The sequence below is a fragment of the Vibrio agarivorans genome (genome assembly GCF_030409635.1).
GTDB lineage: Bacteria > Pseudomonadota > Gammaproteobacteria > Enterobacterales > Vibrionaceae > Vibrio > Vibrio agarivorans.
In genome coordinates this window covers 2,704,963-2,762,633 of sequence record NZ_JAUFQF010000004.1, presented here as the reverse complement: position 1 = coordinate 2,762,633, position 57,671 = coordinate 2,704,963, and the positions used below count along the sequence as shown (strand labels likewise).

Genomic DNA, 57,671 nt, shown 5'->3' with positions numbered 1-57,671 from the left:
TGAAAATGGCTTTGATGAACTAAGAGCGAGAATAAATCAGACAGATCTTGAGCCGCTCTCTGGAAGCGAAGCATTTTCTACCCGCTTGAGCTTATTGCAGAGCAGCAACACCCTACGCTTAGAATATGTGAAAGACGCTTCAACCTCATCAGGAGATGACAGAGCGGTGTTAACCAACATGCGATTTAGCCAAAATGCCACGGGTGGTATCACACCGGTGATCAGTGAGGGTAGCGGTGGTGCACTTTCACCTTATTGGTTGTTGTTGCTGAGCATTCCTTTGCTTAGACGAAGAAGAAATCTGTGACACATACAGTATAAAAATAACTCGGTGTAAAAATAAAAAGAGAGGCACGATCGTAATCATGCCTCTCTTTTTTTCATTTAATTAGTCGTTGAGTTGTCGGTTTAAGCTGCTTGCTCAACTTGTCTAAGAAACGACGCTTTACGCTCATTAAACTGAGCAACAAGATCGGTGACGGCTTCTTGAGAGTAAGGCTTTAATCCGCTCGCGATCATGCGCTTTTTGCCATTACCAATCACTTGGCCATCTTCTTTGAATTCGAAGTTCATCGTTACTACGCCACGCTTACCTTCTACTTCAAAGGTAGCGCCAGTAAATTCAACTTCAGGGTGTGTGATATCTAGTCGAGCAAACTCCACTTCCATAGATTCGTAGATAACCAATGGACGTTGACAGTTGATCATCATCTGCTGCTCTTCCATAAGAGGAACCATGATGTGAGGGAAGTTCATACCCGAAAACTTTACATAAGCTTTTACGACGTGTTCGATCAGTTCTTGATTACGGCTAATCTCCCCGCTACGAGTCATGTTTAGGTAGGCTTTACCTTGGTCGTCAACCACACTTGCTTGCGTGTCGTTTTGGTCGCTAATTGAAAGAGCAACGCCATCGTTGACCATTCCGGCAAATTCGATGCGCATGTTTTGGCTGATCCCTTCTTTTTGCAACAGCACTGAGAAAAGCAAATCGCCTGGCACACAGAAGCGTTTACTGTCTTCATCGTGAATAGGGTTGAAGTCGCCTGCGACGAGTTTAGCAAAGTGACTCGCTTGCTGGCGTGAAAAAACGATGTGCTGATCTTGTTGTGTAAAGTAAGAGTCTAAAAACATAATTCGCGTTAATAATCTTCTGATGATTGAGGGATTATAACCAGATAATCTTGGTAAATGGTCTATCCAGTGTCATTTTGATGACAAGGATGAAAAAAGAGGCACGAGGCCTCTTTCGAAAAGTATGAAATTAGACGAGTTAATCGCGTTTCCACAACATATGGCAGAACTTATTATCAGGGTCACGGCTCACTAGCATACGAGCGAAGACATCATCTAGCGCGTCATCTGCTTCATTCACCAAGCCGATACGTACTTCGGCAAAAGTGTCATCCACTTCAAAGCCAACATGCTCAACCCAATCATCACCTGTTTCAACAACTTCGGCTGCGCCACGGTCGTCAAACTGAGCGGTGAATAGAATCACATCAGCAGGTTCTAGATTGTCTGGTGCCATTTCTAAAAAGATATCGTAGGCTACTTCGATAACATCGTCTAAAGAGATCAAATCGCTCATAATATTAAGCTCGGCTCATGTATTTGCGTTCTGCAGTGTTCACAACAATGCGATCACCGGTCGCAATGTATTCAGGAACTTGCACAGTTAGACCTGTTGGTAAGCGTGCTGGCTTAGTGCGTGCTGACGCAGATGCGCCCTTAATTGAAGGGTCAGTTTCTTCGATAACCATCTCAACAGAAGATGGCAGTTCAATGGCCACTGCCGCACCGTCAACCAATACGATATGTAGACCTTGGATCTCTTCAGTGATGAACAGTAGGTCGTCTTCGATGTCTGCTTGTTTGAATGTGTATTGAGTGTAGTCTTCATTGTCCATGAAGATATACTCATCGCCGTCAACGTAAGAGAAAGACGAAGCACGCTTGTTCATTTCTACTGTGTCAACCACGTCATCAGATTTGAAACGTTCGTCAACACGCGCACCTGTGTTCAGGTCAGTACAGCGCAGTTTGTAAATTTTAGCACCGCCACGACCGCCAGGAGTCGTTACTTCGATGTCTTTAATCAATAGGGTTTTACCGTTAGATTCGATTGCGAATCCTTTTTTAAGTTCACTTGCCCTTGGCATGGAAATTACCTCTTGTTATAGATGTTGCTAAGTATAACCCCGACAATTGAGATTAGGAAATACTTGAAGAATACACGGTTCTGATTCACCATTAATTATCTGATATAACAATAACTTTATGTTGATTAATGCTTGCTCAATCTCAGTTCGAATTTCAACCCGACTTTCAACCCGCTGTCGAAGATGTATTGCGCTTCTTTAAGGCAGGGCTCGGCACCAACCTTCATAGTGTCTATGTCTATGGCAGCGTGGCGCGTAATGAGGCTGTTTCTGGTCAATCGAATTTAGATATTGTTGTGGTCACGCATCGACCCTTTGAAGATAACCGTACAACCTTGCTAAACACGATTCAATGGCGCTTTCAGCGTGGATTTCCTCATGTTAAAGGATTGAATGTTAAAGTGGCTTTGGCAAAAGAAGTCGCAAGCTTAGAGAGCATTTTTTCATGGGGTTTTCTGCTTAGGCAGTGTAGTGAATGTATCTATGGCGAAGATCTTGGTGAGTGCTTTGGCGATTACGAGCCGAGTTGGGAAATTGCCAAGTTTTGGAACCATGATGTGGCTGAGTGGGTCAAAACCTATCGCTTGAAAGTCGCAAAGGCGACAACAGCAGCCGAACAATCTCAAGCCCAAGTCATTATCGCTAAAAAACTGCTGCGAGCCAGTTACAGCCTAGTTATGCATAAACACAAACGCTGGATTGATTCTCCCGTTGCGTGTGGCGACGCGTTTTTACTCTCACACCCAGAAAAACAGCTTGAGATAGAACGCTTAGGGATTTTATTGAGTGGTCGCGTTATTCCCAAGCGTTCCGTTGTTGGATTGATTGATGGTTTCGGTCAGTGGTTGGTCAAAGAGTATCAGCGTACCGAGTTTAAAATCGGCTGATCAAAACAGCCCCAATTGTGGTTCACTGAGCTGCTTAAAATCATACCCTGCAAAAGGTAATATGGCTTCTGCAACTGGCTTTAACTGCTTGTCGATGTAGTGCTGATAGTCGAGTGCACTCTCCACGTACTCTTTTGGCTCTGGCCCATTTACCGTGATCAGATATTCAATTCGTCCTCGATTTTGATATTGAAGAGGTCGACCTAACTGGGCGTTCTTTTCATCAGCGATTCTCGCGGCTCTCACTTGCGGTGGAATATTTTTTTCATACTCATTTAATTTTCGTCGCAGTCGCTTTTGATAAATGAGCTGGTGGTCAAACTCACCGGCTTGAGTGCGTTCAACTATCTCACGCACGTAGTCAGAGGGGTCTTGATCATGAAAGACCATCATATAAAGCTTGTGCTGAAACTCTTGTGCAAGTGGTGTCCAGTCCGAACGAGCGCTTTCTAATCCTTTAAATACGATTTTTTCGTCGCTGCCTCTATCTATTAATCCTGCGTAACGTTTCTTAGAGCCTGTTTCTGACCCACGGATAGTAGGCATGAGAAACTTCTTGTAATGCGTTTCATACTCAAGCTCAAGGTACGATTCGATACCGAAGCGATCGGCGAGATCTTGTTTCCACCAGGCGTTAATCTCGTTCACGAGTTGCTGGCCAATCGCGTCAGCGTCATGTTGTGAGTATGCGGCATTGAGTGCAACAAAAGTGGAGTCGGTGTCACCATAGATCACTTGATAGCCACGTTCTTCTATGAGTTTCTTGGTGGTTTTCATAATTTCATGTCCGCGCATGGTGATGCTTGATGCCAGACGAGTATCAAAAAAACGACAACCGGAAGAGCCGAGTACACCATAAAATGAGTTCATGATGATTTTCAGTGCTTGAGAGAATGCCGCATCTTGGTTTTGCTTCGCCACATCCCGCGCTCGCCAAATATCTTCCACCATCTTGGGTAGGAAGTGCTTGCTACGATGGAATTGACCGCCGCGAAACCCTTCAATAGCGGTATCTGCATGATTCCCTATGGGAAGCTTTAGTCCTTCAATTAGTCCGAGAGGGTCAATAAGGAACGAGCGAATAATCGACGGGTAGAGGCTTTTATAATCGAGCACCAAGACGGAATCATACAAATTAGGTAGAGAGTCCATTACATAACCGCCAGGTGAGGCTATCCAATCCTCTGGGTGCATGTTTGGGGCAACATAGCCAGCACGATGAAGTTGCGGCAAATAGAGGTTGCTGAAAGCCGCAACAGAGCCTCCGATACGATCAAGCTCGAGCCCTGTGAGTTTCGAGCGCTCTATCGCGAAATCGAGTAGGTGAGTGTGCTCAAATATCTGATTGACTAAGACGCAATCCTGCAGGTTGTATTTCGCCAATGACAGCTTATCGTGAACGAACATTTGGTTGATCTCGTCCATGCGGTCGTGCACGTTGTGGATGGCTTTACCTTCCCCTAATAATTCTTGAGAGACCGACTCGAGAGACCAAGAACGGAAATGATAGGTAGCAGATTTAAGCAGATCAATACCATCAATTACCACACGTCCAGGGATGGAGATAAACCCTTGTTGGTTATTGCCTGAACGAAAGAATGCGTTGCGTCCCCCACGACCAATAGACAGTGGCACTTTGTTCCATTGTGCACGTCGGTCTAACAACCTGAAGTCAAAATCAATGACATTCCAGCCAATGATAATGTCGGGGTCAAATTGCTCAAACCATTGATTGAGTGCAACAAGCAACGCTTTCTCATCTGCGACCCATTCAATAGCGGTCTCAATACTCTCTTGAGGTGCGCCCACCATGATCACGCGGCTGTCGCGTTCGCAATCTAAGCCGATGGAATACAAGAGACCTTTTTCAGAGCACTCTATATCTAACGACACGACGCATAGGTTAGGCTTGTATTCTCCTGCGCGGCATTGTGCTTGTCGCACCTGCGAATAACGATTTCTGATTTGCTGTCGACCCGTAAATTCAATACTACCCTTAATAAAGCGCTCCATAAGAAAGCGGTCTGCTAAACGTATATCCGCTTCAAAGGTTACGATGTCATTCTGTTCTAAGAGTTGAGCAGCAGCTTGTGATTGGGCGATAGTGGAAAAGTAGCAGGCACATAAAGGGGCTTGTTCGAAGCTTTTTAGGGCAAGCGCTTTGAGTTCACAGCGTAGGTTGTGTTCAGCAATCAGCGACTGAGCCTTATTCATTGACGCTTGGTGAATGAAGAACGTTGGTCGTTCGCCTTCTATTTCTATTTGCATTGGACCATCGTCGGTTGAAACCCAAAGCTCAATAGTGGTTTTCTGACCCTTGTCGCGTGCTTGTCGAGTTAATACGAACCCTTGCTGAATGCTCAATAGAAGTCCTAATTATGTATTGATTGGCGTGGCGGTTTGGATACTAACAAACTTTTGATCGAACGTGATACTTTTCAGTATAACCCTTTGCTACGAAAGGTTAAAAAGGGCACGCACGACATAATTAAATAGTATTACTTGCCAAACCTTGCATTTAGGAGCATAGTCGATGCAAGCAAATTCTTTCCAATTAGGTTAAAATGGCGAACCAAACTGCTATCCACTCCCGAGTGGTTGCAGAGCCAAGCCAACAATTTAGAGTGTGGAGATACAAGAGTGATTAGTGTTTTCCTTGTAGATGATCACGAGCTGGTTCGCACAGGGATACGACGTATTATTGAAGACGTCCGTGGAATGAACGTAGCAGGGGAAGCTGAAAGCGGTGAAGATGCAGTGAAATGGTGTCGCAACAATCATGCTGACGTCGTTTTGATGGATATGAACATGCCAGGTATCGGTGGTTTAGAAGCGACGAAAAAGATTTTGCGCTTCAATCCAGATGTAAAGATCATAGTACTAACAGTACATACTGAAAACCCGTTTCCGACCAAAGTGATGCAGGCAGGAGCCGCAGGTTATCTCACGAAAGGTGCCGGACCGGATGAAATGGTGAATGCCATTCGCGTGGTGAAGAGTGGTCAACGCTACATTTCACCTGAGATTGCGCAGCAAATGGCCTTGAGTCAGTTCTCACCTGCGTCTGAAAACCCGTTCGACGACTTGTCAGAACGTGAGTTGCAGATCATGATGATGATTACCAAAGGACAAAAGGTGACAGATATTTCAGAGCAATTGAATCTGAGCCCAAAGACTGTCAACAGTTACCGCTACCGCCTATTTAGTAAACTCGATATTAGCGGTGATGTTGAATTGACACATCTGGCGATTCGACACGGTATTTTGGACGCCGAGACCTTATAGGATGACAACAGACCGCTGAACCTCAGCGGTCTTTTTTATTATGCCAAACAGCGACATTCAACTACCTTCTGGCGACGTTACGCCATTTGATTCCTCTGCTTTCCTGAAAACGGTGACTAGCCAACCGGGTGTTTACCGAATGTATAACCAGCATTCAGAGGTCATCTATGTTGGAAAAGCGAAAGACCTTAAAAAACGTCTTTCGAGTTACTTCCGCAAGAAAATAGACAGCGAAAAAACCAAAGCACTTGTCAGTCATATTGTGAAAATTGATGTGACGATCACGCACACCGAAACCGAAGCCCTGATCCTAGAGCACAATTACATTAAACAGTACTTGCCCAAGTACAATGTGCTGCTTCGAGACGACAAATCATATCCGTATATTTTTCTCAGTGGTCACACGCATCCGAGGGTCTCAATCCATAGAGGGGCTAAAAAGAAAAAAGGTGAATACTTCGGGCCGTATCCTGATTCGGGAGCTGTGCGTGAAACCTTGCATTTGGTGCAGAAAATTTTCCCTGTACGCCAGTGCGAAGACACGGTTTACAGTAACCGAACTCGCCCTTGCTTGATGTATCAGATTGGACGGTGTGCCGGACCTTGTGTATCGAGTGTCATTTCTACTGAAGACTATGATGAACTAGTTGGGGATTTAAGGCTTTTTCTGCAAGGTAAAGATCAGCAAGTGCTGAATTTGCTGGTGGAAAAAATGGAAAAGGCCAGTATGGCGTTAAAATTTGAAGATGCCGCTCGTTATCGCGATCAGATTCAGGCGATACGTCGTGTCCAAGAGCAGCAGTTTGTTTCAGAAGATAGCATGGACGATATGGATGTATTGGGTTTTGCTATTGAAAGTGGTGTGGCGTGCGTGTACATATTGATGATTCGCCAAGGGAAAATCTTGGGCAGTCGTAGCCATTACCCGAAAATCCCTGCAAATACGGACAAAAGTGAGGTCTTTGACAGCTTTTTGACTCAGTATTACCTAGCACACAATGAAGCGCGCACACTGCCGTCACGCGTACTGCTTAATGCAGGGCTCAGTGATGAGTTAGAGTCGATTCAGCAAGCGGTGAGTCAAGTTGCGGGCAGAAAAGTGCATTTCCAATCTAACCCAACAGGAACACGCGGGCGCTATCTAAAACTTGCCAATACTAATGCGTTAACGGCGATCACCACCAAGATCAATCACAAGATGACCATTAACCAGCGTTTTACCGAGTTACAAGAAGTGTTGGCGACAGAATCTTTGACCCGCATGGAGTGTTTCGATATTTCCCATACCATGGGTGAGAGTACGATAGCTTCATGCGTTGTGTTTAATCGTGAAGGACCATTGAAGCAAGAGTATCGTCGCTACAATATTACTGGGATCACCGGAGGCGATGATTATGCCGCGATGGCGCAGGCGTTAGAACGTCGTTATTCAAAACAACTCGATGTGGACAAGATACCCGATGTGATTTTTATTGATGGTGGCAAAGGGCAATTGAACGCTGCACTCTCAACCATTAATAAGTTTTGGGAGGACTGGCCAAAGCGTCCTACCTTGGTGGGTATCGCAAAAGGTGTTACGCGTAAGCCCGGCTTGGAGACACTCATTACCGATCATGGTGAAGAGTTTAACTTACCTTCCGACGCCCCGGCGTTGCACTTGATGCAGCATATACGTGATGAGAGCCATAACCATGCAATTGCAGGTCACAGAGCGAAACGTGGAAAAACACGTCGAACCAGCGCGTTAGAGCATATTGAAGGCATAGGACCAAAGCGTCGACAAGCCTTGTTAAAATATATGGGTGGTTTACAAGAACTTAAGCGCGCGACTGTTGAAGAAATCGCCAAAGTGCCAGGGATTAGCTATTCTTTGGCAGAAAACATTCATCAAGCATTGAAAGAATAGCAAAAATCTCGCAACATAAACGCGAAACCGATCAGAGCCGTATAATTATGCCGTTAAACATTCCGAATATTCTTTCATTGCTACGACTATTTTTGATACCTATTTTTATCGTAGCGTTTTATCTGCCGTACAGTTGGGCGCCGTTTGCTGCTGCCATGATTTTCTTTGTAGCAGGCGTAACAGATTGGCTAGATGGAATGTTGGCGCGCAAGTTAGGGCAAACCTCACGGTTCGGGGCTTTTATTGACCCAGTCGCAGACAAAGTCCTCGTGGCAGCCGCTCTGATTTTGATTACCGAGCATTACCACAATATTTGGATTACCATACCTGCAGTCACTATGATTGCTCGTGAGATCATCATCTCAGCGCTAAGAGAATGGATGGCAGAAATCGGTAAACGTGCCAGCGTTGCGGTCTCTTGGGTCGGCAAGGTAAAAACAGTGTCGCAGATGTTCGCCTTATGGGTATTAGTGTGGCGATATGATGACTGGATGATTTGGTTAGGTTATGGTGCCTTATATGTCGCGACTATTCTAACTTATTGGTCAATGGTTCAGTATCTCGCCGCGGCCAAAGACGATCTGCTTGACGAAAAAAACATGTAAAAGAGAGCGAACCGAAAGGTTCGCTTTTTTTATTCCTCAAGTAAGGGGAAAGTCTAAGTTTACACGCTTGGTGTTACGGCGATAGGCGAGTGTAGTAACGACTTTCTGGTAACTCTTTTCAGTGGTATGCCGTTGTTCTGCGGGCTTTCTATACAAAATGTGTGATTTTTATCACTTTTGTGCGGATATTGTTCAAACGAATAAAAAAAACAAAAAAACGTTTGACTCGAAACTCGGTTTCCGTAAAAATGCATCCCGTACCCAAGAGGAGCAGTTAAGTTTCTCAAAGTGGTTTGAAGGCGTGTTGGCAGAGTGGCTATGCAGCGGATTGCAAATCCGTGGACCTCGGTTCGACTCCGGGACGCGCCTCCATTTGCGACACTAGCTCAGTTGGTAGAGCGCAACCTTGCCAAGGTTGAGGTCACGAGTTCGAACCTCGTGTGTCGCTCCAAATTTTTGTGATAGCGATTCCTTAAAGGGTCGATATCAAGGATGGTGTCAACCATCGCAAAACCAAGTTTTGCGTGCCCTGGTGGTGGAATTGGTAGACACAAGGGATTTAAAATCCCTCGACGTTCGCGTTGTGCCGGTTCAAGTCCGGCCCGGGGCACCATCTTATAATATGTTGTGAAGTTGATTCACTGCATTATGCGACACTAGCTCAGTTGGTAGAGCGCAACCTTGCCAAGGTTGAGGTCACGAGTTCGAACCTCGTGTGTCGCTCCAAATAGTCAAAAGGCCCGCTCATTTGAGCGGGCCTTTTGCGTTTTTAACTTGTCTTTTTTTCGCTTGTTTAGTCAAAACAGGCAAATCAGACTTAAACCCTCTTTGCACTCGTTACACATTACCCTTCTCTCATGCTTTTTTAATCACTTGTGACTTACTCATGCTGAAATCAGGCTTAATATTGGCTTTTTAGTGGAATTTAATGATGTTTCATTAAGAATCTCCAAAGAATAAGCATAAGTAGGCTTTGTTCGACTCAATTTAAGTCGAGGTCAAAAGGAGTGTTGAAATGAGAGCTGTATATATGGGATTAACCGCTGCATTGTCACTGGCAGCACATGGCACCCAGGCGCAAGAACCCTATTATATGGGATATGTAGACAGTAGTATGCCCCCGGCTTGGGGCCAAATTGATAAAACAGGCATTACGTTTTTGCCTAACGATGACCTGTACCCGGTGTTCTTACCCAACGACATTATGACCCGCTATCAAGAGGGGCAGGCGTTAGTCAGTGATGTGCGTTGGACATTTGAAGCGATCTATCAAATGTACCAAACCGAATGGGAGGCTCAACCGAACATTGATACTGAACAAGGTAGACAAGAGGCGCTCGCATATCTCCTTGATGATGTGGCATGTGAAGCGCTGCCGGAAGAAGAACCTCTAAGTAATTTCTCCTCCACAAACACAGAAGGTAGCGTGCTCAACCTCGAGCTCGACACTTGTATACAAGATGAAAAAACAGCGACCTATCGCTTGAGGACATTTGTTCCAACGGTACCTGGGGCAACTTATTCGTATGAAGTTAAGTATCGTCAGGTGAAGCCAAGCAGCAACAATAATGATGGGTATCATGGAGGGTGGTATCACCTGCTGAAGAAGATGAAATCTCACTGGTATAAGTTTAGCTGGGGTCATTGGAGTAAGTCACAATACAGTTACTCTAGCTGGATGTTTAAAGGCTGGGATGACGATGATGATCACTACTCGAAAAAGAAAAAGGGTAAAGGTTACGGACATTGTAAGCATGAACACAAACACCATGGTCACAAATACAGTTTCTTTAGACACCACCATTGGCACCATTCCGAGCACTGCAATCAAGATAATGAAGTGGCAGCACCAAACTTGTTCTTGCGCATATCCGGTAATTTGAACTATTTGCCAACCGAAGAGCAATCGGGAGATGTCATTGAAGATGGTTTTATTACCAAGAGCTTTATCTATACCGCTGATGACTTTTATACACCCATTTATATCAGCAAGGATGGGGTTATTGGGAGTAATAAAGTACTACTTAGATCCTTTGTTGCGACAGAGGTTGCGAGTAATTCGCGAGAGGAGAGTTGTTTAAGCTACTACCCGGAAAATAGCGCTGGTGCGAAGAATTGCCTAATTGGTGAAACGCCCCCGGAGCAGCTTGGATGTGACCTGAGTGAAGCTGCATTAACATGGCGTGAAGGCACGCTAGACCCGGCTGATATTGGTGTATTCAATACCACAAAAGAGAATGCCTTCAGTACAACAGATGACCAATATCTGGCTCTTGGTGTCGGCGGTGATTTTGTGATTGGTATTCGTGATAATGGTTACCGAGCAGCATGTCCGGTAGAGGGAAAAACCTTGGTGATTGAGGAGAGAGGTACGAGCTCCGACGTTGAAGTTGGCTTGGTAAAAATTCGATTCGCACTTTGTGATAATGAAGCGTTAAATGGTGTGTATACATTGCTATCGAATCAATCAAACATGGATGCACAAACGTTTACCAGCGGACAAACTTTCAGTCATACCTTTGGTACAGGGTTTGAAGGTTGTGCCGTTGAAGACATTCGTATCCAAGATGGAAGGGGAATATACGGTGTTGGCGCCGTGGATCCTTACGATGATACGGGTATTGACATCTACAAGGTTTCCCTGAATTAAATTCAGCTGGAACTTGTTCTTGATCTAGACGAATCATCGTTAATAAAAACAATTCCATTGAGCCCGAGACAATTCTCGGGCTTTTTTTATGGATAAGTGCTTTTGTGGTGCGCTTTTAACCGAATTGACATTGGATTTCTAGACGTCTTTCGCTACTATGTACAGCTACTTGAAAAACCGGAAATCCGCTTTGAAACCGAAAGGGGTCATTGTTGGAAACGTTAGTTATTCAGTGTCGAGCGATTGATAATTGGAACTAATGAACACTACCACTTATGTCCATTGCATGTGGATATAGGTAGATGAGGAAACGATGCAACATCTAGAAGAGATCATTGCTAACGCGAACGGAGCAATCGAAGCTGCAGATTCGTTAGTCGCACTTGATGAAGTGCGTGTTCAGTATCTAGGTAAAAAAGGTGAGCTAACGGCTCAGCTTCAAAGCCTAGGTAAACTACCACCAGAAGAGCGCCGCAGTGCTGGTCAAGAGATCAACAAAGCGAAAGGCGTTGTTCAACAAGCTATTGCAGCGCGCAAAGACGCACTACAACGTGCAGAACTAGAAGCGAAGCTAGCAGCAGAAACAATCGACGTGACTCTACCAGGCCGTCGTATCGAGAACGGTGGCCTACACCCTGTTACTCGTACTGTTGAGCGTATTGAACAGTTCTTTGGTGAGCTAGGCTTTAACACTGAGTCTGGTCCTGAGATTGAAGATGCATTCCACAACTTTGATGCACTAAACATCGCAGAAGATCACCCAGCGCGTACTGACCACGACACGTTCTTCTTTAACCCTGACCTAATGCTGCGTACTCATACGTCTGGCGTTCAGATCCGTACGATGGAAAATGGCAAACCACCATTCCGTTTCATCGCACCAGGCCGTGTTTACCGTAACGACTACGATCAAACGCACACGCCAATGTTCCACCAAGTGGAAGGCATGCTAGTAGACGAAAACGTAAACTTCGCACAGCTAAAAGGCATCTTGCACGATTTCCTATGTAACTTCTTTGAAGAAGAAGTTGAAGTTCGTTTCCGTCCTTCTTACTTCCCATTCACTGAGCCTTCAGCAGAAGTAGACGTGAAAGGTAAGAACGGTAAATGGCTTGAAGTTCTAGGTTGTGGCATGGTTCACCCTAACGTACTTCGCAGCGTAGGCATCGATCCTGAGAAATACTCTGGTTTCGCATTTGGTATGGGCGTTGAGCGTCTAACCATGCTTCGTTACGGCGTGAACGATCTTCGTGCGTTCTTCGAGAACGACCTTCGTTTCCTAAAACAGTTCAAGTAATCCAGGGGATACATCACTATGAAATTTAGCGAATCTTGGCTTCGTGAGTGGGTAAGCCCTGCGGTATCGACTGACGAACTTACACACCAAATCACAATGGCGGGTCTAGAAGTAGACGACGTACTACCTGTTGCTGGTTCTTTCACTGGCGTTAAAGTAGGTAAAGTGGTTGAGTGTGGTCAACACCCAGACGCTGACAAACTACGTGTCACTAAAGTAGATGTTGGCGCTGAAGAACTACTAGACATCGTTTGTGGCGCATCAAACTGCCGCCTAGGTATCAAGGTTGCGGTTGCGACTGTTGGTGCTGTTCTGCCAGGCGATTTCAAAATTAAAAAAGCAAAACTACGTGGTCAACCATCACACGGCATGCTGTGTTCATTCTCTGAACTAGGTATCGATGTTGAATCTGATGGCATCATGGAACTAGCAGAAGACGCAGCAATCGGCACTGATTTCCGCGAATTCCTAGGTCTTGACGATGTAACTGTAGACGTAGACCTAACAGCAAACCGCGCTGATTGTTTCAGCATCCGTGGTTTAGCTCGTGAAGTTGGCGTTCTAAACCGTGCTGACGTCACAGAGCCATCAGTTGAAGCGGTTGCAAACACTATCGAAGACGCAGTATCTATCGAAGTGAAAGCACCAGCAGCATGTCCACGTTACCTAGGTCGTGTGGTTAAGAACGTAAACGTTCAAGCTGAAACACCGCTATGGATGCAAGAGAAACTGCGCCGTTGTGGTATTCGCTCAATCGACCCAGTAGTTGACATCACTAACTACGTTCTTCTAGAGCAAGGTCAACCAATGCACGCATTCGATCTCGCGAAGATCGAAGGTGGTATCGTGGTTCGTCTGGCAGAGCAGGGTGAAAAACTGACGCTGCTAGATGGCAACGAAGCAGAACTAAACGCCGATACTCTCGTTGTAGCAGATCACAACAAAGCACTTGCTATAGCAGGTATCTTTGGTGGTGAAGAGTCTGGTGTAACAACTGAGACGAAAGACGTACTACTTGAGTGTGCATTCTTCGCTCCAGACCACATCCGTGGCCGCGCTCGTAGCTATGGTCTACACACTGATTCTTCAATGCGTTTTGAGCGTGGTGTGGATTTCGCACTACAAACGAGCGCAATGGAGCGTGCAACAGAACTTCTTGTTGAGATCTGTGGCGGTGAAGTAGCCCCTGTTGTTGCAGTAGAGTCAGAAGCTGACCTACCAAAAGCAAACACAGTATCACTACGTCGCACTAAGCTAGACAGCCTACTAGGCCACCACATTGCTGATAGCGATGTTGTTGAAATTCTAGAGCGTCTTGGCCTAACTGTAGAGACTACAGACGCAGGTTGGACTGCGACAGCACCAACATGGCGTTTTGATATCGCAATCGAGCAAGACCTAATTGAAGAAGTTGGCCGTATCTACGGTTACGACAACATCCCTAACCAGCACCCAGCTGCAGCACTTAAGATGCACAACCACGTTGAAGCGGATCTTCCACTTAAGCGTGTTCGCAACCTACTTGTTGACCGTGGTTACCAAGAAGCCATTACATACAGCTTCGTTGAACCAGAGCAGCAGAAGCTGGTTGTTCCAGGTGTTGAGCCGCTAATCCTGCCATTCCCAATCTCAGCGGATATGTCAGCAATGCGTCTAGGTCTTATCCAAGGTCTACTAAACACAGTGGTTCACAACCAGAAACGTCAACAGCCTCGTGTTCGTCTATTCGAATACGGCCTACGTTTCATCCCTTGTGAGTCAGCTGAAAATGGTATGCGTCAAGAGCCTATGCTTGCAGGTGTTATCGCTGGTACTCGCAGTGAAGAGCACTGGGATATCGAGACAAACACAGTAGATTTCTTCGATCTGAAAGGCGATCTAGAAGCAGTTCTTGAGCTGTCTGCGAACGAAAAAGCATACTCTTTTGCTGCACTATCTGCAGAAGATAAAGCGGCAAACCCAGCCCTTCACCCGGGTCAATCTGCGGCAATCATTGTTGATGGCAAGCAAGTTGGTGTGATTGGTACTGTTCACCCAGAACTCGAGCGTAAGTTCGGTCTTAACGGTCGTACTATCGTATTCGAAGTAGAGTGGTCTGCAATCAACACGAAAGTGATCCCAGAAGCGGTTCAGCTTTCTAAGTTCCCATCTAACCGTCGTGACATCGCGGTAGTTGTTGATGAAGCTGTGGCTTCTGGCGACATCGTTGCAGCGTGTCTAGAGCAAGGTGGTGAGTTCCTGAAAGATGCGAAACTGTTCGACGTTTACGTAGGTAAAGGCGTTGAAGAAGGTAAGAAGAGCCTAGCAATCGCCCTGACACTACAGTCAGTTGAGCGCACGCTAGAAGATGCAGACATCGCTGGCGCGGTTGACGCTATCGTTGCTCACGTCTCTGAGAAGTTTGGTGCTTCGCTACGTGACTAATTAACTTACAGTAGTTAATCTTTGAGAGGCCCTTATGCGTTTGCAGAGGGCCTCTTTGTTTATTGGGGGAGAAAATAATATGATTCGATTAAATGATTACTGCTCAGATAATGCAAACGATCTTTGGGGTATCTATTTTCACACCATCCGTCATATCAATATTCGTGATTATTCGTTAGTTCAAGTGGCAGCGTGGGCACCTGCTAACATTGACCCAAAGAGATGGCTTAATAAGATGGAAGCTATTAAGCCTTTTATCGCTAAAATTGATGGTAAACCGGTGGGTTATGCTGATCTCCAACAAGATGGTTTAATTGACCATTTCTTTTGCCATCATCTATTTCAGTCAAAGGGAGTGGGTAGAGCACTAATGGTTCATGTTGAACAACAAGCCAAGAAGCGTGGAATTTCACGACTCTACTCACACGTTAGCATCACTGCGCGTCCTTTTTATGAGCGTATGGGCTTTGTCGTTGTAAAGGAACAGCTGGTGGAAGTAAGATCGCAACACTTGAGAAATTTTGTGATGGAAAAACGCCTTAAATAAACACTTAGTTTACATAAGAGAGCGCTTTTGTTAAAAGTAATGATGGGATTGGCATTGCTGATTTGTTTTATTATAATACAAATGAGTGATCGAGGTAGCAGAAACGCTGCTTAAAACCTCGTATCATTACTTGGTCATAATGCGTTTCTGAATATCCGTTCTTGTTCAAAGACCTACGTGACAAATGACAAACGAAAGATATAAAAGGTAAGTTGGTGGAAAAGTTTTTTACTGCACTCGAACAGCTAGGTGTGTCTTACACGCCTACGCAAGAAAAGCGTGACTCCCTTTTATGGGACGGCACAGTTGCACACAATGAGTCTGAGACAAATGTTTGGATTCGTTGGTGTGAGGAGTTTGAAGAACCGGTGTATTGCAGCTTTGGTTTTCAGAGCTACTGCCATGCGCTGTTCATTCGTAAAAACTTCGATCAAGCGTTCCCAATTTAACGTTTGATCCTGCTTTGCTGACCACTCCCCCCGTCAGCAAAGCCAATAAACAAAAAGAGCTCACCTTTGTGAGCTCTTTTCTTTTGTCAGACATTTGTTATGCAGCGGCAAGGTGAGTTGTAACATACGGCTGCCACGCTGCTTGATAGAGATCCTTAGATTGATACCTTAATCGCTTCATTTGACGGCTCTCTAGTTCAGTGAGCTCTCGGTCTTCACTGGCAACTAAACGCTCGATTTTCTGTACCTGCTCATAAATATCATGCTCAGGTCCGTTTTTGACATCAGCAATGGCACTAAGGTGCAGTTGAACTTCGGCGATGATGTCTGTTTTTGGTAACTGTACTAGAACATTCAAATCGCGATAGCCAGAAGCGGTTGGCTTCTTAAAGCGGTTTTTCACTTTGACAACGGTCGCCTCGCGCTCAAGCGCTTCGTAAACATCCATTAGGCTTTCGATATCATGAGCGACAATCGTTGCTCGAGCCAGGTCGGTAATTCGCTCTACTTTTCCATCGAGCTCATAAGCAATCTTATCTTGAGCGCGGTGTTGAGACTTCACACCTGCGAAATAGGCTTCTGATGAAGTCAGTAGTGCCGTACTCTTACAGAGCGTTTCTAGCTCTGATTGAGCTTGGTGCGCTTTGCTGTAAAGCACATCAAAGTCAGAGTATGGCTGCAGTGGGGTGACATCGTGGTTCGGAATGCCATAGAGGCCGCTCAGACTGTGTTTGAATTTTTTAGAACATACCTCACCTTGGCTATTGCTTTGTTTGGTATTGTCATTGTTTGGAGTAGTGGGCAGCGCGGCAAATGCCGGAGCGCGAGTCAGCATTAAAAGTGTTAGTGCTGCTGCGCGAAAGAATAAGCTCATCGGCTCTCCTGTTTTGTAACGACTCAAAAACGGTGTAGTTAAAAGACTGAGTTCGACAAAATTGGGCGCTTACTTGATTAATGGGGGTGGTTTATTGAATCCCAACCCTCTTTGAATTCTTTCGTTATAGATTGTGCTCTGTCTCACACTGTTATCACATCAACACTAACTAAGTGATTGTTTACCTTTGATTAGAGCTGTGAAATGGCCGGAAGTTCAAATCCAGATGTAACAGAGTGTGTGATTAGTCTACCTATTTAGGGGAGGGTGTCTAGGGGCTTTACGTTGACTTACAAAGCCTCGCACAAATTATGTTATAAGCAGCCCATAAAAGGCTGCTAACTGGAAGGTCAATTATGTTTGTGATTAAACAGGTTTATACAAATATGGAAAAATTGCTGCTTTTTGCTCATGCGTGAGAGATTCTATTCGAGCAATGTTGTTGTCTGGAATTTGCTCTGGGTCTGGGTAGTGTTTGAGTACCTTCTCCATACTCTCCTCACGAATCAGATGAAAGATAGGTAGAGGTGAACGATTGGTGAGGTTTTCGTCGTCTTCTGGCTTGGCACCTGCAAAACAGTAGTCGGGGTGAAAAGTAGCGACTTGATAGATACCGTCCCAATTTTGCTGACTGATAAGGCCTTCAACCCAATCGATGAAAAAGTTGTAGTCGAAAAAATCAGACAGCATATTAGGAACAACAACCAGAGTTGTTTCGAGTTCCTGGGCATCCGTTTGATCAAGGTTCATTAACTCCTGATAGATATCCTCAAGTAGCTGCTCCTCTCGTTTAGCTTGTGAAATGAAGATTTTTATTTGATCGAGTTTACGCGGTTTCGCGGCGAACGGGCACAAATTAAGGCCGATGACGGCTTTGTCTAACCAGTGCCACACCTGTTGCTCTGTTTTGGTCATAGTGTCTCTTTTGGGGCTGATTCTTTGTTTTAATATCGAGGGTGCGTATTTGAGCCTCTTAGTGTTCACAATACTAATGCAAATTACTACTAATCAGTAGCGTTGATTTAACAAAAAACAACGTAAAATTAGCGTTTGTGAACCAACATTGTTAAGTCCTTGTGCAACACATTTTAATGAGAAGGATGGTTTTAAATTCATGATTTTATTATATAAAATATTGGTTATGGAAAGAGTAAAGATTAATTATTATCAACAATCAATATTTGATCTGTTTCCATTGAGATAGGCAATAATTGCTGCTATAACGTGGCGTTCAATTGGCCCCGAATGGGTGGAGTATCGACGCACTTTATGGACGCAATTCGCAAGGTTTATCAGTATGCACAGCCTAACTTAACGCTGATTAGCTGGATGGGCATTCTCGGGTTTCCTCTCTATTACATCGTTTGGGAATACCTTTTCCCACAACCGTATGAAAACCTACCTCTAAGGTTATTTTGCTCTGCCTTTTTTGCGTTAGTACTATTTCGCGACCAACTACCAGTGCGTCTCAAACAATATAACGATGTAATCTATCAAGTCGCGATCACTCTCGGGCTGCCGTTTTTCTTCTTCTTTATGCTATTGATGAATGATTGGTCGTACGTCTGGGTGATGTCATACATGTCAGCGATTTTCCTGCATATTTTGTTGGTTCACATGACCCGTGTGGTGTTCGCGCAAGCGATAGTGGCACTGTCTAGCGCGGTATTGTTCGCTTGGATAGCCAAAGGCTATCAATTCGATATGATGGTTGACTGGGCCCATTTGCCGATATTTTTATTCGTCTATGTATTTGGTAATTTGTGTTACTCCCGAAACCAAGATGAACATGAGACCAAAACCTCTCTGGCAAAATCATTTGGTGCAGGTATTGCCCATGAAATGCGTAATCCATTAAGTTGCTTATGCAGCTCTATAGATGTTATTCAATCGACACTTCCTAAACCATCAGATGATGAAAATGAGCGTTACTCATTGTCGAAAGAAGACTTATCGATGCTTAGAGATGTCAGTGATGAGGCGATGAAAATTATCTACGCTGGCAATGATACTATCGATTTGCTTTTAACATCGATCGATGAAAATCGTGTGTCTAGGGCGACGTTTAAGCGTCATTCTGCTCACGAAGTCATTGCTGGTGCAGTTGAGAGCTTCAGCTATAAAGGTCGGTTTGAAAAGCGAACTATTCACCTAGCCGTGAAGAACGACTTTCAATTTTTGGGCAGCGATACACTTCTTAAATACCTGATGTATAACCTGTTTAAAAATGCTTTTCATCATCGCAAGGTTGAAACACTGCGTATTGATGTCACCATTGAGGCAGGAGCACAAGGCCACCGCATTATTGTAAAAGACAACGGTAATGGTATAGCCCCAGATGTATTGAAGAATATCTATCAAGACTTTTACACGACAGGAAAATCTGGCAGTTATGGTTTAGGACTGCCATTTTGTCGTAAAGTGATGAAATCGTTTGGAGGTAAGATTCATTGCACTTCAGAGTTAGGTAAAGGAGCAACGTTTACTTTGTCACTCCCTTCACTCGATTCTGATGCTAGTCGCAATATCATGAAAGATCTAACCAGCTTAAAGTCAATTTTGACGATCTCAGATAGACCGCTGATTTCAACACGTGCTTGGTTATTGGCCGCGAGACTCGGGTTTAAACCACAAACCATCACGTTCAATGAGGCGCTCCAGCGTCAAGAACACGAATTCGAGTATGACCTAGTTTTCATTGATCTTGATTCTCCGTCATTGAGTAATCAAGATCTGATTGATTTGAAACGATTATTGGAGTTCACTGAAGCGCGGATCGTCTTGTTATATCAAGCGGATGACAATGCCCACATCAAGATGCAGTTCTCCAACCAAGTTTTCGTTAAAGAATCGGAGTGGCAAGATACCCCAGACCAACTTTTAGAGAATCTGCTTTTTGATAGTGATTTTGTTGCCACCGTCCCTCACGTAAAACCGGTAGAAATGACAGGAAAACGAACGGTGATGCTGGTCGACGACAATACTTCGGTTCGTAAGCTGACGAGGTTATTACTCGAAAAGCAGGGCTTTAGTGTGATAGAAAAAGAGAATGGCCAACAAGTAATCGAGTCGTTTGGGTTACATCATGTAGACATGATTTTGATGGATATTGAGATGCCGGTGATGGATGGGATTGAAGCGACTAAACAGATTCGTGCCTCTAATCATGCGAACTCTCTAGTGCCGATAATTGCACATACCGGAGATAGCTCTCAAACGACGCTCGATAAAATCGAAACTGCAGGAATGAATGATTACATTGTTAAGCCCGCAAATGTAGCTCGTCTTTTCGACAAGCTATCTCATTGGGCTTAACTTGGGATAAAACCGGTTACTTGCCGTTGTAGATCTTGTTGAAGTTACCTATGTTCCAACCAATCATAATTCGATCACCGATTTTTAGTACCGGCACTGAGCGAGCGCCAATCGCATCAAGCTCCTTGCGACCACGTTGCATCTTTGCGTTGGTCAGGCGGTATTTGATGCCTTGAGAGTCAAGGTAACGCTGGGCATCTTTACAGTGAGGGCATTTGTCTTTTACGTACAGTACAACACGCTTCATAGCATACTCGGTTTAAAATCTGGGGCAGGGAAGTGTAAACCCATTTATGGCTGAAAACTACCTTCAGATAAGATAAACTCCCGCCATGACTGACTCGCATTGGCTATTATGAGTACCTCTATTCGTTATATTCAGGGTTATCCTGATCATCTAGTTTCACAAGTCCAATCACTTATTGATAGCGGCCAGCTTATATCGAATTTTCAACGTCGATACCCTAAACCACACAAGATTCAAAGTGAAAAAGCGCTGTTTCAGTACGTTAATGATATTAAACAGCGTTATATGAAAAAATCAGCACCGCTAAGTAAGGCGGTCTACGATGCTAAGATACACTTGGTGAACAATGCCCTTGGTCTACATACCTACGTGGCTAAAGTGCATGGCAACCGTGTGGTGTCAAAAAATGAAATCCGTATCGCGAGTATGTTTAAAAATGCGCCAGAGCCACTGCTGCGTATGCTGGTGGTTCATGAGTTGGCCCACTTTAAAGAAAAAGAGCACAACAAAGCGTTCTATTCTTTATGTTGCCATATGGAGCCGAGCTATCATCAGCTTGAGTTCGATGCACGCCTGTTCTTGATTTGTGAAGAGTTGAAGAGAGCACAATGAGCCACACTATGAAGTTTACTAAAGTCGCGACCAAAGCCGGCCTCCACCCTCGCAACCAGCACTCTAATAATTATGATTTACCAGCTTTATGTAAGGCTGTTCCTGAGCTAACGTCATGGTTGGTTAAAACACCAAAAGGCACTGACTCAATCGATTTCTCATCTCCTATCGCGGTGAAGTTGCTCAACAAGGCCTTGCTTGCTCACCATTATCAAGTGACTGAGTGGGATATTCCTGAGGGGTATCTGTGCCCTCCAATTCCGGGACGTGCTGATTATGTGCACCGACTCGCTGAGTTGCTGCCTGAAACTATTAAGGCGACAAAGGGTGCAACCATACGTGCTCTTGATGTCGGTACGGGCGCCAATATCGTTTACCCTATGATTGGGGTAACAGAGTATCATTGGCAGTTCACAGCATCAGATATCGACCCGGTGTCAATTGAATGTGCGAACACTATCATTGAGAACAACGCTGTGCTCAAAGGTCATATTGAGGCTCGATTACAGACTCAATCAAAGTTTGTGTTTAAGAACATCATTCAGAAGGGCGAGTATTACCACGTTACGTTGTGTAACCCACCTTTCCATAAGTCTCTAGATGAAGCAATGAAAGGCACGCAGCGTAAAATAAGCAACCTAGCTGCAAATAAAGACAAACGAGGCTCAACGAAAGCTAATCCAAAGGTGGTAAATTCAGCAGCTTTAAATTTCGGTGGGCAAAAAGCGGAGCTTTGGTGTCCGGGTGGCGAGGCTGCCTTTTTAAAAACGATGGCCCATGAAAGTCAGTTCTTTGCACAGCAAGTGGGTTGGTTCTCGAGCCTCATTTCAAAGAAAGAGAATGTTCGTTGGATGTGTAAGTGCTTGGAAAAAGCCGGGGCGAAAGAAGCGCGTGTGATTGAAATGTCGCAAGGGCAGAAGAAGAGTCGTTTTGTGGCTTGGACTTTCAAATAGCTTACCTCGCAATTATAACATTCATTGTAGTAACGCAATTGTTAGAAAAAAGTGGCTCTACATCAGCAGAGCCACTTTTCATAAGGTTTAATTTATAAACTAGTCAAAGGTGTATCGGTAAATCGCATAGCCATGATTGTCTCCAACAGAATCACGTCCTGTTGTGTACTCAAGATTGTCTATGTTCTTAGAGAAGCCTTCACCACGAGGGTCAGACAAGAACTCTACAGTGATACCTTGTGGACCAACTAGCTCAAAGTTATATGCATTGTCGAATTCAATCAGAGGAATATCACCTCCAGCTTCTTCTGCGAGTTCTTTGATGTATTGGTCAACGAGCTCACGGTTAGAGAATGCCGCGTCTTCAAGTTCAAGCTCCGCGTTGTCAACACCAGGAATCCAGTTATTTGATGCTCGGTAGTTGTTGGTGACTACATAGAACACTTGATCGTCATTGATAGTCTGGCCTTCAAAAGTCAGATCTGTGATTCGGCGGTTTTGTTCATTTTTAACCAGTTCACCATCTACGTAAACTAACTCACCAGTTTCATCAACTTGATAACGAGGCTCCACTGATACATCAATGGTATAGTTCATTTCTCTGGTTTCACCTGCATCGTTCCAGCCGCCGTAGAAAACATCAAAGTTGTAACTACGGAACATTTGGTGAAGTAGTCGCTGATTTTCGTCTTCAGGATTAATCGTTTGATATTGTTGCGCGGCAATCGTTTCTAGCCACTCTTTAATATCAGCCGCAGTCAGTTTCAATACCGCTGGTGTGTTGTTATCGAATACATAAAGATCGGCAATACTTGCATTGGTTAGGTAGTCACCATTGATATTGGTATAGTCATCACTACCATTACGACCGCCCTTAAATGGAGCAGAAACCGACACCAAGATAGCACCTTCTTCCAGCTCTAAGATTCCTTCCTCAATTTGCTTTTGACCCCAATTAAATTGCGCCTCGTTAACGAGCTGAACTGATAGGTCTGGTTCGATAGCAGAGAAGAAACTGTTGATGTGTTGATTAATCTGGATGATTTCCTCAGCCATATACTCCTGCGTGCCATAATGGTCATCGGCGACTGCCAGTACAACGGCTCCATCTACTGCATTCACATCATTCGACAGCCCACGTAACTCTGTAGCACTCTTGGCATAGTTAACATTCCAAGTTTCACCTTCATCAAGAGTCTCAATAACGAGGTCGATAATACCAACAAAGTCACCCCAAGAACCTGGCATGACTGCGGGTTTTCCGAAAATTTTACCAGCAGGTGCATTGACTCCTTCCATACCATCATAAGTGTTAGAAGTTGTAGGGAAGTTGTTGTGATCATGGCCAAACATGATTGCGTCAATGCCATCGATCTGCGCTAATTCCCAAGTTGCGTTGTCTTGGAAAGGGCGAGCTTCATCAGAGTTAGTTAAGCCACTATGAGGGACTGCGACAATCACATCCGCACCCGCTTCTTTCATTTGTGGAACATAAAACTCTGCAGTCGTTTTAATATCCGAAACGAGAACTTCACACTCCAGATAGCTCTTGTCCCAACTCATGATGTTTGGTGGGGTAAATCCAATAACACCAACATTGATAGTATATTCTTCACCGTCACTTGCGATAAATGTTTTCTCTAGCATGCGCCACGGCTCTACTTGCTCAAATGCAGGCTCAGCAGCTGCTAACATCTCTCCGTCTAGATGAACTTCACAATTATTGCTGAAAGTACCATTGGCGACAAGACTGTCGTCATACTTGAAGACGTTAGAAACAACGTATGGGAAGTTTGCTCCCTCAAGTGCCGCGTTCATATAATCCAAGCCATAGTTGAACTCGTGATTACCGATATTTGCAGCATCATAGTTCAGCAAGTTCATCGCCTTATATACTGGGTGAATATCATTTTCGAAATATTCGACACCGATATTAGCGACGTAATCCGCCATTGGGCTACCTTGAATAAGGTCACCGTTATCAAATAGCATGCTGTTGCTGACTTCATCTCGCGCTTCGCGAATGACCAAGGCAGTACGTGCGAAACCGTAGTTTTGTCCGGCCTTACCAGCAAAATAGTCATACGGCATCATTGTGCCGTGAAGGTCTGTGGTTTCCATCAGGCGCAAGTTGATGTGGAGTGGATCAGGCGTTACGACAACATCATCGTCACTGTTACACCCTGCTAGTGCAAGCAAAATACTGGTCGCCAATATGGCCTTCTTTGAGCAAATATTCATCTTTTATTCCGATTTTCGTTAGTGTGAAAACGAAAGGAATGCTAAGAAACAAATATTGCACTTCTATTGAGGAAAAAAGACAAATAAGTCTCTGGTTAATTGGTTTATTTAAATTAAACAAGGCACAGAATGAATAGATATTGAGATGTAACGGATTGCATCGACTGTGCTTTTGAAAATTCAATCATAAATAGTCAAATCTAATGTGATGAACGTCTGAAATATTTAGTTAGTGCTTTCTATTTATATGCAAGAAAATGTGATCTTAATCACGATGGTGTTTGATTAACCAGCAAGCTGAAGAAGCTGTTTTTGATATTTTTTCTCCAGCGTGTGATTGCCTGCTCTCTTTTCTAGTTCAACTAACAGTTGCAATGAAGGTACCTGTAGCCCATAACGCTGATGAAATCTCATTAGCCTAAGTCTTGCCTCAGTATATTCCCCAGACTCGATCTCTAATTGACTGAGCTGTAAAACAGAACGAGGACGATTAGGGTCATGATCAAGCGTACGCTCAAAATAGGCTTTCGCTTTATCAGTTTCTCCGGCTTTTAAAGCGCAAAGAGCCGCATTTTCATAACTGGCTGACACTAAGTAATAGTAAGGTTGTTTTATTGCCTGATTGAAGTAGTCGTCTGCTTGCTCATACTCTCCTTGCTTACAAAGAAATGTACCGTAGTTATTTAGTACGTTACCGTTTCTTGGGTGTTGTCTTAAGGATTTGCGATAGAGTTTTTGAGCTTTGTCAGTTTCACCCACAGTGTCTAAATAGTGCGCCATAGAAATTTGCGCGCGGTAGTAATCAGGAGAGTGCTTCAGCGCCTTCTCAAAATTCTCTCGGGCTTTAAGCATGTTTGATTGCTCCATGTACCCTAGGCCAAGCGCAATTCTTGATTCCGCCATCTCTTTAGGATCGGCTTTTAGTTCTGCTTTTGGGTTATCTGTCACGGTGACGCATGCGCTCATGAACAGAATGGAAACCGTTACAACACCAACTCTTTTGATACCAAACATACACAGACCTCAATCAATTTCTAAACCTATGTTAATCGATGATGAACACCTGTTTGCTTCAAAGGATCAACTTTGCGATCAGCTTGGTAAACTTACACTTAGTGTGATCTGTGTCAAAAATTTAAGCTGGTGATCACTCTGAATACATACATAATACAGCGCCGAAATTGTCCACACATTTAGCTTGTCGATGGCAGATGAGCGCCTAAAAACTGAGAATCAAACCATGAGAGAAATTGCTTTCCGCTGGATAGACCGATACCTAATTAATGTGACGCTAAAAGAGAACTTTCTGTTTCTGTTTTTTGCACCAGTCTTAGCGATGGTCATTGTTTGTTCTACTCTGATTGATGCAGCAGAAGACCAGCAACAAGCGCTTTTGAATGCAAATATCGAGACGATGAATCGATTGATTGCCTCTGCAGACTTGAGCGAGCAGCAAATATTAAGCGCACTCGCTGACAGTGGTGTTAAGTTGACTAGTTCAAACACACATACACCATCTAAACTTGTCGCTGATGCTCTACCAAGTTACGTAAGTGGATTAGACTGGTCGCATATCAGTGTGATGGTTGTGTCATGCATTTTTCTCGCTATGTCTCTTTACTACATAATGACGTTCATCGGTGGCGCGCTTTACAATATCTTTGAAGCGGTATCAAAACTTGCAGATGGCGATCTTTCACATCGTATCGGTCACGCGCCTGCACGCAATGATTTCAACCTTATTGCTAGAACTGTTGATCGAGTTTCTGAACGTGAGCAGAAGCTTGTGATTGCAACTCAACAAGCCATAGCACTTATTAGAGAGATCAGTTCAGATTTACAAAAACGTGGTATGGAAAACCAACTGCTATCAGATGAGCAACAGCAGCGTATCGACTCACTAGCTAGTGCCACCGAGGAGATGGCGGGTTCGATTCTTCAAGTCGCTAATCATGCTAAAGATACTTCTCATGAGATGACAGTTGCGACACAAGCGACAACCCAAGGTCAAAAGAATGTTGATTTGACTCGCCAGTCAATTAACCAGTTGGGTAATGAGATTAACAATGCGGCAGAAGCGGTTGCACAGCTTGATCACAACACAGCGGAAATTGATGATGTTGTCACAACGATTAACGCCATTTCAGAGCAAACCAACCTTCTGGCACTGAATGCCGCTATTGAAGCGGCGCGAGCTGGTGAAAAAGGCCGTGGATTTGCAGTGGTGGCAGACGAGGTTCGAACCCTTGCTGGGCGCACTCAAACGGCAACGGTTGAAATCAAGAAAATGATCGAAGCGTTACAAAGCAACAGCCAAGGATTAATGAAGGTGATGAACCACACCGTGGACAACGCGCAAGCTTGTGAAAAACTCATGGGTTCAGTAAGTGATGATATTCTGAGTATCTCAGATCAGAATCAGCATGTTGCCGACCGCAGTATTGAAATTGCAGCCGCGTCAGAGCAGCAAGGTGTTGTCGCTTCGACACTCGCTTTGGACGTTGAGCGAGTGCGAGAGCAATCTCAATCATTTTCAGATATGGTTTCGCGATCTGCGCATGAGGTTGAGCAGCTTAACCACCATGCAGTAGAGCTGGATGCGTTGATGAAAGGACTGAAAGTATAGTCAACACTTTACTAACTACTCATTGAAAGCAATTTCTATCAATGAGTAGTTAGTGCTAGACTGCTTTTGGTTTTATTTAGTATTCAAGGAAACGTCATGAACCCAATTCTAGCCATGTTGAAAGAGAACAACATCAGCGATGCAAAAATCAGTGAGCTATTTGAAGCACTGACACAAAACCCACTTGCAGCAATGGCAACAATCGGCCAACTAGGGTTGCCTCAAGAGCAACTACAGCTATTGATGGGGCAGGTGATGCAAAACCCTGTATTGATTAAAGAAGCAGTAGAAGAACTCGGTTTAGATTTTTCAAAAGTTGAAGCCGCGAAAGAACAGCTGCAAAAGTAACGATAGTGATCCAAAGGTGAAGCGTTCACCTTTGGGTTTACCTCTATTCTAGTTAACTGTTCGACTATAGGGCGTAGCAGTTGAAGTCATTCGCGAAACTCATTTTCCCGCTAAACGATTTTTCGATCATTTCCTGTGTATTTGCTTGCTCAACCGATTTATTGGTCTGTGCAAGGAAATGGCTGAACACTAGAGTATGAGCCTGACTATCAGCAACGATGTCTGCAATAGTGGAAGGTTTCATGTGCAACTTTTCAACATGGCCTGAATAGCTTTCTGGTAGCGCGTTGTGCGCGACGATTAAGTCGGCACTCTTTGCCATGGTAGCTAGATGCTCAGGACCACTACTATCACCCGTTACAAACACAGTTTTGCCTTTATATGAGATAGACCATGCTAGTGCTGGAACACTTCCATGCATTGCATCTGCGCTTTCTAACTTCATAGAACCAATTTTCAATTGAGTAGGCTCTATGGTTGGAGCGATATCATGAGCGTGTATTTTGTAGTTTGCTTTACTGAATGTCTCATCGGGTGCTTCTGCGATAAAATTATTCAAATAAGGGAACAACCCGTTAAGGCCAAGCAAACGTTCCATATATTCAGTCATGCTTGGGGTTAGATGATTCGCCGTCGGACCGTAAATTGGCAGGCTGCTATCTCGCGTTTCAAAATAACTCGATTTGATTAAACTGATTAAGTCAGCAACGTGATCGACGTGCATATGTGATATGAGTATGGCATCGAGGTCAGCTATCTTCGCCCCAGTTTTGATAAAGTTCTGTGCAGTACTTGGCCCAGCATCGAGCAAAATTTTCGGCTTACCATCATCCCATAATAGATAACTTGTAGAGGCATTATCTGTGGTCAGTTCAGGACCGCCTGCACCCAGCACTTGAAGGTAAACCCCTTCAGTCGGACATTGATAATCACTTGCATGAGCCGTAAATGCAGCAAAAGAAAAGAGTGAACTGAGTAGTAATTGATTGCGAAATTTCATAGAGAGCTCCAATAGATTTTGGCGGACGTTATAACATAACAGTCTATGTTGGCAGGGGGGATAGTTAACTTTGTCCCTATATGACCTGGCCTTTCAGGCATTAGATTTAGTTATCGACTCGACAATAACCTTTGATTTTTTAGCTACTGAAAAAACTGTCATCATATTCCCGATATATTTTTGGAATTGTGATTATGGAAAAATCCTTCTCGTTAATAGACAAACCAACCTTCTTTGGTGCGCTATTTCTCCTTCTTAGTGTGGTGTTCCCGCTCGTATTGTTCCCGACTCAGGGAGCAGACTGGATAGCCATTGCGAAATCTTTCATGACGGACAAACTCGGTGTTGCTTACCTCGCATTGGGCATTGCTGCAGTCTGTTTTATGATTTATACCGTGTTCAGTGACCTAGGGCAGATCAAACTGGGTGATGTTGATGAACAACCGGAATTCAACAATGCCTCTTGGGCGGCGATGCTGTTTTGTGGTGGTATCGGTGCCAGTATCTTGTACTGGGGTTGTATTGAATGGGCTTATTACTATCAATCACCGCCGTTTCAATTAGAAGCGGGCAGTGAAGAAGCCATCCGCTGGGCAGCCACCTATGGTTTGTTTCACTGGGGCCCCATCGCGTGGTCTATTTATTTGATACCTGCTTTACCAATCGCTTATTTCTATTATGTGCGTAAACAACCAGTACTAAAAATCTCAAGTGCTTTGATGCCAGTGTTGGGTGAAGAACGTTCACAAGGTGGTTTAGGCAAGTTCATCGACGTACTGTTTATTTTTGGTATGTTGGGTGGTGCGGCAACAACTTTAGGTTTGGCCGCTCCGTTGATCAATGGTGGCTTACATCACCTGTTCGGTATTCCAAACAACACGATGACCCAAGTGGCAGTGTTGCTGTTGTGTACCGCAATCTTTGGTTACTCTGCCTACGCTGGCCTTGAAAAAGGGATCAAGTTACTGAGTAATATCAACTTCTGGGGCGCAATGGGCCTTCTGGTGTTCATTCTGGCTGTCGGACCAACCGTGTTCATTTTAGAAACGGGGCTTGATTCGATTGGTCGAATGATGTCGAACTTCTTTGTGATGGCTACTTGGGCCGAGCCATTTGGAGGCTACGGCGAGTTTGCAGATACGCATTTTCCACAAGATTGGACTATTTTCTACTGGGCTTGGTGGTTGGTCTTTGCGCCATGTATGGGCTTATTTGTTGCTCGTATCTCACGAGGTCGCACTATCAAGCAGATGGTGGTTGGCTCCATCTTTTATGGTTCATTAGGCTGTTTCTTGTTCTTTGTCGTTTTGGGTAACTATGGTTTATCGTTGCAGCTGACTGGTGAGTTGGATGTTATCTCCATTCTTAACGAATCGGGTGCTCCAGCCGCGATTTTTGCAACCTTAGACAGTTTACCGTTAGCACCAGTCGTCATTGGTGTGTTTACGCTGCTGTGTATCATCTTTACCGCGACGTCGTTTGATTCAATCTCCTATATTTTGGCTTCAGTCGTACAAAATGACGTGACGGAAGAACCAATGCGCTGGAACCGTTTGTTTTGGGCCTTTACCTTGTCTTTCCTCCCTACAGTTTTGATGTTCATGGGAGGACTATCAACATTGCAAACTGCGGCAATTGTAGGTGGCTTACCACTGCTTGTGATCTCTGTAATGCTTATGGTGTCGTTTGTGCGCGCTGCGAGTCTTGATATTAGACATCAAGCGGAATATGAAGAGCCAACGATCAATATAGAAGAACTTCCAGAGATGGATCCGTGGTCAACGGAGGGGATGGCTTTAGCCAAGTTTGAACGTTGCCGAGACAATGCTCAGCAAGCCGCTGAAGAAGAGCGCAATATGATGGAGCAGCTCAATGGCTTGCGCAAGCGAATGCGAGCATTTGCACTTGAGCATTACAATGACGCGACTTATGCCAATCACCTCTTACCACAAGAGATGCAAGATGAATTAAAACAGCTGTCTGAAGCACTAGCGGCAGCCAAAGACAAAAAACAGTTGCTGTCAAAAGAGGCGCAAGAGTCGCGTTCAGAATTCAATACTATTATGTTGAGTGTGTCTGCCGAGGACGCAACAGCTTAAGATTCTTTAGCCGGTTTCTCCTAAACCAAACTGTAATTCAAGCCATCTTTATTGATGGCTTTTTTCGTATTTAAGGATTGGGTATCAACTGATTTTATAAACACTGGTTGGTTGTTGATCTCATTTGCACAAACCTTGAAGGAAAATTCACCAGCGTCTGACACGTATTTTCCACCATGGCTCAGAATAACATGATTAAAAAAAATGACTTAGTGACAACGTCACAAGAACTGTAGTGGACAATACAATGGAATTTACTCAACAAGACACTAAGGCGCTCTATCAAATCTGGATGTCACAGAAAGCTAAGATGCGTGTAACCCAGATGGAAATGGCCAAACAACTTAATCTGAGCCAAAGAGACTTTTCTGCCATGATCCGTGGTGCTCTGCCCCTATCTATGACTTTTGTCAGCCAATTTTGCGCCCAAATGCATGTCGACCCTAAACTCGTATTACCGTCGTTACGCTCTAACGATAATGATGCAAGCCAGGTGGTTTACTTAAAAACCGCCATGACTATTGATGGAGAGATCCAACGAGCATACATCGAAGGCAATCAAGTGATTGTTGAGTATGCTCATACAGTGGCTTGTTCATAAACGACGGCTTTGATCATGTTTCGTTACATTGCCTTCAGTAACCTCATCACCGAGAAACTGAAATAGAGTCGGTCTCGGAAAGACACGGTTCCCGCCCATTTGTCTGGCGCGATGCATGTTAACCGTTGCTTTTTCAAGAAAGCTTGACAGTGTTCTGAAGAAAGTTTGTGGGCTAAAGGCCGCACAGCCAATACTGATTGATACTCGGTCAGTGACTGAAGAACGCTTGTGAGTCAATTTAGCCTCAAACAAGGTCTGACGGACTGACTCTGCCAGCAGTTGTGCCGTCATCTCCTCGGTTTCAGGCAGTATGACCGCAAAAATGTTGTTGTTAAGAAGTGCCACTTTATCCGCTGGGCGGGAAAAGTTTTGCTCAATTAAAGAGGCGACTTGAAGCATAACCTTGTCCCCCATCAGAGGGCCGTGGAAGTTATAATACTGACTGAAATCATCGAGTTCGAACATCAGGAGTGATAAGGCGCTTTTGTTACGTTTTGCGCGTGAATACTCCATAGAGAGGTGTTCATCAAAACAGGCCTGATTGGCAAGGCCTGTCAGGCTATCGGTGCGCTGAAGATTTCGATTCTGCTCTCTAATTCTGATGAGCTCACTTTCCATGCTTTTAGTTTCGGAAATGTCCGTCATGAGCCCCGCAATAGCGGTTGTCTTGCCATTTTCTTGAATAACGTGGATAGTGTCTTGAATCCAAATGTATTCTCCGGTCACTTTACGGCATCGATACTCTAGCTGATGGTTTATCCCTAGTTCGCATTTTTTCAGCCAGGTTTCCACCGTTTTTTGTCTATCTTCTGGATGGATGAGGCTTATCCAATCTCTCACCGTTTGCCAGCTCTCGTTTGGCCAGCCGAAACGAGCCTCAATGTGATCAGACACAAAGGTAAAACGTTTGCTGTTCCAATCTAACGCCCAAGGGATAGCCTGCGTTGATTGGAGTAGCGTTTGATAAATTTTCTCGTTAAAACAAGCAGACATATTGACTCTCCCTTCTTTATAGAGCCCAGCTTGAAGACGTTAAATTGCATTGTCATGAGTCTTTGATCGCTCACTTCTAATGACAAGGTAGGAGAGACAAGTTCGCTTTTAAAGTGCTTTAGTTGAGACACATATCGAGAAACAGTAATTCTAATGAGTTGTCTTAATATTGGGCATGTAATTTCTGCAAAAAGGAGAATTACTTGTTAAAATAGAGAACGATGGCGCCTCCTTTGAAGTCAGAGCCGTAATTGAAATTCAAGCGAATGCCGATGTTATCGACAAGAACACTGGAGAAAGGGCGGTAGATGAGATAGCCCACGTACGCTTCGTAATAGTGATTGGTATTAAACTCTGCAACCGCATCATCAGAAAGGTCTACACCTTCAATTTCGACTGCGCTCTTCGCCATCCCAGTGGATAGTAACTGTCCTGACACCCCATTGTTTCGCCTTGTTGACATCATTCCCCATATAGATATCTATCTTTTTCGTCCAACGCTTGTTCATCTTGTCTAATACACGGTATGTCCCTGATAACCCTTTAATTCGTACTTCGGTATTGTGCGTTAACCCCATATCGAGAAGGTCACGCGATACTGCAATCGACTTCATTCCAGGTTTAAGCGTATCACCCCACGCACCAATATTCGGGGTTGAATCAGTCTCACCAACGCTAGACGTATAGGCACTGGCCTTTACTTTCAGTGAGTGCTGACCGTGAGCGTATAAAGGGGATGACGTTGCAAGGAATAAAGTCATAAGTAGGAGGCTACAACGCATAGAGCTAACTTCTTTATTTAGGGTTTTATCAATAAAGTAACTATAGGTTGCTTTAGAGAACTCGCATAGCGTCTCTTAATGAGACTAAAGGGTAGACCTTACTTCCGAGTGTATTGTGAGAATCTAAAATGAGGTTGAGATAACAACCTGGTCAATTGACAACGATGAGGAGTTGATTCGATTACGTAGCGTGATGTTAGATAAATAAGTCCATTCCCACCCTCAAGCGCAGGTTTAGTGATTGATAATCCCTTCGATGTTACCGATAATTAACGCATCAACATTAGAGATTATCCGATATGTCTTCCAATTTTACCCACCTTGCTTGGAGCTACCCAGCAGACAAAGCTGAAGATAAGCTTTTACTACTGGCGCTAGCCGAAATCTCAGACCGAAAGGGCCATTTTGAAACCTCGATTTCGGAGTTATCTGAGCTGACAAGCCTTAGTGAAGGCGCAGTGAAAACCATTCTTCGACACTTTACCAATGCACAGGTTAGGTTGGTTAAGTTTCCGCCAAGAGAGAATAACCGAAGCAGCGAAACCTTTATTGGTACGTTGAGCCTTAACGGTCAACCAGTCCCAACAGCCCCGACGTCTATTCCTGTCGTCGACTCCAACTTAATGGAGTTGGCGCGAGAGCAGAATGAGCGCCTTAACCAAAATAAACAGAACAATAAAGGCAAATTGAATCGCAGTCAGCGTTCGCAAATTGCCCCTTTGCACCGTTCTAGCAATGAAAAGCAGTACAATGTTTTACAGATCCATATGGAAGAGATCCCTGAGTGGGCTGAAGGGTTAATGTTCAAAAAAGGGGTACATGGTCGCAAAGAAATTTGGGACTCGTTGGTGAAAGATGTGCACGCGACCGGCGAGAAAGTGTTTACTCAGAATCAACTGATTAATCGCCTACATCAAAAAATTGATTACTTTAAGAACCTTTCTTTCGGCGGTGCGAGTGATAACACATCAAAACAACATGTCAAACAGTCTGCGTTAAGTATATTTGAAGATAAATATCGCGATCACTTGTATGATGAGGATTGATCTCTCGGGCACTAAACCTTGTCTTATAGCCTTGTGTTAGCGAGTAAGCAAAAATTGAAGATGGATTAACTACATGACAGATGATTTCAATCGACCAAAGAACATAGCGGATGTCGGGGTGACGTTTGAAGAGCGTCTTGCTCAACTTGGGAAGCTATCAAAGCAATCTCGAGATAGAGAACAATTGCCTGCTACACAGGGTAATCGAGTTAGCAATTATCAGCAAAACACAAACGTGTCGGCACCGGGTGGTTACCCGTCACGAACAGCAAAAAGCCGCAACGAGCAAGCGCTAGAAGAGTACAAAAAGCAAGGGCAGAGTAAGCAGATCTTGAAAGTCTGGGCTATGTTGTTGCAGGCTTTTGACTCGAAGATGAAGCATTTTTTCGGTGAAGAACCTGATGTGCACTTCATGAAGTTTGCCGCGAGCTTAACGGCAGAGTCTTATAAGAGATTGGAAGATAACCTGCTTGAGCGTCTTGATGAAGACCGTGAGTGGCCACCTTCGCTAGTACGCTTGCGTCAATTGGCTAACTCACCAACCAAAGAGACCATGTACAAAGCGCGTCAGAATCTGTTTCATAATCCAATACCTATTAGCGAATTGGATCGAGTGGAACTGTTCATCAAGAGATATAAGATGAAAGAAGTGAAAAGCTTCTCTGATCGCTACTTTGAATCAGAGTTTAATCGTAAATACACGCAATGGTTCCGTGAAGTCGTGCTGGATGACATGGACATTCGTTTGAACGAAGAGCGTGAGCGCGTTCAGACCTATTTGGATAATGAGCCAGTAACTGAAAACGACAGACATCGAGAAGAGATGATTGCAAGTGGAGAAGCGTTCAATAACAAGTTTGGTGAGCAAATTCTCAAGATGATTCGAGAGAAAAACAGCGAGCCTGAAGAGCTCACTCATGAAGAGGTGGAGAGAATCGAGCAACGTAAACTCGCTGACAAAATGCGCCAAGATATTGGTGACGCCTAATGCGTGACTTTGAGGTATTAGAGCGAGGGAATCACTATTTTCGCTGTTACGTAGACGGTTCAACCAACAAGCATTGTCGTATATTAATCGATGAGAACAGCCAAGACTTGCCACTCGGGCACGTAAAGCTCCACATTGAAGAAATTACCGATCGCTATCAGCATTTCGGCCATGATGCGGTTTTTCGTCTTACTTTGCCCTATGCAGAGCAAGGCTCTATCGAAATCTACACCCAAAATATGGGCAAAAGGAATGCCTTTACTTACCGAGAATGCGTGCGACTTGGTGGTAAGTGGGAGCCTATACTCAATGAGTGGGTTTTTTCTAAGTCACTTCAAGACAAAGTTGAACAGTTGGCGGCTATCGTCAAATCAGAGCAAGTCACTGTCGAAGTGGAGTTCAAAGAGACGATCTCACAGCCACAGAAGCAGCTGACCTTGTTTGGTTTTGAGCTGATACAAGGGCTGAATATCGACTTCACGCCAAGGTTACATAAAGGCATCATCGTGAAAAAAGGTGATATCTCATTCATCTCAGGAGCGAATGCCAAAAGTATCGTTCGAGCGGGTACGGTCGTTAGGCTACAGGTACCGAAATTGATGGTAGAGTCGCCAAAGTTTCATGAAGACTACTTAGCGGCCACGAATTACAAAACCGTGCGTCGTCGAGCGAGTCGTAGATCTTACTAAAATATCACTACAACGGTTGTCATCGCGCCCGTCGTTATTTGCTTCCTTTTTACTCACTGCCAAACATCCATTGACCTCAAAGGTTAATGAGAGTGGGGCAGTGAGTAAAATTCCCCCTAGAGCAATCTTTAAGTCATCGTTGAGATATGGTAAATTGTGATGTTATAACATTTCAGTATTTATCGTCATGACTTCAAGTTTACTCTCTATCCGCAACCTGTCCCTAAACAGCCCCACAAGAACGATCGTGCAATCTCTCAATGTAACGCTAGATGCGGGCGAAGTAATGGCGGTGATGGGACCTTCTGGAACCGGTAAGTCGATGCTTTCCCGCGCAATTGCGGGCTTTCTTCCTAACGAGATTCAGATGGAGGGGAGTATTCGCTTATCTGACGTTGAAGTCGGGCATTTGCCTTTGTTGCTGCGCAAACCACAACAACGACCAGGCGTGATATTTCAAGATGCGTTGCAAGCTTTGAACCCGCTGGCGAGTGTTGAGGCACAATTAGCCTTAACCTTGACTTCATCGAGAACGAAACTCAAGCGCTCAGAACAGCAGCAAGTGCTGGATCTTCTGCAGCAACTTGGGTTTGATAATCCGCAACAGACACTCAAAAAGTATCCTAGTCAACTTTCAGGTGGGCAACGCCAACGTATCTGCATCGCAATTGCTTTGCTCAATAGTACACACCTCATTATTGCTGATGAGCCAACGAGTGCGCTTGACCCAATTACTGAACAAGAGATCCTCAAATTATTTCGTCGCAATGTGAAGCAGAGAAACCTCGCGGGTGTCTTGATTACTCATGACTTAGCTTCAGCAATGCAATGCGACAAACTGTTGGTTATTTCAGACGGGCAAATGGTGGCACTAGGAACACCTGAAGAAGTTATTCAGAACGAACATGCGTTTTGTCAAACCATGAAACAGTTGATGAACTAAGCAAAATGAACACTCACTCCCATTCTACTTCCGCTCAGGTGCACTTTGACAATGTCAGTGTGCATTACCATTCACGACCAACTTGGTTAGGTGGCGAAGTATTTAAAGCGCTAAGTCAGTTAAATTTGCACATTGATGCCAAAAATCTGGCGATCGTCGGCCCGTCAGGAGCAGGTAAATCAACCTTGATTGAACTCTTGTTCGGGCTTAGAAAGCCGAGCCATGGAGAGATCTATGTTTGTGACTACTCGCTATCGACTTTGACAAATCAGCAGAGACAGAAGCTGTGTAAGCACATTCAATTAGTGCCGCAAGAGCCTCATACGAGTCTCAACCCTTACTTTACGGTGCGAGAGATATTGACTGAGCCACTCATCAATTTGGGTTTTGGTGGTAAGCATGAGTCAAAACTCGTTAAGACGATTGCTGATGTTGGTCTGCACGATGGCGTGTTAGATCTCTATCCTCGCCAGCTTTCAGTTGGTCAGGCTCAACGAGTTGCCATTGCACGTGCGCTGGTGGTCGAGCCTTGCGTGCTTGTTGCTGATGAACCAACCAGCAGCTTAGACCCAATCAATCGTCAGAATATACTTGAGCTTATCAAAACACTGCAGCGCGATCGAAACATGTTGCTGATCCTTGTTACGCACGATCTCGCTGCCGCCAATACTCTATGCGATGAAATTCTTGTTTTAGACAAGGGAGAGATGGTAGAGCATAGCCCGACTCAAGAAATGATGACAAATCCGAAGCATGAGATAAGTCATGCATTGCTCAAAGCACAAAATCTAATTACAGCCTAATACGCTGATTATTGACCGATGGAAATACTATAAATTATGAAAGCAAATACCCTTAAGCTTGCTATTTCACTCGCGCTGTCTGTTCCGCTAATGGGCTGCTTTGGCTCGGATACACCAGAACAAACAACGTCGGTTGAGAAATCTGAAATTCGTCTTGCCATGATGCAGCCGCCACGCACTGGTTTGTCACCTTTGTCTGATGATGCGTTCAAACTATCGCGTTGGAGCACAGCTGAGACGTTAGTCAATCTAAATGACGGGGGCAATGCAGAGCCAATGCTGGCGACGAGCTGGAAGCAAGTTGATGATATGACTTGGCAGTTCACAGTTCGTGAAAATGTTCAATTTCATAATGGCGACACACTGGATGCAAACTCAGTAGTGAACAGCTTAAATAAAGCGTTAGAGGCCGCACCAAAACCACGTATTTTGGACGGTATCGAATGGGAAGTTCGTAAGCTTGATGATCTAACTGTTGAGATCAAAACAACCTTTAACGATCCATTACTCCCAAGCCGCCTTTCAAGCCCTCAGCTTTCGATTCTAGCTGCTGAAGCATACCAAGAGAATGGTCGCGTTGTTCCGATTGAAGTGGGTACGGGCCCGTTTGTTTTAACCGAAATTCAAGGTGCTACGAGTGCGACGCTTCAGCGTTTCGATGCGTACTGGGGTGAAAAAGCAAAAGTAGAGACGATTATTGCGGATTACGTTCCCGATGGTTTTGCGCGCGCTGCTGCGCTGCGAACTGGCGAAGCGGATGTCGTTGAAGCTGTGCCTATTTCTCAAATTGCGATGATTGATAGTGAGTTATTACATGAAGTTTCAATGCCGCGCACCAATACGCTATACCTGAACAACCAGTCAGAAGTGTTTAGCAAACTAGAGATGCGCAAAACAGCAGCGGCGGCGGTTGATCGTAAGCAGATTGTAGAAACGGTCTATGAAAACCATGCCGATGTCGCAAACGGTCTACTGGGTCCAGCCTTGCCGTGGGCAAGCCCATTACGCTCTGAGCGTGCTCCAATTGAAGAGGGGTTAAAGGCTTCTGGTGAGAAGATCGTGATTGGCACGTTTACTGACCGTGCAGAGTTGTCGGAAGTTGCTGCGCTGCTTAAGCAACAACTTGAAGCTGTTGGTTTTGAAGTAGAACTTGATATTCGCGAATACGCACAAATTGAAAATGATGCATTGGCCGGTCGTTTCGATGCCTTCATTTTGTCACGCGCAACGGTGCTTGATTCGGGTGACCCAGTGGCTTACATGCAAAGTGACTTTGGTTGTGAAGGTTCATTCAATCTCGGTCAGTTCTGTGCACAAGATGTTGATGCTGCGCTAGATCATGCTGATTTACAAGAGCTAGGAGCGCCGCGTCAACAGGCCATTATCGAAGCTGAGAAAGCTATCTTAGATCACTATGCAGCGATTCCACTTCTACACGAGCGCGTGATTCAAGGTGAAAGCTTGCGTGTGAGCAATGCGAAACGTGACCCTGCTGAGCGTCGCCTAGTCGACCAAAAGACAGAGGTTAAATAACACTAATGCTGTCAGCTGTAACACAGCGCTCTCAGTTCAACGCTATGCTTCCGTGGATATCACGACTTATAGCGCTGCTGATTGTGGTGATTCTTGTTGGGTTAATGCCGGAAATAGCGGGCATTGACCCAAGCCAAACGATACTTCGTGCTCGTTCAGGGCAACAGCAACTTCTAACCCCAGAGGCGTTAGCTGCGGTTAGAGCAGATCTCGAACTCGATAGAAGTACATCAGAGCGACTATGGAGCTGGGCAAGCAGCGCACTTCAAGGGGATTTAGGTGCCTCTTGGATTGATAGTTCTTCTGTGATGGACGCGGTAAAAAATACCGCAATGACGTCGCTGACTCTCACGACGACAGCGCTCGCGTTAACGGTTGTGTTGTGTGGTATCAGCGTGTGCTACACGTTTTGGCGCTGGAAAACCCACCGTCTTGGTGTAGAACATAATGCCGTCAGCTCGGTTTTAGTCGCATTACCTGAATATGTGATTGCGGCAGTATTGATTCTCGTGTTTTCGGTTTGGCTCGGTGTTTTTCCGCCTTATGGCTGGAAAGGGATAGAAAACTTATGGTTGCCGGCATTTTCTTTGGCTTTACCTGCAAGCGGATTATTTAGCCGTTTGCTGAACGACAGTTTGAAGCGCGTGTTATCCGAACCTTGGGTGATCACTTGGTTAAGCGCCAATGTTCAAACTCGAAAAGTGGCTCGTTTTGCTCTTTGGCGTGCCATAAGCAATCTATTTCCTCAAATAGCAATGACGGTGATCGGTCTAACTGGCGGCGCAGTTGCAGTTGAGCAGATATTCTCGATTCCCGGAATAGGGCGACTGATCCTAGGAGCAACAAAAGCACAAGACTTGCCAATGGTGCAGGGTGGTTTGTTGGTCTTGTTGCTGTTCTCAATACTGGTCAGCAGCTTGGGTATTTTGTTGCAAAAAGTCGTTCTTGGGCACAGCCTACAGAGTGGCAAGTTGGTAAGCAGTCATTCAAGTTTCAACTTTACACGCTCCAAGCTAAAGCGTTCAGTAAGTGTGATGATTTTTGCATCGCTGGCTATCGTCGTGTGGTGGGCGTCTCAGCGAGATGCGACAACCAGTCAATTCGCCAGACTTGCGGCAGCAAGCTTTGACGCTCCGATGGGAGCAGATGGTATTGGGCGTGATCTACTCGCTCGCGTTGGGCAAGGTATGATTGCGACGATCAAAGCGGGTGCTTTTGCGACCTTGCTGAGCTTGATAGTGGGCTTGGCGATGGGCTTCTGTACTCGCTTTAGCCAGGGCTTTATTGAGATAACAAAAGGGGTGCCATACATTATTGCTGGTTTACTCGTTGCTGGTTTGACGGGAATGAATCCCAATAGTGCCCTAATCGCTATTGTTTTGGTGTCTTGGGCTCCCTTAGCGGCTCATTGCTCTAGCTTATTGGTAGAAGCAAAAGCGCAGCCTTATACACACCTAGCACCAACCTGGGGAACGCAAAAGTGGCGGATGCTACGTTACTACTTGCTACCTTATGTATTACCACCATTGCTGCGTCATGCTCTGTTGCGCTTGCCCGTCATTACTTTGAGCCTAACGTCATTGAGCTTTATCGGTTTAGGGGCTAAGCCACCGACACCAGAGTGGGGCCTGTTGATTGCGGAGAACATGCCTTATATCGAACGCTCGCCTCAAGCGGTGTTAATTCCGATCATGGGGCTAGTCTTGATTGGTGTCGCGATTAACTTGTTGTTTGATGATTAAAGTCTAACTTGAAAGCAGTGCTGGTAACAGGGCTGCTTTTTTATTGCAGCCATTTTGTTGAAGTGTAAACCTGTACTTGGTTCAAAGGCTAAGTAGCGGTTGGGGCACAATAGAGATCGATCACACCGTATTAAATGGCACGTTAGCACACCTTTGGACAATTCCGAGTTAAGATCCATAAGCCACCTCTACTTCTTGCATTACTTCTAGTATCTCAACCATGCTGCCAGCCTACATATGGCTGGCCAAAATCGCTCATCCACTACAATAAGTTGCTGGGTATCAAACGGTGCTTTAGTGAAGGCTTGAGCCTAGTGCAGTGAAAGTTGCACGCTGGGTTCTTAGGGAGACGGCACTTGGTAACAAGTGTCGTCCACCCGACAAAAGTGTTTCAGCTTATCTCCCCCTTTGATTCATATATCCCAAAGATTTGATAAAAAGATTACTGAGAACAAAAAACGCGGTTGGATTTCAATCGCGGTTTTAAATAACTTACAAAGCGTTTAGTAAAGCACTAAGACTCAATGTTCTCTTTCAGTAAACGAAGGGCATTGAGGGTCACAAGCGCCGTTGCCCCGGTATCAGCCAGAACCGCAGCCCAAAGTCCAGTTACACCGAGTAAAGTCGTTACTAGGAACAGCACCTTACTACCAATCGCTAACGCAACATTTTGGCGAATAATCTGCATTGTTTTGCGTGATAGTTTAATCAAGCCAGTGATCGATTGAAGTCGGCTGTGGGTTAGGGCGCAATCTGCTGTTTCGAGTGCTACATCCGTTCCGCTACCCATCGCGATGCCTACTGAAGCGGCTTTAAGCGCAGGTGCATCGTTAATACCATCACCGACCATAGCGACATTTCCAGAGATAGACTCTAATGCGCTAAGTTTGTGACCCGGCATCAATTCAGCCTTAAAGCTCATGTCTAATTGACTAGCTATGCTTGCTGCCGCACGCTGGTTATCGCCTGTTAGCATAACGCTCTCAATGCCAAGTGCTTTTAGTGAGCGAATAGTTTCTATCGCGTCTTGTCTCAGAGTATCTTGTAATGCAATTAGTGCTTTAGGCTGCTCGTCAACAGTCACCACGACGACAGTTTGTCCTTTAGACTCGAAGCTATGAATCTGTGCCTTAAACTCATCGGTAAGTTCTTGAATGTGGCGAGGAGCAAGGACTTGAATCGACTGATGCCCAACCACACCAGATGCACCAACGCCGGAAATAGTCATGGTGTCAGTTGCCTCTGGGAGCGCTAAATGACGATGTTGTGCCTCTTTTACGATCGCAATTGCAAGCGGGTGCGTTGATTTCATTTCAATCGATGCTGCAAGAGCAAGCAATGCATCATCACCTTGGAAATCGACAACTTCAGGTTTGCCTTGAGTCAGTGTGCCGGTTTTATCAAAGGCAATTTTGTCAACGCGTCCCAATTGTTCCAAAGCTAATCCACCCTTGATCAAAGCACCTCTACGAGTTGCATTCGCTAGCGCAGAAGTAATTGCCGCTGGAGTTGAGATAACTAAAGCACAAGGACAGGCAATTAGAAGCAAAGTGAGTGCTTTGTAGATCCATTCTTGCCAATCACCGCCAACCATCAGTGGTGGAAGAACAGCAACAAGAGAAGCGATAAACATCATCAGAGGCGTATACCAGCGGCTGAACTTGTCGATAAAACGCTCGACTGGTGCTTTCTTCTCTTCGGCTTCCTCGATTAGGCGAATGATACGATCAACCGCACTGTCACCTTGTTCAGAGGTGACTTTCAAGCGAACGGTTTTATCTACTACCAAGCTGCCAGCCATAACATTGGCATTGGATTTAAGCTCGACAGGTAGTGGCTCTCCGGTCAATGCACTTTGGTCAAAGTGGCCATGACAACTTAACAACTCGCCATCAACAGACAAGCGTTCACCCGGTAGAACTTCAATCTTGTCGCCAACTAAAATAGCGCTCACTGGTACGGTTTCAATTTCGCCGTCCTCTTTAACGTGACGAACTTGATCTGGTGTTAGCTCCACCAATTTTTGCACACCGCTGCGAGCTTTGTTGGCTGCGAAACCTTCGAGCTGCTCACCGATCATAAACAGCAGCAATACCATGGCTGCCTCAACAGTTTCGCCAAGGAAGAGGGCACCAATGACGGCCACCGACATTAAGGTTTCAATCGAAAATGGCGAGCCGTTACGCATTAAGCTGACCGATTTTTTACCAGTAGGGATCAATGCGATAAGAGTGACGCCATACAACAAAGTTTGCTTCAAATCGGGGTTGAATCTACCTGACAGCATCGCAATGGCAAAAAGTATTGCAACCGCAAGAATGTAATAGAGAGGTTTGTTACGCGAAGTGACTTTCTGGTTATCAGATTTTGAGCCATCAACGACAGTAAAACCTGTGGATTCGATGGTCTCGATAATATCATCTGGGTTTAAATCGGCGTTGGCCGAGACGATTAAACGCTCAGTTGAAAAAGCAACGCGAGCGGCAATTACTCCATTGACTTGCTCTACTGCTTTTTCGACTTTTGCTGCGCAACTCGGGCAGTCCATACCCTCCAATTGCCAGCTGAAGCGCTTCCCTACAGCTTCAAGTTTTTGTGTGTTTTCTTGTTTTGCCGAGCAACAAGTTGAATGACTACAACTGTTAGGACTACTCATTGGGTACAGCCTTAATGTGATGTTGAATAGTTATTGTAAAGCAGTGAAACGTAATGAAAAAGTGTTTTATTGTTATGGAAGTGAGAATTAAACCTTTATAAATCTATCATGTATTTTGCCTGATGGTCGGCGAGCAATGCGGCAAACAAACATGACAGCGATCAAATAGCTTGATGATGATCAAGAGTAGGATTACTATCCTCTGAATACTAATGATAATTGATATCAACTCTAGTGAGCCTTTACCCAACTCGCTAGATGCATCACACTGACATAATCGATAATGAACCTTTCTCACAAAGACTATTTAAAAATTGCTTTTCCGTTTATCGTTTCGACGGTAACTCAACCCTTACTTGGTGCCGTTGATACGGCAGTAATTGGTAAGCTCGGTGTTGCAGAGCTGATCGGTGGTGTAGCCATCGGTACTGTCATCATGAACACGCTGTATTGGCTATTTGGTTTCTTCCGTGTGAGCACAACCGGGCAAAGTGCTATTGCGCTGGGGAAAAATAACCAGCGAGATATGGCACGCAGCCTGTTTCAACCCGCAGTTCTATCAGTAGGTGTCGGCTTCGTTTTCATTCTCTTGCAGTCTGTGATTTGGCAAGGGGCGCTCGTGGTTATTGAGCCAGAACAGGTGGTTGGAAACAACGCTCAGATCTACTTTAATATCATGATCTTTGGTGCACCTTTTGTTCTGCTTAACTACACATTGATCGGTTGGTTAATGGGGCAGGCCAAAGCAAAAGAGACGCTTTACACCCAAGTATTTGGCAACGTACTCAACATCGTTTTAGACATTATTTTTGTCTTGTATCTCGACCTTGGTATTGCCGGTGTGGCATATGCGACCTTGATTGCTCAGGTTTCCACCACCATTATTGGCCTACTTTTAGTAGTTAAAACCTGTCACTTCTCACTGATGGATCATCTTGCTGAAGCGAAGATGAACAAAGCCGCACTCAAGGTAATAGTCTCGTCAAACATGGACTTGTTGCTGCGTACAATCTGTTTGCTGACGTTCTTCAACATGATGGCGCGCATGGGGTCTCAACTAGGGTCGGATGTACTTGCGGCGAACGCGATTCTGATGCAGGCAACATTTATTGTCAGCTACATGTTTGATGGTGTCGCTAATGCATCCAGCGTCTTCGCGGGTAAAGCTGTGGGTCAGAAAAGCCCAGCGTTACTTAAAAATGTGTTGAAGATGAATATGATTTGGACAACGGGCTTCATTGCCGCACTCACCGTGCTAACGCTGATCTTCAAGTCTCAAATCGTGATGATATTTACCGATCTACCTGAGCTTGTCGCTATTTATCACGATATGTCATCTTGGCTGATTATCTTCCCGTTGGCTTCGGGCTATGGTCTGACATTCTATGGCATCTTTACCGGAACAGGCACAACACGCCCTGTACGTAACTCAACAGCGATGACTTTAGTTGTGTTCCTTATCACCGCTTTTATTGCGGTACCTATAGTGGGTAATCACGGCCTTTGGCTCGCATTTACGTTGTTCTACGTCGGGCGATTTGCTTTCCTATACCCATATATCGGGCAGGTGAAGCAAAAGTGCCTTGAGGCGTAATTGAAGATAGAAAGAAGCGCGTAATATTTAGCATAAAGCCCAACGAGCGTTGGGCTTTGTTGTTTCTTCAAAGTCGACTCGCTACCGAAAAGGGCCACTCACAAAAATATCATCGATAAACTTTTCAACCAGCTTCATCTCATCTGTCGCGCGAGCAAACGTACGTAAGCCGATGATCTGAACCTGAACATAGCGCGCAAGTTCAACAGGGTCTTTATCTGCACTGATTTCCCCCTCAGCGATAGCAGCACTAAGCACATCCGTGAAGTTTTTTTCTACCGCACCTAGCAGGTTTTTTGCTATTGCTAGCAGCTCAGGGTTGTCTTCTTCAGTCAATTCAGCAACAGACTTTACTACCATACACATACCACTCGGCGCAGTGTCGCGACACTCTACGATGATTTTGTGAATGAAGTGTTTAAGGCCAGAGAGCTTTGTTGGCGCTTGTGCCAAAGTTTCACGTAATAGGGCATCACTGTTTTGCCCATAGCGCTCAATCGCCTCTTTGAACAAACCATCTTTACTGCCAAAAGTCGCGTAGATACTACCCGGGCGCATATCGAGTGCCTCTTGAAGTGCGCGTACAGACGTCCCGTGATAACCCTTAGCCCAATAAAGGTCTTTGGCTTTGTTGATGACATCATCACGATCAAACTGTGGTTTTTTACCCATGCGAATACCTAGTTACTGAGAGTATGAATAGCGAAATTATAACGAATGAATTAACGATCGTTCAAGTTAGTACTTGGGTGAGTAGAGCTTTTCCTAATATATAGTGACTCATTAGAGGCGAATGAAAATAACCCTTAAAATCAGATGCTAAAAATAACAAAGCCTGCGTTCAAGCAGGCTTTGTACAAGCGAAATAAAGTGCTGATTACTGCAACTCAGAGAGTTGGTCAGAGAACCAAATCTTGCGCTGGAAGCGAGGGTTCTTTGAAGACATGTCGATCTTGTATGGGTTTTCCTCGACTGAACGTTGAGGAATATCAAGAATTTTACAAAGCTCTTGAGCCAAGAATTTCTCGATTTTTAGTACCACCATCTTCTTACGTAGACGACCTTGCTCATCACGGTTAAGGATGGTTGGCATCGTGTTCAGCGTCAGAATTTCGCCCAGCGCAGGGTTTGACATACGCTCACGACCTTCAGAGCTTGCGTAGAAGTGCGACACAGTAAATACCATATTCGCTGGCCTCAACTTCTGTAAAAACTGACAAGATTTAACGACGGTAGAGCCGGTACGCACCATGTCGTCAAACAAAACGATACTTGGGTTATCTAGCCCTTCAAACGTATCTTCGCTCTCTTTATGAAGCGTGATTTCAACTTTGCGCTCAGCGGTACGTTCTTTGTCTAACATGATGAACTTGGCTTTGGTTAAGCCCAGTGTGTTATACATCTCTTTGACAAAATCGCGCGCGCCTTTGTCTGGAGCACACAACACTAGACCTTCGCCTTCCTCACCGTAGCTCAAGATATTTGAGTTCAATAGATAGTGCGCATAAATCTCGTAAGGAATAAGGTTGTAGAAACGACCTTCAAATACATCGCTAAACATCTTCTGTACAGAGATAGAGTGGTTGTGAACGGTAATCACATCATCCACGCCTGACAGTTTAAGCATCTGAGCGTAGAGCTTAGCGGTGAAAGGCTGGCCATCGAACTTCTTAATATCGGAGACAGAGCGGTCAGTATCCACATCACCAAGTTCTGGGCGAGGGCCACGGTCTTGAGCAGAGAAAAACAGGTCAGGTTCGACTAAAACCACACGGCTTGCACCATTCTCTTTCGCTGCGCGAGCAATGATGAAGTTGTGCATGGCCAACTCTTGTCGACTAGTAACGAGATTACCAGTACTGACGATAACGACCGTTTTGCCTTCTAAGCTGTTACCGATATTGTCCATATCCTCTTCATCAGAGATAAAGCGGGGACAAAATTCGGTGTTCATGAAGTGCTTCATGCTGATGACATCAGAAATATCTTCGTGTTGTCCCATAGCGTAAGCGACATCAATGGCAAAAGGGTTATCAGAAGAGTTGCTGACGATCACGACTTCGTTAGACAGTACGTTTTGGCTGCTCATGGCATTCCTTATCCGTAGGATGGGGGAGTGGGTTGCGCGTATTCTAGCTATAAAATGCGCAGAACGGCAGTGGAAATAGTCAGTTTTTACTAAAAGAATTGATTCGGAGTTACTTCGGGATGATTGGTTGAGCAAACGTTTGCGTATGAGCGGGCGTCTAGTTGTGCGATTAACTGATTATAAGGAAAGGTAGCAGGGGACAAGAATTAGGTTCGTTCAGCGAATAGGTTGCTGAACGAACCAGAGATGATAGATGAAATCGATTAGTTGATAACGATAGATGAGCCAACCATCTCTTCATTCAGTACGGTTAGGTTAGATGCACCTACTGTACCAACCGCTTTCAATAGACCTTGCTCGTCACGCTCCATTGCTGGTGTATCTGTAGAAACACCTTTAGGCAACTGGTCTAAGCCTTCGATTTGACCATAGAAGATATTGTTCACAAACTTAGAGCCAACCATTTGGAATTTTTCACCCTCAAACTGTCGGAAGGCATTCGTACCATCTTCAGTCGCGATAGATAGGTTGTTTTCAAATAACGTATCAACAGCAGGGAAGATTGTTTCAACACGTTCATCGTTGGTTAAACTTACACGGTGAATTGCATTACTCGCAAAGATACCTTGTGTGTTGTTCACTAGCGTGTTGTTCTTAACCACAACATCTTTTGGTGTCCACTGTTTTTGCAGTGTTTTGCCGTCCGTTGAATCTTTACTTAGCACTTCGCCATTTGCTACATCGATGATGCCAGTGTTCAGCACAAGAGCGCCACGGTAAGTACCTTTACCTAATGTGCCTTCGATATAGTTGTTTTCAATTACGTGGTTCTCATCATAGATACGGATACCGCCTGAGTTAGCCGTGTTACCCGGTAAAATCACGTTGTTTGTCACAACATTGTTATGGCCATGACGTAAAGAAATCATCGAAGTACTGTTTTTGATTGTGTTGCCATCAAAAGTAATACCGCTTGCTTTCACTGAGATAAGCTCGATCTCACCAGAGCCGTTTTTACCGACATAACCACTGATATTGTCGAAGTAGTTATTGCGGATAATACTTTGTGACTCAAATAGTGAGTTGTGGCTGTCACCCACGCGGATCGCTTGTCTGTCGTTGCGGTTGGTTCTCACCATTTTCGGGTTAGAGTTTTCGATCAGCTCCATATCTAAAGCCGTCAGGTCTTTAAAGATGTTACCTTCGATCAGAGTTTTCTCTAACTTGTCTGATGTTGCCACAACAAGCATCGCGCCGCGCTTGTACTTACCTTCAAAAGTATTGTTGGTAATCTTGTTGTTTTCGCCGCCAACCGTGATCCAACGGATGTTAGGGTACTTTCCTTTCTCATCCGCTACGTATTCGTAATCGTTGAACTTGTAGATAACAGAGTTGTTTAAGGTGTTGTTTTTGCCAAAGATACCAAACACGCCCATGATGTTTGCATCATGACTTTCAGTGCTTAGTGTTGCGCCGCCATCAGTGAAGACTAAGCTTTCAATTAGGTTGTTATCACCCTTAATCAAGAACTGAGTTGAGCCATTAAAAATGGCAGTTCCTGGCTCTTGAGCGACAATCTTGACGTTGTTCGCTGATAAAGTCACACGACCTAAATCGGCATAGCGACCTGGTTTGATGCTAATAACATCGCCATCTTGCGCGTTGTTGATGCTCTCGCGTAGCTCCAGCACCTCTTGTGCAGAAACCACAGCAACACCTTGATCAACCATAACTGCTGTAGGTTGGGTAACTTGTTCTGTGCTTGCGTGGCTAGTTGTCGCGCCAGCGAATAGTAATGAACCTAAAATGAATGCAATTGGTGACTTTTTCATAAGTATCTCTTTCGTAGGGTATTTGAGTATGAGGGAAGGTTAGCAATACAAAAGAGGGCGAGAAAACCGATTCGCCTCTGGAATGTGGTCTGAATCGCGTTGGCTTTGTTAAACTGTGGATAAGTTCAAATAATTAAATAATACAAATAAAACGTTGGTGTTTGAGGGTTGTAAAGGGGCTTAGTTCGGGTTAGTACTTCTCTTTAAGTATGGCTTTCTGTTTTTAAGCTCTTGATTGTAATTAGTTTAATTTCAATTCTTGTTGGCGTCTTAGTAGGTTCGTTAAACTAGAGGTTTATGAGCTGAGCTGCAAAATTGGCAGCGCATAAGTAATATTAGTGTACTTGTGCATCACAAAGTTTTTTGCCGCTTTATTTACAGAGCTATGGAGTATGAATGGGTTGGTGATTTTTCTGCTAGCAGTGTTCCCGCTGGCGTGTTTCTGGACAATTCCGAGTTACAGCAATTGCTAAATTAGCAAATTACGGATTACTTGTGGTATAGAAAAACCTCTAATGTTGTGGCCTATTTCACTTTTCCATTACACAGTGCAGTTCAAAGCTTAACGCCGCCCAAACAGTCGATGAGAGACATCATAAGTATTACGTGCTCGAAGATATTTGGTTTTGGACAACATAGGGTTTTGCCAAATGGGTTCATAAGTTTCGTATTCTGGTTGTTGCATTTCTACGCTAGCCGAAGATGAAGAATGTTTATATAAATAACCAACAAACTCTCCAAAAAAGTTCACCACCCCAATTTTGGAATCGTCGATATAGTTAAGTTTTGCAACAAAATCATAGTTTTTATCTACGATTAGGTCTCCACTAATCCATCCCAATTGTTGACCGTTAGTATTTACAAAATTAGTAGTTTTTCTCGCGATAGCATAAGCAATGTCTAGTCTTTTTATAGCTCCGAGAGGGAAGTTGCGTGTTTTTGGTATAGCGCCAAATACTAGTCCAGTTCCGCAGTTACTAACGTTCATCTTACTTAAAGACATAGTAGACTCGCCGGAAGTCAAACACATCGATTTATTTGGTAATACCTGAAAACCCGTACCCAAATAGTGCATATCCAAACGGTCTATACTGACAGGTTGACCTGCTTCCACGTTTAAGACTAAAGATATTTTGCCTGGTTTAGGTCTGAATTCAATCGAAGTACCTTCTGATTTTATGTCGCAATCTCCAACAACCGCAGTAAACTGGTTCCGATTTATGAAAGCTTGTGGCTTACCTTTAGAGTCATAAAATATTGCATTAACCAATATTGGTTCGTCAGGTTCAACTGGTTTTTCAAACCATAGTACAGGCTTACCATGAAGCTCTAGGACAACTTGAGTAGAGTCTACAAAGCTATCGCCTATGCGTATTTGCTGTTCAATAGTAGGTTCAATAAATTCTTTAACATAACCATGCTCAATGGCAAAAGGGTTATTTTTTGCTTTCCAAACATTTCGCTTAGATTTTCTTCGTCCTGTTACATGATGATGGCAACCACCGCAGAGCAAGGTCATGCATTCTGGGTCATGCTTAGTCGCATTGTGAAATTCTGGCTCTATATGCTCGTAATCACAAAACATTGAACCACATATGACACAACCATATCCGGAGTTTTTTCGGATAACTTGCCTAATATCTTGAGGTATATAACGTTTTAACCCGTGACGATTTGGTTCGGTGCTCGCCATTAATATCTCCACATAAGTAACTGTACACATATAGTCTACCATATTACCTTCTAGAGTTAATGAGCACTATTTGTTGTCTAGGACAAACATGTTGTTTAGGTATTCAAGGGTAACCGTACAGTGATAGTTGGTCGAATTTACCCCGTGATGTAAAAGAGGGATTCACGACGAACACCATGAGAATAGTGGATAACTTTTAGTAGGGAAAAGCTCATGAACAGGATGTGAATTAGTAAAAGCTCTATCCAACAATAGGGCACTTCTGGGTTATGAAGTGCCTTTTCATGGTTGGTTGCATTTGATTCTATATTATCGAATTACAGAGAACTCATCCGGTTGGAATTTACTCGCCAACTTTTTGTTAAAGTAGTGCACTTTCCCAGTGTTCAAGTCCTTTAGGTAAGGAAGAATAGAAAGTCGATCTGTACGAAATAACTCTACCCACTGTTCTTCAGTATAATTGTAGCGTTTCGTATAGAACTCAGGGGTCTCACCCCATGGACTCATATATAAGAATGTGGGATTGCCCGAAGTGAATGATAAATTCTCAATAGGGAACCCAATTTCCAAGTTTGCTCTTACCACCAAGAACTCTTCGCTTGGCGTATATGGGACGTTTTTAGCCCCTGTTCGATGCATATCGATATGATTGGTCATGTACGTATAGCATGAGCCATAGTCAAATTTACTGTCTGCGAAAGTAGAGTTTACGCAATAGTCACTATTTGTATTGAAGATATAATTATGCAGACCATCTTCTGATGTAAATACACCCCCTGAATCCCCTAGTGCAGCAAGGACTTCTTCTTTTACATTTATACGTGCGCTTTCATAAGCTTCGACAACTTCCTCGTCCGACATACCATTAATTGGCACCAAATGAAGTACCTGAGTTCTAGTAAAGGATTCTTGCATATCAATTCGAGACAAACTATTGGACACAGAAAAGGTACCCAATTGCAGGATATTCATACCACCCGCTAAAGCTAGTACCGCGCCACCACCTAGCAACCCATCACTGAAAGCATGAGGATTGTAGTCACTAGCATAACGATCTAGGTTATTGGCGTTAATCGGTTTGATGCTGCTATCGCCCAAGAAGGTCATTAGCTTCAACTCATCACTTACATACCTACTATCCAAGTGCGAGTACGCCGAAGAGTCTTCACTTCTTCGGTCTTTGATACGTTCTACATTGTTAACGTAATTTGCACTGCTCGCACACCCAGCAAGCAGCACAATAGAAACAGGTACGGATAGTAACTTACTACTCATTGTTCAATCCTTGAATAATACTCATTAATTGTTATTTTTCTAGCCATGGTCATAAGTTGCATTAGTGAGGCTGACAGTATGAACCGAGTAGATTATATTTCTATCGACTGATTAAGTGTAAGTTTTTAAATGTAAGAAATTAATGCCATATTCAGTAAGTTATGCATAAATTACTGTGCAGGTTTAAGTCTAAACCAAACGCCAGGTGCTCAATTCCCAGCGAGGTTCGGGATATGATCGAGCTCAGGAGAGTTATTCAGCTAAATCGTTGTCTGCATTTTATTAATGGTAACCGTCCCATATTGAAGCAGCCTTGGTTGTGAGGAAAATTAGGGGAAACAACTCCAACTTGGCTTTAGAGCTATAGTATTGCTAACAAGGTTTGGGGCAGTTCTGCGTTACGTTGAGCTACCCCTACCAGTGATCTACCCCGCCAGCACGAAGCTGGACAAAAATGTTTCACAAATTTTACCGGCGCTGACTGCTCCTAAATTGTATAGGCAGTAGTACTGTTGATATTCCACATCTAGCTGTATAAGAATGAAGTCAATGCTTCATATTTGAATGATTCAAGTTCATTAATGTCTATTTTTGAACTCTATCCGCTGACTTACAATGCTTAGCGTTGATGAGGGCTGAGGTTATCCCAGCACTTAAAGGTTAAATTCAGTTAAAGGTCTGTACTATGAAAGCGACTACTATTGCTCTTATTGCTTCAATCATCTCATTTTCTTCAATGGCTAGTGCTCAAAATTACAATGAGCAGGTGAGTGCCAACCTATCGATTGAAAATGCAAAGTCAAATATTCAACGGTTCAAATCAAAAGAGTTGTTAGAGCAAACATTGTCTTATTCTCAGCCAAGTCGTTCCGATTCATTTACCTATGACGAAGATGAACAGCGCACCAGTGAACGTTTTGCCTATTTAGACCCAAGTGAAAAAACAGGAGGTGGCTTTACCTATGACGAAGATGAACAGCGCACCAGCGAGCGTTATCAATCATCAGTAGAGCCTATCTTCAAACAGTATGTTTGAACGAGAAAAGCATAATCATTCAGCGAACTAACTATCTATTTAACTGGCGATCCAGTGGGAGTATGAAAAATGTCTTTTAATTTTAAACAAAAATACGGCGGTTGGGCATTAGTGACTGGTGCAACTTCTGGTATTGGTGAGCAACTTGCAAAACAGCTCGCGGCTGACGGAATGAACCTCGTATTGGTCGCTCGTCGTGAAAAAGAGTTAAAGGAACATGCTCAATCTCTGGCTTTTCAGTACTCAATTGAAACGGACGTTATCGTCGCTGACCTAGCGACTCAGCAAGGCGTAGATAAAGTAAAAACCAATGAACGCGACATCGGGTTGATTGCGCTATCTGCAGGGCTGGAAACTAATGGTGCTTTCGAAAAACTTAACCTAGATAGTGAGCGACGAATGTTAGAGGTAAACGTGTCTTCTACTTTGGAATTGAGCCATCACTTCAGCAAAACAATGGTCAAGCGCGGAAAAGGGGCGATCTTGTTGGTTGCGAGTATGTTTGGTCAAATGGCATCCCCTTACTTCTCTACTTATGCAGGCTCTAAAGCCTTTGTCATTGGCTTTGGACAATCACTTTACGGGGAGTTAAAACCAAAAGGTGTTGATGTCAGTATCTTATCGCCTGGACTCACGAAAACGCCGATGGCAGCGAATACAGGAGTGAATTGGAGCAAAGTACCAATGGCTGCAAAAACACCTGAAATAGTTGCAAAAGTCGCTCTACAAGGTATTGGTAAACGTGTCGTCACCATTCCCGGTGTACGTAACAACATCATGGTGACAATGGCTGATTTTACGCCGCGTAAACTCATGGCCTCGGTGATGACTCGTATGCTAGACAATGCGGTTGATCCAAAGCGTCTCTAGAGTTACTTACTTTAACGAGTACGAAGCTTTATACACAAGCTTAGTCTGTTTCACTTAATGGCAACGCAAGCAGCAACCTAATAAATAGATCCTTAGGTTGCTGTTTAATTATTAAACTGCTGGTACGGAGCGCTCATATGGTGTGTGACCATGTCTCGTAAGTCCCGAGCAATGGCGCTAATCAAAGCATAGATTGTCATTTTAGTTAAATTAAATGCCATGCTATTCCTAGCCAGTTTCTATTTAATTTCTAGGCATTATGCTCAACGCGAAACCAACTCAGCGACATAGTTTTTGGGTTAGCGTGGTAGTTGGTTCATTTCGTAACTTATCATTATCAGAAGAGCAAAACGTCGTCAGATTGCGACGTTTTCTTGTCCATTGGCTTGGTTAACATGACCGCAAAAAAGAGTAATAGCTAGATTAATGCTCTAACTTGAAAAGGGGCAGTTCTGAGTTCTAAACTGTCCCGCTGAAGATGCCAATTATAAACAGCGAACTAAACACCTCGAAAGGAAATAGCATTTCTTGGCTAGGAAATAACTCATGCTCAACAAGCAGCAGTGGCAGTATAAATAAGTCAGGTGTTGTTACTGACACAACATAGCCTTTATGCACAAGAGCATTGCCTATACAGCAGATACAAAAAAACCGCTGTAAAAGCAGCGGTTTTTTCTAGAATGTGGCGGAGAGATAGGGATTTGAACCCTAGATACGCTATTAACGTATGCCGGTTTTCAAGACCGGTGCTTTCAACCACTCAGCCATCTCTCCGTTGTTGAGGCGAATATTAAAGGGGTTAGAGAATGTTGTAAACCCCTACAAAGCATGTTTGTTTTTTTGCGCGTTTGGTTGGCTTTTGAGCAAGTGACGTGAGTTTTCGACACTTGTGATAGTTCTTATCTAGGTATTTGCTGGTGTTGAGTCGCGATAATGATTGGTTTTTCAAGGTAGTGAAAATTATATTCTTTTTTCAGAAAATCTTCGTAACGTGACCTAACTTAAATTTGTCATGCTTAAGTTGTACTATTTTTGTCCTCCTATTCAATTTATGGCACATTGTGCCGGTTGTTGTTGCTTGGCTAGTATTCTGTGATTCTAAAAAATTTTAATAAAAGAAGTTTGTTCACGCTGGTGCTGTTGTTTTCAACGTTTGTGGTTTATGGCTTAAATCAAACCTATCAGCGCGAGATTGACCTGCTTGATTACCCGTTTCGTGTTACGACCGACAATGCATTTAATGGTGGGACTTCTGTTGGTTACGCCGAGGCTGCCTCTGGAGAGGGGCTAGTCTTAGAGTGCATGTTAACCGATGTATACCAGTGGCGTTTTTGTGAGTTGCAATTTGAATTGTATGATCAACAAGGCCAAGGGATAAACCTTGAGCAATATAATCATCTGTTGGTTGACGCATCCCTTGTTGTCGATGGTGAAGATCAAGGTCATCGCCCGATCCGACTCTATTTCAAACAGCGCGCCTTTCAGTATTCTGATGGGGTAAAACCCTCCAGCATAGAGTTCCCACCTGCGAAATACCAACAGGGTGTGCCAATTCCCTTGAGTTTTTTGAAAGTGCCTGATTGGTGGCGCTTAGAACACGCAGCCGGATTGTTTGAGAGCCAAGCTGAGGTAAGTGAAATCGTTGAAGTCAGTTTAAGTACACCTGCCCAAACTGAACCAGGGACTTATCGTATCTTGTTAAAAGGAATGAGTGTTTCTGGCCCTTGGATTCCCCACGAAACCTTAGTCAATATTCTTCTCATTGTTTGGTTAACTCACAGTATTTCTAACCTGTTTTATTCATTTAGGGAGACGAGGCGCGAGAACTTGTTACTCAGTTGGGAATATAAACAGCTACAAAATGAAAACTCACACCTTGTTAATTTGGCACACAAAGACAAATTGACTGGCGCGCTTAATCGACATGGTGCCCACAAAGTCATTTTTGAGCAAACCCCTGTGAAGTCGGTGATCAGCATTATTTATCTTGATATTGACCACTTTAAGTCGATCAATGATACCCACAGTCATCAAGCGGGTGACGCTATCCTCATTATGCTCGCAAACCTTATTGAATCATCGATTGGAGAAGATCATTTCTTAGTGCGTTGGGGTGGGGAGGAGTTTGTAATTCTGTGTCACGACATTAGTGCGCATGCGGCTGCTAAGATTGCAGTTCGACTTCAAGAACGATTTGCACAAGTTGAGTGGCCTTATGTGAAAGATCTTACGTGTTCGTTTGGTGTTGCAACTTGTAAAAACATAGATACGTTTAACCAAGCAATAGAGCGAGCAGATAAAGCGCTTTATCAGGCCAAGGCACTCGGCCGAGATAGAATAGAGATTGCCCCAGAAGACGCATAAATCTAGATAGATTTTCTCCCAACAAAAAGGCCACGTCATATTAACGTGGCCTTCGTTCTTTTTAGTCGTTACTTTTTCATCATCTTGGCAAGGTCTGCAAACGGGTTGTGCGTGGCGACTTCATGGTCATCTAGTCGTGCCGTTGCTTCAACACCATACCGTTCGTGATCGGTGTATTTTGAGTGCTCATGGTCGTGGCAATACAGACACAGAAGCTCCCAGTTGCTACCGTCTTCTGGGTTGTTTGTGTGGTCGTGGTCGACGTGGTGTACGGTGAGTTCACGCAGGTTTGAATAAACAAACTCACGCGCACATTTACCGCACACCCAAGGGAACAGCTTTAGCGCTTTTTCTCGGTAGCCTTGTTCTTGTCGCGCATAGGCCGCGCTCGAGCCGTTGTAATCAGAAGACATAATTCAATCTTATTGCTATTGAGACTAACGGCAACATATCACAAGGTAGAAGGGCATGATAGAAGAACATCGAAAGTGAAAACGTGCAAAAACTGTTGTGTGACAACGAGCACAAGCAAGTGAAAGGGCGATGAGTCAACTCATCGCCAGGTGAAAATAAGAATGTCATTACGACGTTTATCGATTCTCGAAACGATTATAGTCGAGCAATCCAAACTCGATAGGCTGGTCAGTTTGATACCACTGGTGTACGCGATCACTGAATGACCAAAAATCATCATGGCTGCGGCGAACGGCATACGCATCGAGCAGGTCAATATAGTCTTGCTCTTGTTCGATACTTTGTAGCATCAAGACCAGTTTGATCACGTCTTTTTCTTCAAGCTCTAAGAAGGCTTGCGGATAGCTACCAATCACACCCTTAACAATAGTCAGAGAGTCATTGGGATAATCACGGTTCTTCTCTTCTGCAAACAGGCTAGAAATATTGGTGTGGGCGTTGTTGTGCAAAATAGTGAAAAGCTGCTCTTCGCCGCTCTCAGAGGTGATCATCATCATGAGGCTTTGCGGAACATGAATCAGCCCTTCACCACGAACCTTGTTAATTTGATTCAACAATGCCTCGTTATTTTTTGATAGCCCAGTTTGGGTAATCGTGTACCGATCATCGAGGATTGGTTTAAGCCGTTGTTGCAGCATGTCCAATAGCTCAGTTTTCGGATCGTTGGTTTGATAGACCACCTGCGTTGGCTGGTTGAATGGCTCAACGTTACGTTGCAAGAAATCACTGAGCTGCGCATGTTGGTTTTGATACCAACTGGCATGCTCTGCGTGACGCATCTCTTTAGGGAGGAGAGTAAGAAAATGACTCTCTCCTTCTAGGCGCAAGAAGTCCATGAACATACGAGTCACTAATTGATGGCCAAAGTTGCCATAGACATCAAAGCCGGCGACGAGCAAGTAATGAATACGTTCGAGTAAGGCATAGTCGAGAACCCATGCGGTTTTAGGCTGCTCACCAACCAAACCTTGCACAACTGAGGCGCTATCGAAGTGACGGAAAATAGTCAGGCCAGCATTCGGGTTTTCACCGTTACCTGTCCATATCAAATCGAGATTGAGGTTGGCACCGTCTTTGAACTCTTTGTTTACTAGCTCTGATTTGGCTTGTAAGTAACGAGCTTGCTGTCGTGAATATTTCA

Annotated in this window: 49 protein-coding genes and 5 tRNA genes (2 of these 54 only partly in view); 32 read left to right on the top strand and 22 right to left on the bottom strand. The window is 44.3% G+C overall.

Annotated features, from left to right (window positions below):
- A protein-coding gene (locus QWZ05_RS21200; protein WP_290300552.1) for a S1 family peptidase crosses the window boundary here: on the top strand, window positions 1-307 show its 3' end. 1,304 nt of this gene lie to the left of the window's left edge; 307 of the gene's 1,611 nt are visible here — the last part of the coding sequence; its start codon lies off the left edge, out of view; its stop codon occupies window positions 305-307.
- Window positions 308-408: 101 nt separating this feature from the next.
- Here QWZ05_RS21200 and QWZ05_RS21195 read toward each other — a convergent pair whose 3' ends face one another.
- The 3 genes from QWZ05_RS21195 to yeiP form a co-directional block, all read right to left on the bottom strand.
- Window positions 409-1,134, bottom strand: coding sequence for a DUF3581 domain-containing protein (locus QWZ05_RS21195; RefSeq protein ID WP_290300550.1), 726 nt, complete (start codon window positions 1,132-1,134; stop codon window positions 409-411).
- A gap of 139 nt (window positions 1,135-1,273) precedes the next feature.
- Complete coding sequence (locus tag QWZ05_RS21190; RefSeq protein ID WP_264875342.1) at window positions 1,274-1,591, bottom strand: HI1450 family dsDNA-mimic protein; 318 nt, start codon at window positions 1,589-1,591, stop codon at window positions 1,274-1,276.
- A gap of 4 nt (window positions 1,592-1,595) precedes the next feature.
- Window positions 1,596-2,162 carry an elongation factor P-like protein YeiP gene (gene yeiP, locus QWZ05_RS21185; RefSeq protein ID WP_264875343.1) on the bottom strand — a complete coding sequence of 189 codons (567 nt, stop codon included), beginning with the start codon at window positions 2,160-2,162 and terminating at the stop codon, window positions 1,596-1,598.
- Between the two features lie 128 nt (window positions 2,163-2,290).
- Here yeiP and QWZ05_RS21180 point away from each other — a divergent pair, with 128 nt between their 5' ends.
- Window positions 2,291-3,049 carry a nucleotidyltransferase domain-containing protein gene (locus tag QWZ05_RS21180; RefSeq protein ID WP_290300547.1) on the top strand — a complete coding sequence of 253 codons (759 nt, stop codon included), beginning with the start codon at window positions 2,291-2,293 and terminating at the stop codon, window positions 3,047-3,049.
- On the opposite strand, the gene QWZ05_RS21175 is transcribed toward QWZ05_RS21180, so the two are convergent.
- The gene (locus QWZ05_RS21175) at window positions 3,050-5,413 is read right to left on the bottom strand and encodes a DNA polymerase II (RefSeq protein ID WP_290300545.1); all 2,364 of its coding nucleotides are present in this window, start codon (window positions 5,411-5,413) and stop codon (window positions 3,050-3,052) included.
- A gap of 276 nt (window positions 5,414-5,689) precedes the next feature.
- Here QWZ05_RS21175 and uvrY point away from each other — a divergent pair, with 276 nt between their 5' ends.
- The 12 genes from uvrY to QWZ05_RS21115 all read left to right on the top strand — a co-directional run bounded on the left by uvrY (window position 5,690) and on the right by QWZ05_RS21115 (window position 16,212).
- A complete protein-coding gene (gene uvrY, locus QWZ05_RS21170) occupies window positions 5,690-6,334 on the top strand; it encodes a UvrY/SirA/GacA family response regulator transcription factor (RefSeq protein ID WP_290300543.1) in 645 nt (214 codons plus the stop codon).
- A gap of 40 nt (window positions 6,335-6,374) precedes the next feature.
- Window positions 6,375-8,240, top strand: a complete 1,866-nt coding sequence (gene uvrC / locus QWZ05_RS21165; protein WP_264875347.1) for an excinuclease ABC subunit UvrC — start codon at window positions 6,375-6,377, stop codon at window positions 8,238-8,240.
- Between the two features lie 47 nt (window positions 8,241-8,287).
- Window positions 8,288-8,845, top strand: a complete 558-nt coding sequence (gene pgsA, locus QWZ05_RS21160) for a CDP-diacylglycerol--glycerol-3-phosphate 3-phosphatidyltransferase (RefSeq protein ID WP_264875348.1) — start codon at window positions 8,288-8,290, stop codon at window positions 8,843-8,845.
- 298 nt (window positions 8,846-9,143) lie between these two features.
- Window positions 9,144-9,217 (top strand) — tRNA-Cys (locus tag QWZ05_RS21155).
- Window positions 9,218-9,220: 3 nt separating this feature from the next.
- Window positions 9,221-9,296: transfer RNA gene (locus QWZ05_RS21150), tRNA-Gly, on the top strand.
- A gap of 75 nt (window positions 9,297-9,371) precedes the next feature.
- Window positions 9,372-9,458 (top strand) — tRNA-Leu (locus QWZ05_RS21145).
- Window positions 9,459-9,495: 37 nt separating this feature from the next.
- Window positions 9,496-9,571 (top strand) — tRNA-Gly (locus tag QWZ05_RS21140).
- A gap of 289 nt (window positions 9,572-9,860) precedes the next feature.
- Entirely contained in the window at window positions 9,861-11,495 is a 1,635-nt protein-coding gene (locus QWZ05_RS21135) for a hypothetical protein (RefSeq protein ID WP_290300540.1), read from the top strand.
- A gap of 313 nt (window positions 11,496-11,808) precedes the next feature.
- The gene (pheS, locus tag QWZ05_RS21130; protein WP_290300538.1) at window positions 11,809-12,792 is read left to right on the top strand and encodes a phenylalanine--tRNA ligase subunit alpha; all 984 of its coding nucleotides are present in this window, start codon (window positions 11,809-11,811) and stop codon (window positions 12,790-12,792) included.
- An 18-nt stretch (window positions 12,793-12,810) separates the two neighbouring features.
- Window positions 12,811-15,216 carry a phenylalanine--tRNA ligase subunit beta gene (gene pheT, locus QWZ05_RS21125; protein ID WP_290300537.1) on the top strand — a complete coding sequence of 802 codons (2,406 nt, stop codon included), beginning with the start codon at window positions 12,811-12,813 and terminating at the stop codon, window positions 15,214-15,216.
- Between the two features lie 79 nt (window positions 15,217-15,295).
- Entirely contained in the window at window positions 15,296-15,763 is a 468-nt protein-coding gene (locus tag QWZ05_RS21120; RefSeq protein WP_264875352.1) for a GNAT family N-acetyltransferase, read from the top strand.
- 215 nt (window positions 15,764-15,978) lie between these two features.
- Window positions 15,979-16,212, top strand: a complete 234-nt coding sequence (locus tag QWZ05_RS21115) for a hypothetical protein (RefSeq protein ID WP_264875353.1) — start codon at window positions 15,979-15,981, stop codon at window positions 16,210-16,212.
- Window positions 16,213-16,309: 97 nt separating this feature from the next.
- Here QWZ05_RS21115 and QWZ05_RS21110 read toward each other — a convergent pair whose 3' ends face one another.
- Complete coding sequence (locus tag QWZ05_RS21110; protein ID WP_290300534.1) at window positions 16,310-17,086, bottom strand: nucleotidyltransferase family protein; 777 nt, start codon at window positions 17,084-17,086, stop codon at window positions 16,310-16,312.
- A gap of 366 nt (window positions 17,087-17,452) precedes the next feature.
- Entirely contained in the window at window positions 17,453-18,001 is a 549-nt protein-coding gene (locus QWZ05_RS21105) for a DUF1415 domain-containing protein (protein WP_264875355.1), read from the bottom strand.
- A 354-nt stretch (window positions 18,002-18,355) separates the two neighbouring features.
- Here QWZ05_RS21105 and QWZ05_RS21100 point away from each other — a divergent pair, with 354 nt between their 5' ends.
- Window positions 18,356-20,401: a hybrid sensor histidine kinase/response regulator gene (locus QWZ05_RS21100; RefSeq protein ID WP_264875356.1), complete on the top strand. Its 2,046-nt coding sequence runs from the start codon at window positions 18,356-18,358 to the stop codon at window positions 20,399-20,401.
- A gap of 16 nt (window positions 20,402-20,417) precedes the next feature.
- On the opposite strand, the gene QWZ05_RS21095 is transcribed toward QWZ05_RS21100, so the two are convergent.
- Complete coding sequence (locus QWZ05_RS21095; RefSeq protein WP_264875357.1) at window positions 20,418-20,648, bottom strand: glutaredoxin family protein; 231 nt, start codon at window positions 20,646-20,648, stop codon at window positions 20,418-20,420.
- 108 nt (window positions 20,649-20,756) lie between these two features.
- Between QWZ05_RS21095 and QWZ05_RS21090 the strand changes: the two genes are divergently transcribed.
- A complete protein-coding gene (locus tag QWZ05_RS21090; RefSeq protein WP_264875358.1) occupies window positions 20,757-21,260 on the top strand; it encodes a YgjP-like metallopeptidase domain-containing protein in 504 nt (167 codons plus the stop codon).
- A gap of 8 nt (window positions 21,261-21,268) precedes the next feature.
- The gene (rlmF, locus tag QWZ05_RS21085; protein WP_353958914.1) at window positions 21,269-22,213 is read left to right on the top strand and encodes a 23S rRNA (adenine(1618)-N(6))-methyltransferase RlmF; all 945 of its coding nucleotides are present in this window, start codon (window positions 21,269-21,271) and stop codon (window positions 22,211-22,213) included.
- A gap of 99 nt (window positions 22,214-22,312) precedes the next feature.
- Here rlmF and QWZ05_RS21080 read toward each other — a convergent pair whose 3' ends face one another.
- Window positions 22,313-24,454: a bifunctional 2',3'-cyclic-nucleotide 2'-phosphodiesterase/3'-nucleotidase gene (locus tag QWZ05_RS21080; protein WP_264875360.1), complete on the bottom strand. Its 2,142-nt coding sequence runs from the start codon at window positions 24,452-24,454 to the stop codon at window positions 22,313-22,315.
- A gap of 285 nt (window positions 24,455-24,739) precedes the next feature.
- Entirely contained in the window at window positions 24,740-25,468 is a 729-nt protein-coding gene (pilW, locus tag QWZ05_RS21075) for a type IV pilus biogenesis/stability protein PilW (protein ID WP_264875361.1), read from the bottom strand.
- A 226-nt stretch (window positions 25,469-25,694) separates the two neighbouring features.
- Here pilW and QWZ05_RS21070 point away from each other — a divergent pair, with 226 nt between their 5' ends.
- Together QWZ05_RS21070 and QWZ05_RS21065 are read left to right on the top strand one after the other, a co-directional pair.
- Window positions 25,695-27,080, top strand: a complete 1,386-nt coding sequence (locus QWZ05_RS21070) for a methyl-accepting chemotaxis protein (RefSeq protein ID WP_290300527.1) — start codon at window positions 25,695-25,697, stop codon at window positions 27,078-27,080.
- 96 nt (window positions 27,081-27,176) lie between these two features.
- Window positions 27,177-27,428, top strand: a complete 252-nt coding sequence (locus QWZ05_RS21065; RefSeq protein WP_290300525.1) for a DUF2999 family protein — start codon at window positions 27,177-27,179, stop codon at window positions 27,426-27,428.
- Window positions 27,429-27,492: 64 nt separating this feature from the next.
- Here QWZ05_RS21065 and QWZ05_RS21060 read toward each other — a convergent pair whose 3' ends face one another.
- Window positions 27,493-28,428, bottom strand: a complete 936-nt coding sequence (locus QWZ05_RS21060) for an MBL fold metallo-hydrolase (RefSeq protein WP_290300524.1) — start codon at window positions 28,426-28,428, stop codon at window positions 27,493-27,495.
- Between the two features lie 194 nt (window positions 28,429-28,622).
- On the opposite strand from QWZ05_RS21060, the gene QWZ05_RS21055 reads away from it, so the two are divergent.
- Together QWZ05_RS21055 and QWZ05_RS21050 are read left to right on the top strand one after the other, a co-directional pair.
- Entirely contained in the window at window positions 28,623-30,527 is a 1,905-nt protein-coding gene (locus tag QWZ05_RS21055) for a BCCT family transporter (RefSeq protein WP_290300522.1), read from the top strand.
- A gap of 247 nt (window positions 30,528-30,774) precedes the next feature.
- The gene (locus tag QWZ05_RS21050; RefSeq protein ID WP_264875365.1) at window positions 30,775-31,128 is read left to right on the top strand and encodes an XRE family transcriptional regulator; all 354 of its coding nucleotides are present in this window, start codon (window positions 30,775-30,777) and stop codon (window positions 31,126-31,128) included.
- On the opposite strand, the gene QWZ05_RS21045 is transcribed toward QWZ05_RS21050, so the two are convergent.
- From QWZ05_RS21045 to QWZ05_RS21035, 3 genes are all read right to left on the bottom strand, one after another.
- Window positions 31,123-32,121 (bottom strand): sensor domain-containing diguanylate cyclase, encoded by a 999-nt coding sequence (locus QWZ05_RS21045; RefSeq protein WP_290300520.1) that lies wholly within the window; start codon window positions 32,119-32,121, stop codon window positions 31,123-31,125. The genes QWZ05_RS21050 and QWZ05_RS21045 overlap by 6 nt on opposite strands.
- A gap of 199 nt (window positions 32,122-32,320) precedes the next feature.
- Window positions 32,321-32,533 carry a Solitary outer membrane autotransporter beta-barrel domain gene (locus QWZ05_RS21040; protein ID WP_390216266.1) on the bottom strand — a complete coding sequence of 71 codons (213 nt, stop codon included), beginning with the start codon at window positions 32,531-32,533 and terminating at the stop codon, window positions 32,321-32,323.
- Entirely contained in the window at window positions 32,508-32,882 is a 375-nt protein-coding gene (locus QWZ05_RS21035) for a 3D domain-containing protein (protein WP_290300855.1), read from the bottom strand. The genes QWZ05_RS21040 and QWZ05_RS21035 overlap by 26 nt, the downstream gene beginning before the upstream one ends.
- Window positions 32,883-33,202: 320 nt before the next feature.
- Between QWZ05_RS21035 and QWZ05_RS21030 the strand changes: the two genes are divergently transcribed.
- From QWZ05_RS21030 to QWZ05_RS21000, 7 genes are all read left to right on the top strand, one after another.
- Entirely contained in the window at window positions 33,203-33,949 is a 747-nt protein-coding gene (locus QWZ05_RS21030) for a hypothetical protein (RefSeq protein ID WP_290300519.1), read from the top strand.
- A gap of 73 nt (window positions 33,950-34,022) precedes the next feature.
- Window positions 34,023-34,937, top strand: a complete 915-nt coding sequence (locus QWZ05_RS21025; RefSeq protein WP_290300516.1) for a hypothetical protein — start codon at window positions 34,023-34,025, stop codon at window positions 34,935-34,937.
- Window positions 34,937-35,626, top strand: a complete 690-nt coding sequence (locus QWZ05_RS21020) for a hypothetical protein (protein WP_290300514.1) — start codon at window positions 34,937-34,939, stop codon at window positions 35,624-35,626. Before QWZ05_RS21025 ends, QWZ05_RS21020 begins: the two co-directional genes overlap by 1 nt.
- Window positions 35,627-35,813: 187 nt before the next feature.
- A complete protein-coding gene (locus QWZ05_RS21015; RefSeq protein WP_264875376.1) occupies window positions 35,814-36,569 on the top strand; it encodes an ATP-binding cassette domain-containing protein in 756 nt (251 codons plus the stop codon).
- A gap of 5 nt (window positions 36,570-36,574) precedes the next feature.
- Window positions 36,575-37,372 (top strand): ABC transporter ATP-binding protein, encoded by a 798-nt coding sequence (locus QWZ05_RS21010; protein ID WP_290300512.1) that lies wholly within the window; start codon window positions 36,575-36,577, stop codon window positions 37,370-37,372.
- A gap of 36 nt (window positions 37,373-37,408) precedes the next feature.
- On the top strand, window positions 37,409-38,905 hold the full coding sequence (locus QWZ05_RS21005; RefSeq protein WP_264875378.1) for an ABC transporter substrate-binding protein: 1,497 nt from the start codon (window positions 37,409-37,411) through the stop codon (window positions 38,903-38,905).
- Between the two features lie 5 nt (window positions 38,906-38,910).
- Window positions 38,911-40,647: an ABC transporter permease subunit gene (locus QWZ05_RS21000; protein ID WP_290300510.1), complete on the top strand. Its 1,737-nt coding sequence runs from the start codon at window positions 38,911-38,913 to the stop codon at window positions 40,645-40,647.
- A 514-nt stretch (window positions 40,648-41,161) separates the two neighbouring features.
- Here the strand turns inward: QWZ05_RS21000 and QWZ05_RS20995 are convergent.
- Window positions 41,162-43,303, bottom strand: a complete 2,142-nt coding sequence (locus tag QWZ05_RS20995; RefSeq protein WP_290300509.1) for a heavy metal translocating P-type ATPase — start codon at window positions 43,301-43,303, stop codon at window positions 41,162-41,164.
- A gap of 283 nt (window positions 43,304-43,586) precedes the next feature.
- Here QWZ05_RS20995 and QWZ05_RS20990 point away from each other — a divergent pair, with 283 nt between their 5' ends.
- Window positions 43,587-44,897 carry an MATE family efflux transporter gene (locus tag QWZ05_RS20990; protein WP_264875381.1) on the top strand — a complete coding sequence of 437 codons (1,311 nt, stop codon included), beginning with the start codon at window positions 43,587-43,589 and terminating at the stop codon, window positions 44,895-44,897.
- A gap of 81 nt (window positions 44,898-44,978) precedes the next feature.
- On the opposite strand, the gene QWZ05_RS20985 is transcribed toward QWZ05_RS20990, so the two are convergent.
- The 5 genes from QWZ05_RS20985 to QWZ05_RS20965 form a co-directional block, all read right to left on the bottom strand.
- Window positions 44,979-45,569, bottom strand: a complete 591-nt coding sequence (locus tag QWZ05_RS20985; RefSeq protein ID WP_290300505.1) for a TetR/AcrR family transcriptional regulator — start codon at window positions 45,567-45,569, stop codon at window positions 44,979-44,981.
- Between the two features lie 205 nt (window positions 45,570-45,774).
- On the bottom strand, window positions 45,775-46,986 hold the full coding sequence (locus QWZ05_RS20980) for a phosphoribosyltransferase family protein (RefSeq protein ID WP_290300504.1): 1,212 nt from the start codon (window positions 46,984-46,986) through the stop codon (window positions 45,775-45,777).
- Between the two features lie 263 nt (window positions 46,987-47,249).
- A complete protein-coding gene (locus tag QWZ05_RS20975; RefSeq protein WP_290300502.1) occupies window positions 47,250-48,818 on the bottom strand; it encodes a polysaccharide lyase 6 family protein in 1,569 nt (522 codons plus the stop codon).
- A gap of 562 nt (window positions 48,819-49,380) precedes the next feature.
- Complete coding sequence (locus QWZ05_RS20970; RefSeq protein WP_290300500.1) at window positions 49,381-50,511, bottom strand: hypothetical protein; 1,131 nt, start codon at window positions 50,509-50,511, stop codon at window positions 49,381-49,383.
- Window positions 50,512-50,820: 309 nt separating this feature from the next.
- Window positions 50,821-51,786, bottom strand: coding sequence for a hypothetical protein (locus QWZ05_RS20965; RefSeq protein WP_290300498.1), 966 nt, complete (start codon window positions 51,784-51,786; stop codon window positions 50,821-50,823).
- A gap of 685 nt (window positions 51,787-52,471) precedes the next feature.
- On the opposite strand from QWZ05_RS20965, the gene QWZ05_RS20960 reads away from it, so the two are divergent.
- Window positions 52,472-52,822 carry a hypothetical protein gene (locus tag QWZ05_RS20960; RefSeq protein WP_290300496.1) on the top strand — a complete coding sequence of 117 codons (351 nt, stop codon included), beginning with the start codon at window positions 52,472-52,474 and terminating at the stop codon, window positions 52,820-52,822.
- A gap of 69 nt (window positions 52,823-52,891) precedes the next feature.
- On the top strand, window positions 52,892-53,692 hold the full coding sequence (locus QWZ05_RS20955) for an SDR family NAD(P)-dependent oxidoreductase (RefSeq protein ID WP_264875388.1): 801 nt from the start codon (window positions 52,892-52,894) through the stop codon (window positions 53,690-53,692).
- A gap of 683 nt (window positions 53,693-54,375) precedes the next feature.
- Here the strand turns inward: QWZ05_RS20955 and QWZ05_RS20950 are convergent.
- Window positions 54,376-54,466, bottom strand: a tRNA-Ser gene (locus QWZ05_RS20950).
- A gap of 318 nt (window positions 54,467-54,784) precedes the next feature.
- On the opposite strand from QWZ05_RS20950, the gene QWZ05_RS20945 reads away from it, so the two are divergent.
- The gene (locus QWZ05_RS20945; RefSeq protein ID WP_290300492.1) at window positions 54,785-56,056 is read left to right on the top strand and encodes a GGDEF domain-containing protein; all 1,272 of its coding nucleotides are present in this window, start codon (window positions 54,785-54,787) and stop codon (window positions 56,054-56,056) included.
- 68 nt (window positions 56,057-56,124) lie between these two features.
- Here QWZ05_RS20945 and QWZ05_RS20940 read toward each other — a convergent pair whose 3' ends face one another.
- Together QWZ05_RS20940 and QWZ05_RS20935 are read right to left on the bottom strand one after the other, a co-directional pair.
- Window positions 56,125-56,469, bottom strand: coding sequence for a YajD family HNH nuclease (locus QWZ05_RS20940; RefSeq protein WP_290300490.1), 345 nt, complete (start codon window positions 56,467-56,469; stop codon window positions 56,125-56,127).
- A gap of 177 nt (window positions 56,470-56,646) precedes the next feature.
- On the bottom strand, window positions 56,647-57,671 hold the 3' portion of the coding sequence (locus QWZ05_RS20935; protein ID WP_290300488.1) for a fatty acid cis/trans isomerase. It continues 1,342 nt past the right edge of the window; the window shows 1,025 of its 2,367 coding nt (coding positions 1,343-2,367); the start codon falls outside the window, past its right edge — the gene reads right to left on this strand; it ends in the stop codon at window positions 56,647-56,649.

Coding starts and splice junctions, on each gene's coding strand:
- pgsA (WP_264875348.1), top strand. CDS start 8,288: ATGCCGTTAAACATTCCGAATATTCTTTCATTGCTACGACTATTTTTG.
- QWZ05_RS20940 (WP_290300490.1), bottom strand. CDS start 56,469: ATGTCTTCTGATTACAACGGCTCGAGCGCGGCCTATGCGCGACAAGAA.
- QWZ05_RS21060 (WP_290300524.1), bottom strand. CDS start 28,428: ATGAAATTTCGCAATCAATTACTACTCAGTTCACTCTTTTCTTTTGCT.
- QWZ05_RS21045 (WP_290300520.1), bottom strand. CDS start 32,121: ATGTCTGCTTGTTTTAACGAGAAAATTTATCAAACGCTACTCCAATCA.
- QWZ05_RS20975 (WP_290300502.1), bottom strand. CDS start 48,818: ATGAAAAAGTCACCAATTGCATTCATTTTAGGTTCATTACTATTCGCT.
- QWZ05_RS21055 (WP_290300522.1), top strand. CDS start 28,623: ATGGAAAAATCCTTCTCGTTAATAGACAAACCAACCTTCTTTGGTGCG.
- QWZ05_RS21120 (WP_264875352.1), top strand. CDS start 15,296: ATGATTCGATTAAATGATTACTGCTCAGATAATGCAAACGATCTTTGG.
- QWZ05_RS20985 (WP_290300505.1), bottom strand. CDS start 45,569: ATGGGTAAAAAACCACAGTTTGATCGTGATGATGTCATCAACAAAGCC.
- rlmF (WP_353958914.1), top strand. CDS start 21,269: ATGAAGTTTACTAAAGTCGCGACCAAAGCCGGCCTCCACCCTCGCAAC.
- QWZ05_RS21040 (WP_390216266.1), bottom strand. CDS start 32,533: ATGGCGAAGAGCGCAGTCGAAATTGAAGGTGTAGACCTTTCTGATGAT.
- QWZ05_RS20965 (WP_290300498.1), bottom strand. CDS start 51,786: ATGAGTAGTAAGTTACTATCCGTACCTGTTTCTATTGTGCTGCTTGCT.
- QWZ05_RS21015 (WP_264875376.1), top strand. CDS start 35,814: ATGACTTCAAGTTTACTCTCTATCCGCAACCTGTCCCTAAACAGCCCC.
- QWZ05_RS20955 (WP_264875388.1), top strand. CDS start 52,892: ATGTCTTTTAATTTTAAACAAAAATACGGCGGTTGGGCATTAGTGACT.
- QWZ05_RS20980 (WP_290300504.1), bottom strand. CDS start 46,986: ATGAGCAGCCAAAACGTACTGTCTAACGAAGTCGTGATCGTCAGCAAC.
- QWZ05_RS21065 (WP_290300525.1), top strand. CDS start 27,177: ATGAACCCAATTCTAGCCATGTTGAAAGAGAACAACATCAGCGATGCA.
- QWZ05_RS21190 (WP_264875342.1), bottom strand. CDS start 1,591: ATGAGCGATTTGATCTCTTTAGACGATGTTATCGAAGTAGCCTACGAT.
- QWZ05_RS20960 (WP_290300496.1), top strand. CDS start 52,472: ATGAAAGCGACTACTATTGCTCTTATTGCTTCAATCATCTCATTTTCT.
- QWZ05_RS21035 (WP_290300855.1), bottom strand. CDS start 32,882: ATGACTTTATTCCTTGCAACGTCATCCCCTTTATACGCTCACGGTCAG.
- QWZ05_RS21030 (WP_290300519.1), top strand. CDS start 33,203: ATGTCTTCCAATTTTACCCACCTTGCTTGGAGCTACCCAGCAGACAAA.
- QWZ05_RS20970 (WP_290300500.1), bottom strand. CDS start 50,511: ATGGCGAGCACCGAACCAAATCGTCACGGGTTAAAACGTTATATACCT.
- QWZ05_RS20990 (WP_264875381.1), top strand. CDS start 43,587: ATGAACCTTTCTCACAAAGACTATTTAAAAATTGCTTTTCCGTTTATC.
- QWZ05_RS21050 (WP_264875365.1), top strand. CDS start 30,775: ATGGAATTTACTCAACAAGACACTAAGGCGCTCTATCAAATCTGGATG.
- uvrC (WP_264875347.1), top strand. CDS start 6,375: ATGCCAAACAGCGACATTCAACTACCTTCTGGCGACGTTACGCCATTT.
- QWZ05_RS21135 (WP_290300540.1), top strand. CDS start 9,861: ATGAGAGCTGTATATATGGGATTAACCGCTGCATTGTCACTGGCAGCA.
- QWZ05_RS21025 (WP_290300516.1), top strand. CDS start 34,023: ATGACAGATGATTTCAATCGACCAAAGAACATAGCGGATGTCGGGGTG.
- QWZ05_RS21000 (WP_290300510.1), top strand. CDS start 38,911: ATGCTGTCAGCTGTAACACAGCGCTCTCAGTTCAACGCTATGCTTCCG.
- pilW (WP_264875361.1), bottom strand. CDS start 25,468: ATGTTTGGTATCAAAAGAGTTGGTGTTGTAACGGTTTCCATTCTGTTC.
- QWZ05_RS21080 (WP_264875360.1), bottom strand. CDS start 24,454: ATGAATATTTGCTCAAAGAAGGCCATATTGGCGACCAGTATTTTGCTT.
- QWZ05_RS21100 (WP_264875356.1), top strand. CDS start 18,356: ATGGACGCAATTCGCAAGGTTTATCAGTATGCACAGCCTAACTTAACG.
- pheS (WP_290300538.1), top strand. CDS start 11,809: ATGCAACATCTAGAAGAGATCATTGCTAACGCGAACGGAGCAATCGAA.
- yeiP (WP_264875343.1), bottom strand. CDS start 2,162: ATGCCAAGGGCAAGTGAACTTAAAAAAGGATTCGCAATCGAATCTAAC.
- QWZ05_RS21180 (WP_290300547.1), top strand. CDS start 2,291: ATGCTTGCTCAATCTCAGTTCGAATTTCAACCCGACTTTCAACCCGCT.
- QWZ05_RS20995 (WP_290300509.1), bottom strand. CDS start 43,303: ATGAGTAGTCCTAACAGTTGTAGTCATTCAACTTGTTGCTCGGCAAAA.
- QWZ05_RS21005 (WP_264875378.1), top strand. CDS start 37,409: ATGAAAGCAAATACCCTTAAGCTTGCTATTTCACTCGCGCTGTCTGTT.
- QWZ05_RS21070 (WP_290300527.1), top strand. CDS start 25,695: ATGAGAGAAATTGCTTTCCGCTGGATAGACCGATACCTAATTAATGTG.
- pheT (WP_290300537.1), top strand. CDS start 12,811: ATGAAATTTAGCGAATCTTGGCTTCGTGAGTGGGTAAGCCCTGCGGTA.
- QWZ05_RS21110 (WP_290300534.1), bottom strand. CDS start 17,086: ATGAGCTTATTCTTTCGCGCAGCAGCACTAACACTTTTAATGCTGACT.
- QWZ05_RS21090 (WP_264875358.1), top strand. CDS start 20,757: ATGAGTACCTCTATTCGTTATATTCAGGGTTATCCTGATCATCTAGTT.
- QWZ05_RS21195 (WP_290300550.1), bottom strand. CDS start 1,134: ATGTTTTTAGACTCTTACTTTACACAACAAGATCAGCACATCGTTTTT.
- QWZ05_RS21105 (WP_264875355.1), bottom strand. CDS start 18,001: ATGACCAAAACAGAGCAACAGGTGTGGCACTGGTTAGACAAAGCCGTC.
- QWZ05_RS21010 (WP_290300512.1), top strand. CDS start 36,575: ATGAACACTCACTCCCATTCTACTTCCGCTCAGGTGCACTTTGACAAT.
- QWZ05_RS21095 (WP_264875357.1), bottom strand. CDS start 20,648: ATGAAGCGTGTTGTACTGTACGTAAAAGACAAATGCCCTCACTGTAAA.
- QWZ05_RS21020 (WP_290300514.1), top strand. CDS start 34,937: ATGCGTGACTTTGAGGTATTAGAGCGAGGGAATCACTATTTTCGCTGT.